Raw genomic sequence first — 57671 nt, 5'->3', positions numbered from 1 at the left:
AACGCCGACATATGTCGTGAACATGGTAGCAGGCGAGGTGTCAGCGGGGACCGGTTTCCCCGTCCGGCCCCCAGCTCTGCTCCTCAGGGGGTTGCCCGCCCCGGTTGCGGTCGAGCAGTCGGTAGCGCGTGATGTCGAAGTGGGTGCGACGGCGGGCGGCGCGCAGGCCACGGCGCATGTACTGGTAGGACATGCTCAGTCGGGGATCGACGGGCTGCTCGGCGCCCCGGTAGTCGAACACCGGCAGGTGCCAGCCGCGGTACATGGCGATGACGCGGACGGTGAAGGCGACGATGAGGGTGATGACGATGACCCAGTTCTCCGAGAGTCCCAGTTCCAGCAGGCCGACGTAGGTGATGGTGGCGAGCACGGAGATGGAGGCGTAGAGCTCCCTGGAGAACACCAGGGGGACCCGGTCGGATATGAGGTCGCGGAGCACGCCGCCGGACACGCCGTTGACCACGGCGGCGACGCAGGCGATGACGAATCCGTGGCCGAGGTCGAGGGCCACCTGGGTGCCGATGACGGAGAAGGTGGCTAGGCCGACGGCGTCGGCAAGCAGGAAGAGCCGGCGGAAGTAGTGCATGAGGAAGGACAGCGCCACCGTCACCAGCGCGGCGACGACCACGATGATGAGGTACCGCGGCTCCGCCACCCACCTCAGCGGGTAGGAGTCGAGGAGGATGTCGCGGATCGTGCCGCCGCCGAGGGCGGTGAGTGCCGCGAGCGCGAGGACACCGAACAGGTCCATCCGCTGACGGCCGGCGGCCAGCGCCGCGGTGATCGCCTCAGCGGTGATGCCGATGATGAAGGTGACCACCAGCAGCTGGGCGGTGTCGATCGCGTCCATGCCGCTACCGGTAGGTGACGTTGAGCGGCGAGTGGTCGGACCAGCGGGTCTCCACGGTCGGGGCCCGGTCGACCCAGGAGCGCTCGGCGCGCTCGAGCATGGACGCGGTGGCGGCCTGGTAGTCGATGCGCCAGCCGGCGTTGTTGTTGAAGGCCTGCCCGCGGAAGGTCCACCAGGTGTAAGGGCCGTCGCCCTCGGGCTGGAGCCTGCGCGCCACGTCGAACCAGCGGGGCTGCGTCGCGGCGGTGCGCACGGTGCGGCCCTCGTAGTCCACGACGCCGAAGTACTCACCCAGGCCCGGCTTCTCCTGGCTGGTCTCCTCCGGGAAGGCGCCGAAGACGGAGTCCATGAAGGCGCGCTCGTCGGGCAGGAAACCGGACTTCTTCTGGTTGGTCTTCCAGTTCTTCAGGTCCTCGCGTCGGTGGCAGATGTTCCAGTCGCCGCCGATGACCATGTCGCCGAACTCGTCGGCGCGCTGGTCGAGGATGTCGCTGAACTCGTCGAGGAAGCGGTACTTCTCGTCCTGCTTCTCCGTGCCCGCGGAGCCGGAGGGCAGGTAGAGGGAGGCGACGCGCACGCCCTCGTAGGTGCCCTCGAGCCAGCGGCCGGAATCGGGGAAGGAACCGAAGCCGACGCGAACGTCGTCAAGCGGTGCCCGGGAGAGAATGCCCACCCCGGCGCGGCCCTTCGCCGCCGCAGGGGCGCCGACGTAGTGCCAGCCGGCGTCGAGGGCCGGCTGGAGGGCCTTGACGGATTCGTCGACGGTGGCGCGGACCTCCTGCAGGAGGACCACCTCGGCGTCGGTCTCCTCGAGCCAGGCGTGCATGCCCGGGTTGTCCTCGTTGCGCTTCTTGACGGCGGCACGGATGCCGTTGACGTTGACGGAGGTGATGGTCAGACTCATTCCACTCACCTTAGTCGGGCGGCCGGGAACCAGATGAGGATGGCCGTCACCGCCAGGCCGGCGCCCGCGAGGGCGGGGGCCGCGTAGCCGAGGCCGGCGGCGATGACCGCCCCACCAAGCGCCGCGCCGGAGGCGTTGGCCAGATTGAGGGCCGAGTGGTTGAGGGAGGCGGCCAGCGTCTGGGCGTCCCCGGCGACCTCCATGAGGCGCAGCTGCAGGCTGGGCACGAGGCTGGCGCCGAAGAAGCCGATGAACGCGAAGGTGAGGGCGCCCGGCAGCACCCACTGCGAAGTGGCGAAGAAGGCCACCAGCACCACGGCGATCATCACCAGGGAGAAGAGGATGCCGCGGTCGAGGTTGCGGTCGGCCAGCCGGCCGCCGAACCAGTTGCCCGCCACGCTGCCGACGCCGTAGGCCATGAGCACGGCCCACAGCCAGCGATCGTCCATCCCGGCGCGCTCGGTCATGGTCCACGCGATGTAGGTGTAGACGGCGAACATACCGCCGAAACCGACGGTGCCGATGGCCAGGGTCAGCCACACCTGCAGCCGGGTAAGGGCACCGAGTTCCGTGCGTACCGACGTCGCCGGCATCTGAGTCATGTGCGGCATGAGGAACCACAGCGCGGTGACGGTGATCGCGGCGAGCACCGCGACCAGAACATAGGCCGCGGCCCAGCCGAACGCCTGCCCCAGCGCCTGGGCGGCGGGCACGCCGGCGACCGTGGCCACCGACAGGCCCATGCCGACGAACGCCAGCGCCCGGCCCCGCTGCCCCGGCGGGGCCATCGACGCCGCCGAGAGCCCGGCGACCGAGAAGTACGCCCCGTGCGGCAGGCCCGCGATGAAGCGGGCCGCCAGCAGGGTGAGGTAGCTGTCCGACATCGCGGCGAGCACGTGGCCGAGGGTGAACGCGGCCATGAGGATGAGCAGCAGCCGCCGGCGCGGCACGAGCCCGGTCAGCGCCGTGATCAGCGGCGCGCCGACCACGACGCCGAGCGCGTAGGCGGAGATGACGTGGCCGGCCTGGTTCTCGGCGATGCCGAAGTCGTCGGCGATGAGCGGCAGCAGGCCCATGGACACGAACTCGGAGGTGCCGATGGCGAAACCGCCCAGCGCCAGGGCGATCATGACGATGATGCGGCGGGGCTCGGAGATCTCGGTCTGCCGGGGCAGCGGCGGTCGGGCGGGCAGGGACGCGGTGGGGATGAAACGCAGGCGTGGCACGGCGGAACAGACTACCCGCCGACCCGGAGTGGGGCCGACCTGCGGGCGGTCGGGGTGATTCATCCGACTGTCGGGGCCGGTCGGTGAGGTGGCCCGGATCCGGGGCGAACGTCTCCGGCGGACACACTTCCCCAACCGTGTTAGGTCATGCTAACTTAGCCGAGCCTTACCTTATTGAATTGAGATGTTCAGTCGAAAGGACTCGCCCATGCCCTCCCGTCCCCGCCTGCCCCGGTCCCTGCCGGCCGCCGTGCTCACCGCCGCGCTCGCCACCGCGTCCCTCACCGCCTGCGCCACCGACGACGACGGCCCCGGAACGGCCGGGGCCGCCGGATCCGACGGGCAGACCGCCCCCGCCGCGGGTTTCCCCGTCACCGTCACCCACGCTTTCGGCCAGACCACCGTCGAGGACTCCCCGGAGCAGGTGGCCACCGTCGGCTGGGCCAACCACGAGGTCCCCCTCGCCCTGGGCGTGGTACCCGTCGGCATGTCGAAGGCAACCTGGGGCGACGATGACGGCGACGGTGTCCTCCCCTGGGTCGAGGACACTCTCGCCGAACTCGGGGCCGACACCCCGGTCCTGTTCGACGAGACCGACGCCATCCCCTTCGAGCAGATCGCCGACACCCGCCCCGACGTCATCCTCGCCGCCTACTCCGGCATCACCCAAGACGACTACGACAAGCTGAGCAAGATCGCCCCCGTCGTCGCCTACCCGGGCATCCCCTGGGGAACCTCGCTGTCGGACATGGTCACCCTCGACGCAGCCGGGCTGGGCAAGGACGCGGAGGCTGAGGACCTCAACGCCTCCCTCGACGCCGAGGTCACCGCCGCCCTCGACGAGTTTCCGGAGCTCAAGGACACCAATGTCCTGTTCACCTCCTTCGGTGGCCAGAACGACCTGTCCACCATCGGCTTCTACGGCACGAAGGACCCCCGGGCCGGCTTCCTCGCCGAGGCCGGGATCGGCGTGCCGGAGGTGGTTCAGGAGGAGAGAGGGCAGGCCGAGAGCTTCTGGATCGAGCGCTCCGCCGAGGATGTCGAGTCCTTCGGCGACGTCGACCTCATCGTCTCCTACGGCTCCGACGACCCCGCCGAGAACGCGGCCACCCTCGCCGAGCTGCAGGCCCACCCACTCATGGGGAAGATCCCCGCCATCCGCGACGGGCACGTCGCCTTCCTCGGCACCGGCCCGCTGTCCGCGACGGCCAACCCCTCCCCGCTGTCCATCCCCTGGGGTGTGCGCGACTACTTCGCTCTGCTGGCTGACTCCCTGAGGTGACCTCCCCATCATGCTGACCCGCCCACCACGCACCCTGACCACGGCTGCCCTGCTCGCTGCCCTCACCCTCGTCACGGTTGCCTCCGTCGCCTTCGGCGCCCGCGACATCGCCGTCACCGACGCCCTCGCGGCCCTCACCGGCCATTCCGGGACCATCGACCAGGCCGCCGCAACCCAACGCCTGCCGCGGACCGTGCTGGCCGTGGCCGTCGGGGCCGCGCTCGCGGTGGCGGGCACGACGATGCAGGCCATCACCCGCAACCCGCTGGCCGACCCGGGCTTATTCGGGGTCCTGTCCGGCGCGGCGCTGGCGGTGGTCGTCGGCATCGCGTTCTTCGGCCTGGACAACCGGGTGAGCACGTTCATCGTGGCCATCCTCGGATCGGCGGGGGCCGCCCTGTTCGTCTACGTCATCGGGTGCCTGGGAACGTCCGGTGGACTGCGGGGCGGCGGTCCGTCGCCACTCACCCTGGCCCTGGCGGGCGCGGCCACCGCGGCTGCGGCAGGCTCGCTCGTCAGCGCCGTCCTGCTGCCCCGGGTCGAGGTCATGGACACCTTCCGTTTCTGGCAGATCGGCGACGTCGGAGGCGCCACCTTCGACCACCTGGCCCTCGGGGTGCCGTTCCTGCTCACCGGCGGCCTGCTGTGCTGGGCCAGCGCGGGTGGCCTCAACGCCCTCACACTCGGCGACGACGTCGCCACCGGCCTGGGTTCCTCTCCCGGCACCACCCGGCTGTTCGCCGGCGCGGGGGCGGTCATCCTCTGCGGGTCGGCCACCGCCCTCGCCGGCCCCATCGGTTTCGTCGGACTCATCGTTCCGCACCTGTGCCGGCTGGTGGTGGGCACCGACCACCGCTGGCTCATCCCCACCACCGCAGTCACCGGGGCGGTGCTGCTCGTCGGGGCCGACACCCTCGGCCGGGTCATTGCCCGCCCCAGCGAGATCGCCGTGGCCGTTCTCACCCCGGCGCTCGGCGCGCCGCTGTTCATCTGGATCGTCCGTCGGCAGAAGGTTCGTGAATTGTGACCACCACCCTCCCCTACGCTCTCGCCACCGGTCGATCCCGTCGCCGGGCCGCTCGTCACCACCGGTTACTCGCTCTCACCGCGGTCCTCGCCGCCCTGGTCGCCGTCGCCCTCATGGTCGGTGAGACCTTCTACACCCCGGTCGAGGTGGCCCGGGTCATCGCCGGACAATCCGTGCCCGGCGCGTCCTACACCGTCGGCGAGCTGCGCCTGCCCCGCACCGCCCTCGCGGTCCTGGCCGGCTGCGCCTTCGGCGTCTCCGGCGTCGTCTTCCAGACCCTGCTGCGCAACCAGCTGGCCTCGCCGGACATCATCGGGATCTCCTCCGGTGCCGGGGCAGCCGGGGTGGTGGGCATCGTGTTCCTCCATCTGGGCCAGGCGGCGGTCTCCGGCCTCGCCCTCGGGGCGGGCCTGGCCGTCGCCGGCGCCATCTACCTCCTGTCCGTCCGGCAGGGGTTCGGTGGCACCCGGCTCATCCTCGTCGGCATCGGCGTCGCCGCCCTTCTGCAGTCGGTGGTGACCTACTCCCTGTCCCGGGCCGCGGCGTGGGACCTTCCCACCGCCACCCGCTGGCTCACCGGATCCCTCAACGCCGCGAGCTGGCCGTGGGTGGCGCCAGTGGCCGTCGTCGTGACGGCCACGGTGCCGGCGATCCTGCTCCTCGACCACCGCCTGGCCGTCCTGCGCCTGGGCGACGACCTCGCCACCGGCCTGGGGGTGCCCGTCCGCACCGTCCGGATCTCCGTCATCGTCGCCGCGGTGGCCCTCATCGCCGTCGCCACCGCCGCCTGCGGGCCGATCGCGTTCGTCGCCTTCATGTCCGGCCCCATCGCCACCCGGCTCATCGGCCCCGGTGGTTCCCCGGTCCTCGCGGCCGGCCTCGTCGGCGCCCTGCTCGTCCTAGGCGCCGATCTGCTCGGCCAGTTCGCCCTGGACACCCGCTATCCCGTCGGGGTCATCACCGGCCTGCTCGGCGCGCCCTACCTCATCCTCCTGCTCATCCGCTCCCGACGAATCGGAGCTGTCTCATGACCACCACCCACTCCCTCACCGCCCGCCGGCTGAGCCTGTCCTACGGCGACCGCCAGGTCCTCTCGGGCGTCGACGTGGACATCCTCCCCGGCGCGGTCACCGCCGTCATCGGCGGCAACGGCTGCGGCAAATCCACCCTCCTGCGCGCTCTCACCCGGCTCCTGCGGCCGACCACCGGGCAGGTGCTTCTCGACGCCCTCCCCCTCACCGATCTGCCCGCCCGTCAGGTCGCCCGCACCCTGGGACTGCTGCCGCAGTCCCCCACCGCCCCCGACGGCATCACGGTCGCCGACCTGGTCGGACGGGGCCGCACACCCCACCAGGGAATCTTCGGCCAGTGGTCCACCCACGACCACGAGATCGTCGCCCGCGCACTGTCCGCCACCGGGATCGCCGACCTGGCCGAACGCAGCATCGACGAACTCTCCGGCGGACAACGCCAGCGGGTGTGGATCGCCATGGCTCTGGCCCAGGACACCGACATCCTCCTGCTCGACGAGCCGACGACCTTCCTCGACCTCCCCCACCAGCTGGAGATCCTCGACCTCCTGCGGGACCTCAACACCGCCCGCGGCACCACCATCGTCATGGTCCTCCATGACCTCAACCTCGCCGCCCGCTACTGCGACCGGCTCATCGCGCTGCGCGACGGCCGTGTCGCCGTCGCGGGCACCCCCGACCAGGTGGTCACCCCCGCCATCATCCGGGAGGTCTTCGACCTCGAGTCCCACGTCATGCCCGACCCCGTCTCCGGGGCCCCGATGGTCATGCCCATCGGCCGCCACCGGGTCCTCCACCGCACCGAGAGCTGATCCACCATGACCTTCCGTCCCTTCCGTGCCCGCGTCCACGCCACGCAGCGCCTGAGCCCCCACTTCCTCCGCATCACCCTCACCGGTGAGGACCTCCGCGGGTTCCGGCCCGTCGGACCCGTCCTTGACCTGCGGATCAAGCTCATCATCCCCGGTTCATCGGGCATCCTCCCGCAGCTGGACGCCGACCCCGACTGGTTCACCACCTGGTCCGGGTTGCCCGAGGACGAGCGCGGCCACATGCGCACCTACTCCGTGCGCGCCCTGTCCACCGTCGACGGGCAGACCCGCCTGGTCGTCGACTTCGCCCTCCACCTCGGTGACGGAGACACCGGGCCGGCGGCCCGGTGGGCGAGGGACGCACGCCCGGGGGACGAGATCACCGTCATCGGCCCGACCGCCGGTGCCCCGGCGGGGGCGGGGGTCGAGTTCGCCCCGGGTGAGGCGTCGGACATCGTACTGCTCGGCGATGAGACCGCCGCCCCCGCCATCGCCCGGATCCTCGAGGACCTGCCCGCCACCGCCCGCGGTCGGGCTCTCATCGAGGTCCCCACCCGGGCCGATGTGCTGGCCGTCGACAGCCCTGCGGGATTCGCCGTCTCCTGGCTACCCCGGCACGGCGGCGAGCACGGACATGCCCTGCTGTCCCGTCTCGGCCTGGCTCCGGGCGGGGAGGGCACGGACGATGCGTCCGCGGCTCAGGCGCTGGTGTGGGAGACGCCGGGGTTCTCCGCGGCGGGTGAGCCGGTCGACGTCGATACGCGGGGAGCGGACGGAACCTACTGGTGGATCGCGGGGGAGTCCGGCATGGTGACGGCGCTGCGGCGCCACCTAGTCAAGGAAAGAGGCGTCGCGCGGTCGCAGGTGGCGTTCATGGGGTACTGGAAACGCGGCGTGGCCATGCGCGGGTGAGTGGGATTCCCCACGCCCCCGGCGCACACCTGCCCGTCACCTGCTCAAGCGGGAACAGGTATCCTGGAAAGCCGTATCGTAGCCGAAAATTAAAGGGAGACCCATGGCAAAGATCATCTGGACCCGTACTGACGAGGCACCGCTGCTCGCGACCTACTCGTTCAAGCCGGTCGTCGAGGCATTCGCCGGCACCGCCGGAATTGATGTCGAGACCCGCGACATCTCCCTCGCCGGGCGCATCCTCGCCCAGTTCCCGGACCGCCTGAGCGATGAGCAGCGCATGGATGACGCCCTCGCCGAGCTCGGTGACCTGGCCAAGACCCCGGAAGCCAACATCATCAAGCTGCCGAACATCTCCGCATCGGTACCGCAGCTCAAGGCCGCCATCAAGGAACTGCAGGCACAGGGCTATGACCTGCCGGACTACCCGGAGAACCCGGAGACCGACGAGGACAAGGACGTCCGCAGGCGCTACGACGCCGTCAAGGGCTCCGCCGTCAACCCGGTGCTGCGTGAGGGCAACTCCGACCGCCGTGCGCCGGAGGCCGTGAAGAACTTCGTGAAGAAGCACCCGCACCGCATGGGCGAGTGGTCGGCCGACTCCAAGACCAACGTCGCCACCATGGACGCCGACGACTTCCGCCACAACGAGAAGTCCGTCATCATGCCGGCCGACGACACCCTCACCTTCCAGCTGGTCGACGCCGACGGCAACGCCACCAAGCTCCGCGACGACCTCAAGGTCCTCGAGGGCGAGGTCATCGACGGCACCGTCATGCGCGCCGCCGCCCTGCAGTCCTTCCTCACCGACCAGGTCAAGCGCGCCGAGGACGAGGGCATCCTCTTCTCCGTGCACCTCAAGGCCACCATGATGAAGGTCTCCGACCCGATCATCTTCGGCTACGTCGTGCGCACCTTCTTCGCCGACGTCTTCGACAAGTACGGCGAGCAGCTCATGGCCGCCGGCCTCAACGGCGAGAACGGCCTGGCCGCCATCTACTCCGGCCTCGACGAGCTGGAGAACGGAGCCGAGATCCGCGAGGCGTTCGACGTCGAGCTGGCCGCCGGCCCGGACCTGGCCATGGTCAACTCCGACAAGGGCATCACCAACCTGCACGTGCCCTCCGACGTCATCGTCGACGCCTCCATGCCGGCCATGATCCGCACCTCCGGCCAGATGTGGAACAAGGACGACAAGACCCAGGACACCCTGGCCGTCATCCCGGACTCCTCCTACGCCGGCATCTACCAGGCCGTCATCGACGACTGCAAGGCCAACGGCGCCTACGACCCGACCACCATGGGCACCGTCCCCAACGTCGGCCTCATGGCCCAGAAGGCCGAGGAGTACGGTTCCCACGACAAGACCTTCAAGATCGAGACCGACGGCACCGTCCAGGTCCTCAACTCCGCCGGTGACGTCATCATCGAGCACGAGGTCTCCGCCGGTGACATCTGGCGCGCCTGCCAGACCAAGGACGCCCCGATCCAGGACTGGGTCAAGCTCGCCGTCGACCGGGCCCGCATCTCCGGCATGCCCGCCATCTTCTGGCTCGACTCCGAGCGCGCCCACGACCGCAACCTCATCGAGCTGGTGAACAAGTACCTCGCCGACCACGACACCGACGGCCTGGACATCCAGATCCTCTCCCCCGTCGAAGCCACCAAGGTCTCCATCGAGCGCATCCGCCGCGGCGAGGACACCATCTCCGTGACCGGCAACGTGCTCCGTGACTACAACACGGACCTGTTCCCGATCCTCGAGCTGGGCACCTCCGCCAAGATGCTCTCCGTCGTCCCGCTCATGGCCGGTGGCGGCCTGTTCGAGACCGGTGCCGGCGGCTCCGCCCCGAAGCACGTCCAGCAGGTCCAGGAGGAGAACCACCTGCGCTGGGACTCCCTCGGCGAGTTCCTCGCCCTGGCCGAGTCCCTGCGCCACGTCTCCCGCACCGAGGACAACGCCAAGGCCGCCGTCCTCGCCTCCGCGCTGGACAAGGCCACCGAGAAGCTGCTGGGTGAGGGCAAGTCCCCGTCCCGCAAGGTCGGCGAGATCGACAACCGCGGCTCCCACTTCTACCTGGCCTCCTACTGGGCCGAGGAGCTGGCCGCCCAGACCGAGGACGCCGAGCTGGCCGAGGTCTTCGGTCCGATCGCCGAGGCACTGGCCGCCGACGCCGCCGAGATCGACAAGGAGCTCATCGACAACCAGGGTCAGCCCGTCGACCTGGGCGGCTACTACCAGCCCAACGACGACAAGACCTCCGAGGTCATGCGCCCGTCGAGCAAGTTCAACGAGATCATCGACGGTCTGAAGAAGTAACGCTCCACCGCTTCTCGACACCCCGCCTCCCGCACCGTGGCCCGCACGGCGCGGGGGCGGGGTTCGTCGATTCCGGGGACTTGGTGCCGGCTGGGGTGCCCTGTCATATGTGTGACGCCCTGTCATTCGGGGAGATTCCCCGCCCTGCAGCGCAGTGAATCTCCCCGAACCTAGGGGCCGGTGGGCCAGCCCATCGGGAAACCCTCAGCACTTCCCCACACGACCATGAGCGCGCCCTGACGGGGGTTCAGGAGAGCCGCTATGTATGCAGTGTCGTACATCCAGGGCAACTCACATGTCCGGGAATCCATGCATGTCAGCATTGACATGAAGCTCCAAGAACTCCTTTCCTGCTGGTAACTGAGCAATTCTCAGATGTATTCACATGTTAGTTTTACGTGGCCGCAGCGACCGGCTGCCGGCTCCACCATGATCATCCAGATCGCACCACCCGGAAAGGAACCAGATGCGCCTCAGATACCCCGCGCACCCTCCCCGAAGGACCAACGCGAGAACCCTCACCACCGCCTGCACGGCCGCCATCGTCACCGCCCTCACGGCGTCGACACTCATGCACACCGCCTCCGCCCAGGAGGACGGGCCGGCCGATCAGACCACCGAGGGGATCACCGACACCGCCAACCTGCTCGACCGGGCCTCCGAGGGCACATCCGACGCCCCGGAACCCACCAACCGTTTCCTCGTCTCCTATCACCCCAGCGCCAGCAACACCCCCGAGGCCCGGGAAGGAACGATGACCCAGGCCCTCGAGGAGATCGGGGCCGAACCGGAGGCCTCCGAACTCCGGGAGACCGCCACGGGCGCCACCGTCTTCGAGACCTCGGAGGAACTGTCTCCCGAGCAGTCCGAGGAGCTGCTCGCCCAGCTGCGGGACGACGATTCCGTCGAGTACGCCGAGATCGACGCCATCTTCACCATCGCGCAGGATGCCCCGGCCGAGGACCGCGACCAGGAGGCCTCCCCCGCTGCCGCACCACCGAACGACACCCACTTTCCCCGCCAGTGGGCCCTGACCGAACGCCAGGGCATCAACGTCCTGCCCGCCTGGGACGTCACCCGCGGGCAGGGACAGACCGTCGCCGTCATCGACTCCGGCATCGCCCCGCACCGCGACCTCGACGCCAACGTCACCGGCGGCTATGACTTCATCTCCGATTCCTCCCGCGCCCGGGACGGCGACGGCCGCGACAGCGATCCCACCGATGAGGGCGACTGGATCACCGCCGGCCAGTGCGGCAACAACCAGCCCGCCGACTCCTCGTGGCACGGCACCCACGTCGCCGGCACCGTGGCGGCCGTGGCCGGGAACAACGAGGGCATCGCCGGCGTGGCCCCCGACTCCACCATCGTGCCCCTCCGCGTGCTCGGCGCCTGCGGCGGCTACCTCTCCGACATCACCGACGCGGTCGTCTGGGCCGCCGGCGGCACCGTCCGCGGCGCGCCCGCCAATCAGAATGTCGCCGACGTGATCAACATGTCCCTCGGCGGTTCCGGCCAGTGCTCGGCCACCTACCAGCGGGCCATCGACCTGGCGGTCAACCGCGGCTCCGTGGTCGTCGTCGCCGCCGGCAACGAGAACCAGGACGCCTCCCTGGTCCAGCCCGCCAGCTGCAACAACACCGTCACCGTCGGCGCCGTCGACGCCAACGGTGCCCGCGCCCCGTACTCCAACTACGGGTCCGCCGTCGACGTGTGGGCACCGGGCGGCAACACCGCCACCGGGCAGGGGGTGCTCTCCACCATCGACACCGGCCGGACGACCCGCGCCGGCGCCGGATACGGCAACTACCAGGGCACCTCCATGGCCGCCCCGCACGTCGCCGGTGTCGCCGCCCTGGTCACCGCCGCCAACCCGGGGATCTCCACCGCGGAGCTGACGTCCCGGATCACGCAGAACACCAACGCCCGCAATGTCATCCAGGCACCGGCGGCCGTGGGGGTCGGCACCAACCCCGGGGAGCCGGTGGATCCGGTTGACCCGGAGGAACCGGTGGACCCGGTTGATCCGGTCGATCCTGTCGACCCGGAGGAACCCCCGGTCGATGACGCTGAGACTGCTGCGCTGGTGGACGCCACCAACCGCGCCCGCGCCAGCGCCGGACTCCCGCCGCTGGCGGCCCGCCCCGAACTGACCCGCCTGGCGCAGGACTGGGCGCAGACGATGAGCCAGCGCAACCAGCTCGTCCACCGTCCCGACCTGCGTGAGCACACGACGGCCGAGTACGCCGTGTCGGAGAACATCCTCATGACCCGTGGCCGGGCGACCTCTGCCGAGGACATGGTCCGGATGTGGATGAACTCCCCCGGCCACCGCGCCAACATCCTCGACCGCAATGCCCGGTGGATCGGCGTGGGCATCGCCGAGTCCGCGAACGGCACCACCTACGCGGTGCAGAACTTCGGCGTCGCCCGACGCTGACGTCACACGCCGCCACCCGACTGATCCACTCTCCGGCCCCGGGCCCCACACCAGCGACGACATACCGCTTGGTCTAGGGGTCCGGGGTTTTTATTCACGCCCGGAGGGCGGTTCTTCCACGGCTATCGCGACTTTAACTAGACCGCTCGGTTTATTCTTCCCCGCATCGACGTAGTGTGTTGTCCATTGACCGACAGCACCTCCACCTCAAGGACGACACCATGCCCAAGTACGACAACTCCGCCGCCGCCGAGTGGGATTTCCAGACCCGGTCCATTCACGCGGGCCAGACCATCGACAGTGACACCGGCGCCCGCAACCAGCCGATCTACCTCACCACGTCGTTCGTCTTCGATTCCGCCGAGCACGCCCGCCAGCGTTTCGCCCTCGAGGATCTGGGCCCGGTGTACACCCGCCTGACCAACCCGACGGTGGAAGCCCTGGAGAATCGCCTCGCCTCGCTCGAGGGTGGTGTCCACGCCGTGGCCTTCTCCTCCGGCCAGGCCGCGGAGACCGCCGCGATCCTCAACCTCGCCGGTGCCGGCGACCACATCGTCACTTCCCCGCGCCTCTACGGTGGCACCGAGACCCTGTTCCAGGTCACGTTCAAGCGCCTGGGCATCGAGGTCACCTTCGTCGAGAACCCGGATGACCCGGAGTCCTGGCAGGCCGCGGTGCAGCCGAACACCCGCGCGTTCTACGGCGAGACCTTCGGCAACCCGGTCGCCGATGTGCTGGACATCCCGGCCGTCGCCGAGGTCGCGCACCGCAACTTGGTGCCGCTGATCGTCGACAACACCATGGCCACCGCCGCCCTCGTCCGCCCGTTGGAGCTGGGTGCGGACATCGTGGTCAACTCGCTGACCAAGTTCTACACGGGCAACGGTTCGGCCCTCGGTGGCGTGCTCGTCGACGGCGGTTCCTTCGATTGGACCGTCGAGCGCGACGGGAAGCCGGTGTTCGAGCAGTTCGTCACCCCGGATCCGGCCTACCACGGCCTCAAGTACGCCGACCTGGGTGCGGCCGCCTTCGGCCTCAAGGCCCGCGTCGGGCACCTGCGCGACACCGGCGCCGCCCCTCCCCCTTCAACGCCTGGGTGGCACTCCAGGGCCTGGACACCCTCTCGCTGCGCGTGGAGCGCCACAACGAGAATGCCGCGAAGGTCGCCGAGTTCCTCGCCGATCATCCGCTGGTGGCCAAGCTCAACTACGCCGGCGCGCAGTCCTCCCCGTGGTTTGCCACCAAGGAGAAGCTGGGCCTCGAGCACACCGGTTCGGTCCTGTCCTTCGACATCGCCGGCGACACGAACGACCGCACCGCGGCGTGGGCGTTCATCGACGCGCTCCAGCTGCACTCCAACGTGGCCAACATCGGTGACGTCCGCTCCCTGGTCATCCACCCGGCGTCCACGACCCACTCCCAGTCCGACGAGCAGGGCCTGACCCGCGCCGGCATCACCCAGGCCACCGTCCGCCTGTCGGTGGGCATCGAGTCCGTGGCCGACATCATCGCCGATCTGCAGCGCGGTTTCGCTGCCGCCGAAGCCGTGAAGTAGGCCGGCATGCCCACCCTCGCCCCCGAAGGAACCCTGGCCACGCAGCCGATCGGTGACCTAGTCACCGAGGCCGGCGCGACGATCACGGACGCCACCATCGCCTACCAGCGGTGGGGCGAGTTCCGGGGTGAGCCCGACGGGAACAACAATGTCCTGGTCATCGAGCATGCCCTCACCGGTGACACCGACGTCGCCGACTGGTGGGGCCCGCTCATCGGCCCGGGTCTGGCGCTGGACACGGACCGGTGGTGCGTGATCTCCACGAACGTCATCGGCGGCTGCCAGGGCTCCACGGGCCCGTCCTCACCGCACCCGGACGGCCGGCCGTGGGGGTCCCGGTTCCCGGCGATCTCCATCCGGGACCAGGTCACCGCGGAGAAGCTGCTTCTCGACGCCCTGGGACTCACCCGGGTCCACGCCATCCTCGGCGGCTCCATGGGTGGCGCGCGCGTCCTCGAGTGGTCGTTGATGTACCCGGAGCAGTTGGCGAGTGCGTGCGTCATCGCGGTGTCGGCCCGTGCCTCCGCGTGGCAGATCGGCATCCAGTCCGCCCAGATCAGCGCCATTGAGCGGGACCCGGCGTGGCACGGCGGCGACTACCACGGCACCGGGCAGGCCCCCACGGCCGGACTGGCGGCCGCCCGTCGGATCGCGCACCTGACCTACCGGGGTGAGCAGGAGATCGACGAACGTTTCGGCACCACCCCGCAGACCGGGGAGAATCCGCTGGGCCGGTACCGCGATCCGAACCAGCGTTTCGCCGTGGAGTCCTACCTGGACCATCAGGGCCGCAAGCTCGTCGAGCGTTTCGACGCCGGCTCCTACGTCGTCCTCACCGACTCCCTCAACCGCCACGACATCGGCCGGGGGCGGGGCGGGCTGAACAAGGCACTGGCATCGATCACCGTGCCCACCATGATCGTCGGCGTGGACACCGACATCCTCTACCCCTACCACCAGCAGGAACACCTCTCGCGCAACATCGGCACCCTGCTGGGAATCGCGAAACTGGTCTCCCCCATCGGGCATGACGCGTTCCTGGCGGAGTTCCGGCAGATGGACCGGATCCTGCGCCGCTTCCTCGACCTGAGCCAGACGACCTCCGACGAGGACGCCGGCGACTACATGATCTGAGCGCTCAGGACCCGAGCGCGTCGACCGACGCCGACAGGAACGCCATGGCGCCGCCGACGATGAGGCAGAAGAAGGCGTCGAAACGCCGGGAGCGGACCGCGAAGACGCCGAGGACCCGGGAATCGAAAGTCAGGCGCAGCACGGCCAGCCACAGCAGTGACGCCCCGAGGACGAAGGTGGCGCGCCGCCAGTGTTCGGTGACGGCGAAACCGGAGGCGACGGCCACGCCGACCAGGAACAGCGCCAGGCCCGCCCACTGCACGGGGCGGGGCAGGCGGGAGGGGACAACGCCCGCGTCATGGGGGTTGTCCAGGGCTCCGAGGGGGCTACTCACCGGCGAGCAGTTCCGCCCTCTCGACGACGTTGCGCACGAGGAAGGCGCGGGTGAGCGGGCCGACACCGCCCGGGTTCGGGGAGACGAAGCCGGCGACCTCCCACACGTCCGGGTGCACGTCGCCGGCGAGCTTGCCGTCGAGGCGGGACACGCCGACGTCGAGAATCGCGGCGCCGGGCTTGACCATGTCGGCGGTGAGCATGTGAGGCTGGCCGGCGGCGGCGACGATGACGTCGGCCTCACGCGTCTCGGCGACCAGGTCCTTCGTGCCGGTGTGGCAGAGGGTGACGGTGGCGTTCTCGGAGCGGCGGGTGAGCATGAGGCCGATGGGGCGGCCGACGGTCACACCGCGGCCGATGACCACGACCTTTGCGCCGTTGAGTTCGACGTCGTAACGCCGCAGCAGGTGGATGGCGCCGTTGGGGGTGCACGGCAGCGGGGCGGGCTCGTTGAGGACGAGCTTGCCCAGGTTCACCGGGTGCAGGCCGTCAGCGTCCTTGTCCGGGTCGATGGCCGCGAGGACGGCGTTCTCGTCGAGGTGCTTCGGCAGCGGGAGCTGGACAATGTAGCCGGTGCAGGCGTCGTCGTTGTTGAGCTCGTCGATGACGGCGAGCAGCTCCTCCTGGCTGACATCCGCGGGCAGGTCCCGGCGTATGGAGTTGACGCCGATCTGCTCGCAGTCGCGGTGCTTCATCTTCACGTACGAGTGGGAGGCCGGGTCATCGCCGACGAGCACGGTCGCCAGACCCGGCACGCTGCCCTTCTCCTTGAGGGCGGCCACGCGCCGGGCCAGGTCCTCGAAGATCTCGTTGCGGTAGAGCTGTCCATCTAGTTTCGTCGCAGTCACGCCCCTCATCCTAGACTCTCGGGATATGCCCCGACTGCACGTCATCTTCGACAACCCCGTCATTCCCCCGAACACGGGTAACGCGATCCGGATGTGCGCCGGCTCGGGCGCGCACCTGCATCTGGTGGAGCCGCTGGGTTTTGACCTGTCGGAGAAGCACCTGCGGCGGGCGGGCCTGGACTACCACGACCTCGCGGACGTCGCGGTCCACCCGGACCTCGACGCCTGCTTTGCGACGCTCCCCCACTCCCGCATCTTCGCCTTCACCACCCGCGCCTGCACGTGGCACACCCAGGTCGCCTACGACGACGGTGATGCCCTGCTCTTCGGCACCGAACCCACCGGCCTCCCCGAGGAGCATCTGGCCCATCCCCGGATCACCGGGGAGGTGCGCATCCCCATGGTGCCGGGACGCCGCAGCATGAATCTGTCCAACTCGGCGGCCGTGGCCACCTATGAGGCCTGGCGTCAGTTCGGGTTCCCAGGCGGGATCTAGGGGCTCGTCAGAACCACGAGTTGCAATCTGCTGCTGGCTCCGAAGACTTGCATTAGTCGGTTGACTGACTTCTTTACCGATGGAACTGAAATCCCCAGTTCCCTGGAAATATCCGCGTTACTCAATCCGTAGTGCAGTTCTGCGAGAACTCGCCGATCCAACGCGGAAACGACGTCGCTTTCCAGCGACACGGGTGGACGGAGAAACTTCTTTAAATACCTGGCTGCATCAGGAGAAATCGACGTCCCTCCCTGTACCGCACTCCGAATGCCATCTGCTATGTCCTGTCGTCGAGCGCTCTTGAGGATGAACCCATTGGCACCTGCCCGAAGCATCGACACCCTCGAAACGTCGTTGTTGAATGACGTCACCGCGACGACCTGAGGTGGGTCGTCGAGATGCCGGCTCAGTTCGGTGAACTCAATCCCGTTCATGTGCGGCATACGGACATCGCACAAAACAACGTCACACGCGTTGTTTTCCAAGAATTGCAGTGCCGTGGCCCCAGAAGACATGTCACCGACCACGGTGAGATCCTCGAAGCTCTTCACAATCTCTACGAGCGCTTCGCGGAAGAACTCCTCGTCATCGACGATCAGAACCTCAATTTTCCTAACCATGCGCCGTATACCTAACGGCACCACACGAGATTGGGAAGCCACGCACACAAGGCTGCCGCGGGAAAGATCTCGACCCGGCAACAACAGAATCAATCATTTTCTATATTCCTTTCCAATGGGACTAACATCAGTATCTGCCAAGAATTAAAACTTGAACTCAGGTGCACTGTTCCCTGGACCTCACCTATTCGGCGGAAAACTCCGACCAAACCGGTCTTTGTCGAAAAACTGCAGGAAATGGATGTCTGAGAATCCGGCGTTTGATTTCGAATCGCAACCCCAACCTCTCCAGGCTTGTCAACCCTCTCAATGTCAATTTTTCCCTGCTCCGGGGCATATTTCGCGGAATTTGCGATACACTCTTGGAGCGACAGTACGAGGGCTCGTTCAGATTTCGCAGGAATGGATAAACCCGAAAACTGTCCCCTACATTTCACGTCGAAGCCAAGTTCAACTAGGCGTCTCATGGCCTTCACCACTGAAATGTCCAGCGAATCAGGCACCCACACCGAATCATCCTGCTCAGTCAAGTCCGGATCATCACTCACCTCGCGCATGAGGTTCTCCAGCTCCGTCAATGCATCTCGTCCCAAAGACGACATTTCGCTGATCTCACGTACCGTAGAATCCCCGTCGGGCCGAGCCAAGACCCGGTCCGAAAGCATCGTCATCATGGTGATCTTACGTGCCAAGCTGTCGTGCAAACTCTCGCGCAGTTCAACAACAACGGCAGCCCTGGCCCTTCTTTGAGCATCAACCAATTCATGACGAGACCAAGCCAAACGATTTCTCGCCCTACCGGTCCAGATGACGATTCCGAGAAGCAATCCTTCTACCAATAAAGTGGCGGCCCATTCGGTGAATAGCAGACGTCCGAGTAACGGAACGTAGGCGAATAATAGCCATTCCGCGACAATAGACGCAGACAACACCACGCCGAAGCGAAAAGAGACCATGTGGACAACAACAAAAAGTAGAACGGGAACGACTGAAATGTCATCCACCAATCCCCTTTCCCAGAGCAGGGAAGCTACGGGGATGGGGATTAACCCCAGGAAAGGCCGCAAGTTCGACACAAATACCACGCTGGCGAAAAGTCCTGAGAAGACTAAGTCCCACGCAGAGGGTTCGCCGAATATCGGTGATGCGCATGCCAGTCCGACTACTATCGTGGTTTCCCCCGTGGTGAAGCGCGCATTCGGGGCATGTGAGGTCTGGTCAGGCACCCGCGTCAGCTCTCCTCTCACTTCTGGGACGCCCACGACAACAGTGGTGGTGGCCGAAGCAGTGCGGCTCGTCAGCAACCGGACGGCCCAGTCTATCGCCGTGCGCCCGCCAACAAGGCTGCGACGACTCCGCCGATCGCCAAGCCGGGCCCGAAGGAACCAAGCCATCGGAATATGAACTCGCTCCCCATCGCCAAGGCAACGCCTGCGACGAGAGTGCAGGCAACACCAGCCACAAGAAGCCACACCCCGACACGACGCTGTTTCCTCGCGCTGACCGGAGAAATTAAGTCAGTGTGACCCCGAAGTCGGAACAAGACTAAGAGCAATGGGAGAGTGGCGGCAAGAACAATGAGCGCGGCCACCCAACTGTTTGTCACCCACAGAATTATCGAAGCAACTACAGAAATCACTGCAATAGTCAAAGCCAAGTTGAGGAACAGGCTTTCCTTTGATCGTACTGCGCTCATTGTTCAGCCCCTTCTAGCAGCGAGAACCGACGTAGGCCAGGAAGCCAGACGCTCCGAGAGAATACATAAGAAGAACCGCTGCTGCGCCTGCCGCTCCAGAAGCTGCAACGATTGCGATCGCCGCACCCCAGCCAGCTGTATGAATCGTACCTACGACCCACATGAGAAAAGAGCATGTGAGCCCGCTATTCTGGGCTACCATGCGAGGTTCCTGATCAGGATCCACCTGACCAGAGTTAGAAGCGGAATCGAGCCCATCAAGGCTCACCGTGGCGGTTGATCCGTCGGAGTACTCAACGTGAGCAATGTTTGCGGTTTCGTCAAAGGCGACGATCATTTCTTCCCCGTCAACCGTGACGCTGGTACGTCCGTCGTCCAAGTCCACGACGTCGACCCCTGAGACGGTGGTCACCGGCGCGGCAGAAGCCGAAGAAGCACCGAATAAACCGACTGCGAAAGCGAGCAATAGCGCGAGGAATGTCGACAATGTTCTGCTGATTGACAACATGAGTCTTCCTTTCAAGCCTGAAGAGTGTCGACCCTGTCCGATGACGGGTCCACTCCCAGGATGACCGAGGAGATTGCTTTTATTGACGGTGGCATGATCTTAGGGAACTTATGTTACCCCCCGGCTGATCCCATCCCCGGCAATTGTCGGGCTCGCAGTCGTTCCAGCAGTTCTCGCCCAACTTCAGGCGCGAGGTCCTCTCCGGCCATGCGCACAGGCCCCTGTACGAGGTCGAAGCGCACCGTGCACAGGCCGAACAGCTGCTGCAGGGGGCCGCGGGTCAACGACAGTTCCTGGATGTGGGAGGGGGCGACGACCTTGACGCGGCGGCCGAGGCGGCCGCGGTGGACCACGACGGCGTCAGCAAGCAGCGTGACGGCCTGCTGGTGCAGGTCGACCGGGGAGACCCAGCGGGCGGCGGGCGGGGAGGTGAACGTCGGATCGGTCGCACCCTCGGGGCGGGCGTGGGCCTCGGCCTCCCCGGCGTCGAGCGGGCTGACCAGGGCGAGCAGCGCCATGGCCTGCTCGCGGGAGCCGACGGGCAGCAGCTGGGAGGTGCCGGTCGCCTTGTTCGACTCGGCGCCGTAGCCCGCGACGGAGACCTTGACCAGCCACCAGCCGAGCAGCCGCCACAGGATCGGCTGCTGCACCGTCACCGCGTGGATGCGGTGCAGCGGGATGGACTGGCGGCGGCGGTCGGCCAGGCCGTAGGACAGGTGGAGGGTGTCGTCCGCGAGAGTGGCGGTGAACTGCCAGCTCTGGTCGATCTGCCGCCACACCACCGGCACGAGGCCGACGATGATCGGCAGGACCGCCGCCCAGGAGATCGGGGCGAGGAGGAAACCGACGATGATGACCACCGCGCCCAGGTTCGAGCCCTGCAGCGCGGCACCCGCCAGGGAGCGGGTGATGGGGATGGTGGGGACGACCTCCCGGCCCGCCTCGGCGCCGGTGGGCGGGGCGAGGGGGGACGGAGGAGCGTCGATACGCGGGGTGAGGCCGCGGGAGCGTTCCAGGACCTCGACGCGCAGCGCCTCGGCGACCTCCCGCGGCAGGTACGCGATCTCGATGACGGAGCTGCCGCCGCCGGCCGTCTCGATCCGGACCGAGGCGAGGCCGAAGATCCGGGCGATGACCGATTCGACGACGTCGACGGCCTGGATCCGGTCGTAGCGGGCGGTCCGCAGCTGGGTGTTGAGCACGCCCTGTTTCAGCGAGACCTCCTCGTCTGTCAGGCGGTAGCCCATCGCCTTCCACCACACCTGGGAGAACAGCCAGATCAGCCCGCACAGGGCGGCGAACCCGAGCAGCCCCACCAGGATCGGCAGGATGTTGCCGCCGGTCACCCACGTATACGCCGCGGAGATCGCCGCGGCGTTGAGGTTGAAGGCACCGACGGCGAGGATGGCGAGGATGACCGTCCAGAACTTCAGCAGCGGGGTGAGCCGGTGGACGCGGCGGAACTCAGGGGTCTCGGGCGCGGTCACAGGGGTGCTCACAGGCCGCTCATCCTCTCCCTGGCCTTGACGGCCAGGCGGTCACGCAGGGCGTCTGCGGTGTCGGCGGGCAGACCCTGGACCGAGGAGTCGGAGGACGCGGACGCGGTGTGCAGCTCCAGCGTCTTCATCCCCAGGGAGCGTTCGATGGGCCCGGCGGTGACGTCGACGAACTGGATGCGGCCGTAGGGCACGACCGTGAACGTGTGCCACAGCCGCCCCTTGGTGATCAGCAGCTCATCCTCGGTCTCCTGCCAGCCCAGCAGCTTCACCTGCGCCGGGATGAGCCACAGCTGCCAGAGGAAAAGGGCCAGGAAGATGCCCGCGCCGATCCACAGCCACGGGGTCCACAGCCACGCGGCGACGGCGAAACCGATCGCCGGAAGCAGGATCCACGGCAGTCGGCCGAGGTAGCGGGCGGTGGTCAGCTTCGGGGATACGGGATTCACGCGTCCACCCTATCCCGATAGGCTGACACGCATGTCCGGCCTCGACTACCTCATCGCCAAACTGCCCACCGCCGCCACCATCGCGGTGATCGTGGCGTTCGTGTCCACGCTCACCACACGGCAGATGCCGCTGGATCTCGGCGACATCCTCTTCTTCCTCGGGGTGTGGGCGGCGTTGTCGGTCATCGCCGCGGTCATCCTCATGGTCATCGAGCTCATCCGGGACCGGCTGTAGCCCTCGCATACTTCGGCGTCGGAAACTAGAATCCGGGCCATGACCTACTCCCAGCGAGTCTCCGCCAGGTTCCCGCTGTCCGCCGCCATCGCGTTCGTCATCGCCCTCATCGCCGCCCTGCTCACCTTCGACAACCTCCTCTCCTGGTCCGGCCTCATCGGATTCCTCATCTGGTGGCTGGCCGTCACCGTCATCATCGCCTTCGCCTGGGCCGGGATGCGGCCCGGATCAACCGACGGGAAGAACACCACCGACCCGTCACCGGAAGTCCCGTGACCCCCGGCTGAACCACTCCCCGACCGCCATCGGCTCCAGCTTGTCGGCCACCACCGACACGGCGCCGGTGGCGTTCTGCACGATGCCGCGGACGATGAGCACCTTCGAGGTCCGTGCCACCACCCGCTCCCGGTTCCACAGGCCCACGGAGACCATGACGTTCATCAGGCCGGTCTCATCCTCCATGCCGAGGAAGGTCAGGCCCGAGGCGGTCTGGGGTCGTTGGCGGTGGGTGACCACGCCGGCGATGCGGACACGGGTGCCGTCGGGGACGCCACGAAGCGCGGCGGCGGTGAGGATGCCGTCGGCGGTGAGCCGGTCCCGGATCAGTTCCATGGGCTGACGCTGGTGGGTGACCCCGGTGGCGGAGACGTCGGTGACCATGAGCTCCAGGGTGGACATGCCGGGCAGGGCGGGGGCGGTGACGGCGGACAGGCCGGGCAGCATGCCGTCGCGTTCGGTGGCGGCCACGCCCGCCTGCCACAGGGCCTGACGGCGGTCGATGCCGAAGCAGTCGAGCGCGCCCGCCTTCGCCAGGGCCTCGACGTGCGCGACGGTGAGGTCCGCCCGGCGCGAGAGGTCGGGGATGCCGGTGAAGTCGGCGGTGGCCGCGGCGGCCTCGATCCGGTCGGCGGCGTCCACGCCCAGGCCGTTGACCAGGCCGAGCCCCATCCGGATCCGGCCGTCGACCACCCGGGCCTCCCGCCCCGACCGGTTGACGTCCACCGGCAGGATGTCGATACCGTGGCGGCGGGCGTCCTGGATGAGCGACTGCGGGGAGTAGAAACCCATCGGCTGGGCACGCAGCAGGCCGACGCAGAACTCCGCCGGATAGTGGTGTTTGAACCAGGCGGAGAAGTACACCAGGGATGCGAAGGACTGGGAGTGGGACTCGGGGAAGCCGTAGGCGGCGAAGGCGACGATCTTGTTCCACAGTTTCTCCGCCACCTCCCCGGTGATGCCGTTGGTTGCGGCCGCGCCGTGGAAGAAGCGGTCCCGGATCGCCGCCATCCTCGCCGGGGAGCGTTTGGAGCCCATGGCCCGGCGCAGCGCGTCCGCCTCCGCGCCGGTGAAGCCGGCGGCGTCGACGGCGACCTGCATGAGCTGTTCCTGGAACAGCGGGATGCCCAGCGTCTTGCCCAGGGACTTCTCCAGCACGGGGTGGTCGTAGGTGACCGGTTCCTTCCCGTCGCGACGCCGCAGGTAGGGGTGCACCGACCCGCCCTGGATGGGACCGGGGCGGATGAGGGCGACCTCGACGACGAGGTCGAAGAAGCAGCGTGGTTTCAGGCGCGGGAGGGTGGACAGCTGGGCGCGGGACTCCACCTGGAACACGCCGACCGCGTCGGCCCGGCAGAGCATGTCGTAGACCGCGGGCTCCGCGAGGTCGAGTTCCCACAGGTGGACGGTGCGGCCGTGCTGCTCGGCGACGAGGTCGATCATGTGGTGGAGTGCCTCGAGCATGCCGAGGCCGAGCAGGTCGAACTTGACCAGCCCGGCGGAGGCACAGTCGTCCTTGTCCCACTGCACCACCGAACGTTTCTCCATCCGCGCCCACTCCACGGGCACGACGTCGGCGATCGGCCGGTCGCAGATGACCATGCCGCCGGAGTGGATGCCCAGGTGGCGGGGCTGGCCCTTGAACTGGGCGGCCAGCTGCACCACGTCCGCCGGCGGGTCGGCGGTGCCTTTGCTCCACGCGTCCGCACTGCCCTGCGGGTAGCCGAGCGCCCGGGCGGCGTCCCGGACCGATCCTTTGGTGCGGTAGGTGATGACGTTGGCCACCTGCGCCGCCTTGTCCCGGCCGTGCCGGTCGTAGACGTACTGGATGACCTCCTCGCGGCGGCCGGACTCGATGTCGATGTCGATGTCGGGCGGGCCGTCCCGGTCCGGGGACAGGAAACGTTCGAACAGCAGGCCCGCACTGATCGGTTCGGCGTTGGTGATCCCGAGCGCGAAGCACACCGCCGAGTTCGCCGCCGACCCACGTCCCTGGCACAGGATGTTCTGGTCCCGGCAGAAGTCCACCAGATCGCACACGATGAGGAAGTAGCCGGGGAAGTTGAGCTGCTCGATGACCGCCAGTTCGTGGTTGATCTGGGCCAGCGCCCGCTCCCGGATCTCCGCGGACCGTGACGCGTATCGACGCCGCCCCCGCCGCACCGTCTCCTCCCGCAGCCAGCTCATCTCCGTGTGCCCGGCCGGGACGGGAAAGTCCGGCAGGTCGGGCGCCACGAGGTCGAGGGTGAAGGCACACTCCTGCGCGAGGGTGACGGTCCGGGCCAGCAGCTCCGGCCGCCCGGGGATCATCCGGGCGAGCTGCTCCCCGGAGCGCAGCCAGGGCGCGCCCATGGGGTGCAGCTCCGGTTCCGCGTCGGGCAGCGACTGCCGGCGGGCCAGGGAACGCTTCGCCCCCGCCAGCCGGGACTGCGCCCGGGTGGCCGCGCCGGGCAGGGCGGTGACGATGGCCCCCAGGTCGGCCCTGCGGTGGGTGATCTGGTCGAGGATCTCGTGGTGGTCCGCATCCTCCGGGGTCATGGTCACCGCGTACTCCAGGACCACCCGGTCCACCCCGAAGGCCTCGATCATCTGGTCGATCTGCCCCGCCCACTCCCAGCCGGCCAGGACGAGACATTCCCCGCCGAGCGCCGTGGCGATCCCGGCCAGGTCCGGGTAGGCCACCTCCCCCTTCGTGCCGGTGGCCATGTGCGCATCCGCCATGAGGTGGGACAGCCGACGGTACCCCTCCGGACCGCGGGCGAGGACGGTGAGGATCTTCTCCCCCAGGGTCAGTTCCGCACCGAAGACGGTGGGCAGGCCGACGGTGGCGGCGGCCTCGGCGAACTTCACCGCCCCGTAGAAACCGTCCCGGTCCACCAGCGCCAACGCGCTCAGTCCCAGTTCCACGGCCCGGTGGACGAGCTCCTCCGGTTCGCTCGCCCCGCCGAGGAAGCTGTAGGAGGACACGGCGTGCAGTTCGGCGAACTCGACGGTGGGATCAGCGTCAGCGGCGTGCGGGCGGGTGGGGACGGGGTCACCGAGATGGTCGACGGGCACCGGTGTTGCGGACTCCCGGCCCGAGAGGATGCGCTCGAGCCGGGACCAGCTCAGGGGCTCCCCGCCATTGAATCTCATGCCCCTCAAACTAGCTGAACCGAACACCCGTGCCAAACACTCCGGCCGGCCGGTGAATGCTATGTAGACAGAGCGGTACACCGGGTGCTAGGTTGTGCACTCAACGCCTGATAATCATCTGAAAGGGACGCGAACCATGAACTTCCGTCGCATCGCCGCCACCACCGCCGCCGCGGCCCTCGCCGCCACCGGCCTGGTCGCCTGCTCCAACGACTCCGAGGACACCGCCGCCGGTGGCGAGAACGCCACCGGTGACACCATCCGCATCGGCACCACCGACGCGAACCTCAAGGAGTGGGACGTCTTCTCCGACATCGTCGAGGAAGAGGGCATCGACATCGAGATCGTGCCGTTCTCCGACTATAACACCCCGAACGACGCGCTCGTGCAGGACCAGATCGACGTCAACAAGTTCCAGCACCTGCTGTTCCTGAGCAACTACAACACCGGCGCCGGCGCCGAGCTGGTCCCCGTCTCCTCCACCGAGATCTACCCGCTGGCCCTGTTCTGGCAGGAGCATGACTCCCTCGACGGCATCGAGGGCGAGGACATCGCGATCCCGAACGACGCCACCAACCAGGGCCGCGCCATCAACGTCCTCGTCCAGGCCGACCTGGTCACCCTCAAGGAGGAGGGCCTGCTCAACCCGACCCCGGCCGACATCGACCAGGACGCCTCCAAGGTCACCGTCACCCCGGTCGACGCCGCACAGACCACCGCCGTCTACCACGAGGGCAAGCCGGCCGTGATCAACAACTCCTTCCTCGAGCGCGCCAGCATCGACCCGACCGCCGCCATCTTCCAGGATGACCCGGACAACGAGGAGGCTGAGCCGTACATCAACGTGTGGGTCACCACCCCGGAGAAGGCCGAGGACGAGACCATCAACCGTCTCGCCGAACTGTGGAAGGACGAGCGCGTCACCGAGGCCATCATGGAGTCCTCCGGCAACACCGCCGTCAAGGTCGACCGTCCGCGGGAGGATCTCGACGAGATCATGAACCGCCTCAAGGACCAGGACACCGAGTAAAGCTCCCGGTTTTCACCGTGCCTACCCCGTCGCCTGTCCGCGACGGGGTTTAGCATTCCTCCTGACACCCAAACTCACCGACCACCTCACCGACAACGAAGGGTTCCAGCCCCGTGTCCGAACCAGTGACCGCCCCGCCCCGTACCGGCACCCGCATCGAATTCCGCGACGTCACCAAGGTCTTCACCAATCAGCGCAAGGCCGAGACCCGCGCCGTCGACGGTGTCACGCTCACCGTCGAGCCGGGGGAGATCCTCGGCGTCATCGGCTACTCCGGTGCCGGCAAGTCCACGCTCGTGCGTCTGATCAACGGCCTCGACACCGCCACCTCCGGGCAGCTGCTGCTCGACGGCACCGACGTCATCGGCCTGTCCGAGGCGAAGCTGCGGTCGATCCGCACCGGTATCGGCATGATCTTCCAGCAGTTCAACCTCTTCCACTCCCGCACCGCGGCCGGCAACATCGAGTACCCGCTCAAGCTGTCCGGCATGGGCAAGGCGGAGCGGAAGCAGCGCGTGGCGGAGCTGCTCGACTTCGTCGGCCTGGGCGACAAGGGGCGCAACTACCCCGAGCAGCTCTCCGGCGGGCAGAAGCAGCGCGTGGGCATCGCCCGTGCGCTGGCCACCAACCCGAGTCTGCTGCTGGCGGACGAGGCCACCTCGGCGCTCGACCCGGAGACCACCCACGACGTGCTCACCCTGCTGCGGGAGATCAACCGGGAGTTCGGCATCACCATCGTCGTCATCACCCACGAGATGGAGGTCGTGCGCTCCATCGCCGACAAGGTCGCCGTCATGGAGGCCGGCAAGGTGGTCGAGTACGGCAGTGTCTACGAGGTCTTCTCCGACCCGAAGACCGCCGTCGCCGCCCGCTTCGTCGCCACCGCCCTGCGCAACACCCCCGACCAGGTCGAGGCCGAGGACCTCCTCGCCCACGACGGTCGCCTGTTCACCGTGGATCTCACCGAGGAATCCGGATTCTTCGCGGCTGCGGCGCAGGCGCGGGAGGACGGGGCGTCGATAAGCATCGTCCACGGTGGTGTCACCACCCTGCAGAAACAGTCCTTCGGCAAGATGACGGTGCGCCTGAACGGGCCGGAGGAGGCCATCGAGACCTTCCGCGCCACGCTTGCCCGCACCACCGACATCCAGGAGATCACGCGATGACCACCACCTACCTCGCCGCCGACTGGGACCGCCTCGGCTCGACCTTCCTGGAGGCGATCGGCGACACCCTCGTCATGGTCTCGGTGACCATGATCATCGGTGGTCTCCTCGGCCTCGTCATCGGCGTGCTGCTCTACACCACCCGCTCGGGCGGCGTCCTGCAGTCCAAGCCCGTCTACTGGGTGCTCAACGTGCTGGTCAACTTCATCCGGCCCATCCCCTTCATCATCATGATCGCCATGTTCGCGCCCCTGACCCTGTCGGTGGTGGGGACGACGATCGGCCGGTCGGCGGCGATCTTCATCATGTGCATCGCCGCCGCGTTCGCCGTGGCCCGCATCGTCGAGCAGAACCTCGTGGCCATCGACCCCGGTGTCATCGAGGCCGCCCGCGCCATGGGTGCCGGGCCGTGGAAGATCATCTCCACCGTCATCCTCCCCGAGGCGCTCGGCCCGCTCGTCCTCGGCTACACGTTCATCTTCATCGCGGTGGTCGACATGTCCGCGATGGCCGGCTACATCGGCGGCGGCGGCATCGGTGACTTCGCCATCGTCTACGGCTACCGCGCCTACGACCTCGAGGTGACCTACGCGGCCGTCATCGTCATCGTCATCATCGTCCAGATCGCCCAGCTGCTGGGCAACTGGCTCTCCCGGAAGATCCTCCGCCGCTAGCCTGGAGGACATGAAGATCGTGGCGTTCGACATTGACGGCACGGTGCTGTTCGAGGACGGCATCGCCCCCGACGTCGTCGCCGCGATCCGGGACTGGCAGGCGACCGGCCACCTCGCCGTCGCCGCCACCGGCAAATCCCGCTCCGCCCTCGACCACGCGCTGCGCCCCTACGACCTCCGCTTCGACTACGACGTCATCTACACCGGCGCCGTGCTTGCCGACGCCTACGGCGACACCCTGTCCGCAGCCACCCTCCCGGTGGACCTCGTGCGCCGCATCATCACCGAGCTTCTCGACGTCCCCGGCATCGTCGTCTTCGCCACCATGCTCGGCGAACGCGACGCCCTCTTCTCCGACCTCCCCCACGGCGCCGCCGACACCACGATCATCCGCGACTTCGTCCACATGGACATCAACGACATCACCGACGACCACCAGTTCGTGGGCATCCCCCTGTGGGTCCTCGACGGTGCCCGCTCCCAGCACGCCCTCGTGGCCCGGTTGGCCGAGGACTTCCCCGAGGTCGACGTCATGCCCAACCAGATGTTCATCGACCTGCTGCCGAAGGGTGTGTCCAAGGGCGCCGGGCTGGGACAGTTGCTCTCGCACCTGGGGATGGAGCGCACCGAGGTCACCCTCCACACCTTCGGCGACTCCTGGAATGACCTGTCCATGCACGCCATCGCCGACCGCTCCTACGCCTTCCCCTGGCCCCCCGACGAGGTGATGGACGCCGCCGACGAGGTCATCGAGTCCGTCGCGCCGGTGCTGCGGCGGCTGGCCTGACGCCCGGTCTCAGCCGCCGAGTTTGCCGGACAGCCGGTCCAACCGGTACTTGCTCTGACCGTCCAGCCCGATGATGTCGACGATCTTGCCGCGGGCCTGGAACTTCTGCTGGATGGCGTCGAGGGTGGCCACGGTGGAGGCGTCCCAGATCTCCGCCTCGGAGAGGTCGATGACGATGTGCCCGGCGTCGTCGGTGTAGTCGAAGCGGTAGACCAGGTCATTGGATGAGGCCCAGAACAGCTGGCCCCGGACCTGGTAGGTGCGGATGTCCACCTGCCCGTCATCGTCGACGTCGAGTTCCTTGACCTTGACCACGTCGACGACGCGGGCGACGCGGCGGGCGAACATCACCATCGCGGTGAGCACGCCCAGGCCGACGCCGATGGCGAGGTTGCGGGTGATGAGGGTGCCGGCGACGGTGACCACCATGACCAGGGTCTCGCTCAGCGGCATGAGCCGGAGGGTCCGCGGGTGGACGGAGTGCCAGTCGATGGTGCCCAGGGAGACGACGACCATGATGGCCACCAGCGCCGCCATGGGGATCAGGCCGACGATGTCGCTGAGGACGACGACGAGGATGAGGAGGAACACGCCCGACAGCAGCGTGGACAGGCGGGTCCGGGCGCCGGACTCGCGGACGTTGATCATGGTCTGGCCGATCATCGCGCAACCACCCATGCCACCGAAGATGCCGGAGACGATGTTGGCCACGCCCTGGCCCCAGCTCTCCCGGGTCTTGTCGGAGTGGACGTCGGTGATGTCGTCGACGAGCTTGGCCGTCAGGAGTGACTCCATGAGGCCGACCATGGCCATCGCCAGGGCGAAGGGCCCGATGATCTGCAGGGTCTCGAGTGTCAGCGGCACATCCGGGATGAACAGCTCCGGCAGGGATTCGGGCAGTTCACCCTGGTCGGCGACGTCGGGGATGTCCCAGCCGGTGGCGATGACCACCGCCGTGACCGCGACGATGACGATGAGGGGTGCGGGGATGGCGGTGGTGATCCGCGGGAAGAACACCATGACGGCCAGGCCGGCGAGGAAGAGCGGGTACACCAGCCACGGCACCCCGATGAGGTGGGGGATCTGGGCGGCGAAGACGAGGATGCCCAGGGCGTTGACGAAGCCGGTCATCACCGACCGGGGGATGAACCGCATGAGCCGGGCGACGCCGAGCGCGGCGAGCAGGATCTGGATGACACCGGCCAGCAGGACGGTGGCGATGAAGGAGTCCATGCCGTGTTCCTTGGCCACCGGTGCGATGACCAGGGCGACCGCACCGGTGGCGGCGGAGATCATCGCGGGGCGTCCACCGGTGAAGGAGATGACCACGGCCATGATGACCGAGGAGAACAGGCCCACCCGTGGGTCGACGCCGGCGAGGATGGAGAAGGCGATGGCCTCCGGAATCAGCGCCAGGCCGACGACGAGCCCGGCGAGAACCTCGGTCCGCAGCCGGGTCAGCGAGCTGAAGGCGTGGCGGAAGGAGGCGAGCACCCCGGTGGGGGCCTCGGCAGGAGCGGCGGGCACGGCAGGTGCGGTGGGCACGGTGTGGGACACGTCGGTGGACTCTCGTGAGGCGGCGGAACGAAAACCTACCGTAACGGTAGAGTTGGGGATCGACAACTCGGCAACCCGGAAAGGACGCAGGTCATGGACAGCGACGGCAGGAAGATCGGCGAGGTCGCCGAGCAGACGGGCCTGTCCATCCGGTCCCTGCGCCACTGGGACGAGGTCGGGGTGGTCTCCCCCTCCGGCCACACGCCGGGCGGATTCCGGCTCTACAGTGACGCCGATGTCGAACGCATCCTGCTGGTCAGGCGGATGAAGCCCCTGGACTTCACGCTCGAGGAGATGAAGGAGTTCCTCGACGCCGCCGACCGCCTCCGGGGAGACGCCGGTGACGGGCAGGCCAGCGCCACCATCGCCCGTTTCGAGGACGAGACCCGCATCCGGCTGGACAGGCTGCGCACCCGGACGGCGTACGCGGAGGAGTTCCTCGACCTGGTCGGCACTCTCACCAGCGATCCCTCCCGGGACTGATCCCGCGGATTATCCCGCCGCCGCTACTCCCAGCCCTGCTCGGAGTGCTCGGCCACCACGTCGGTGGCCACCCACACGGTGCCGGACTTCGGCCGGTCGCCGCAGGAGGAGATGATGCCGTCGACCTCCTGCTGCGCCACCGTCACCTCCCAGCTGCGGCCGTCGGAGTGGGCGACGACGACGGGGTCCTGTGACTCGTCGACGACGGTCAGCTCCCCGAAGTGGAGGTCCCCGGCGGTGTCGGCCCGGTCGGTGAGGTGGCCGGCGACGGCGACCTCCGCCACCTGTCCCCGGGGGCCGTACAGGCCGCGGCCGCGGTTGCCGGGCTGGAACCACGTGCCCGACAGAGCTGAGGACACCAGTGCGGACCCTGCCTCCACGTTCAGGCGGCCGTAACTGTAACCCCAGGGCATGAGCAGGATGGAGGGGGCGAAACGGTGCCCCTTGGTGTGCGAGGTCTCCCACACGACGGTGCCGGGGAAACGTTCCGAGAGTTCCGCCGCCAGCGGCCGACCCTTGAGAGCGCAGCACACGTCGCGCTTGCCGTGGGTGCACACCAGCACCAGCGGGTGGTCGACGATCTCCCCGCCGTTACGACCCGGGCCCGACAGATCCAGGTCGAGGATCGCCTCGGGGCCGTCGACGACCAGCAGCTCGGTGCGGGCCTGCTCCGCGAACACGAGGTAGAGATGATGGCGGGTGATGCGTCGTCCGTCCCGGCCTGGGTGGCGGACAAGCTGCAGGCCAGCGGTTTTGCCGAGCTTCTTCTTCAACCGCCCGGTGAGCTCGTCACCGAAGACCCCACCGTCGAGGACGTCCCGGCTCCAGCCGTGCGGCCACTCGAGGATGACATAGACCTTCTCCTTCTTGGCGGAGCCGGGCAGCGGTTCCACCTGTGCGTCGGAACAACGCAGCGTGTCGGGAGCGTCAGCGGCGGAGGTGTCGACGGTTGTCATGGTGTCCAGGGTAGCCGCCCACCCCCGAGGGCCCCGTGACGCAGCCCACGAAATGGGGGTACCCCGCGTCCCGATTACAACGATTCGTTTACGAAACCCCCGATCCGTTGATTCTGGCTTCGCGGTCGCAGGAGCCTGAGTCTACGGTGAATATTATGACTGATCCTTTCCATGGCTTCACTGCACGACGAACCCGGCTCGCCGCCCTCATCGCGGCCTGCGCCCTGGGCCTCACGGCCTGCGGCGCGGTGGGTACCTCGTCGGAGGATGCGCCACAGGGCGGACAGTCTGCCCCGACCACGACGGGCGCGGATGCCGCCCCCGAGACCGGCACCGTGACCCGTGGAACGTTGGGCACCGGCTACGCCGCCACCTCCGCCGACGCGGGTGTCACCCCGGTGGGCAACGCCGACACCGCGATGAAGACCTCCCGCCCGGAGGCGCCGTCGCAGCTCATGGTCACCGGCGTGCGGGTCGGCCACCACGAGGGCCTCGACCGGGTGGTCTTCGACCTCGCCGGGGAGGGCGAGCCCGGCTGGTTCATCGACTACACCGCCGCCCCCGCCCAGCAGGGCTCGGGCAACACCATCTCCTACCAGGGCGAGATCGCCCTCAACGTCAACATCGACGGCACCACCTACCCCTTCGAGCTGGGCAAGGAGGAGCCGAACATCGGCACCGTCGAGGGGGTCGGCAACGTCACCCAGGTCATCTCCACCGGCACCTTCGAGGGGCGTTCCCAGTTCGTCATCGGCCTGAAGACCAAGCTGCCGTACGCCGTGCAGGTCCTCCACGAGCCGCACCGCCTGGTCATCGACATTCCCCAGTAGTCCGGCGCGCATCAGTCAGCCGTAGGTGGCCTCCACCCGCCACCTGCCGACCCCACCCACCCAGATGAGCAGCCACGCCCGCGGGTGGGTCTCGTCGTCTGACTGCCCGACCACCTGGAGACGCGCCACCCGCTGCGGGTCGGTGCCCCACCAGGCGCCGTCCACCGGCCACGGTCCCGCCCACGCGGCGACCCGGTACCGGTGCCGCCCCCAGCCCAGGGCGTAGGGCAGGCTGCTGAGCAGGGCCTCGGTGGTGACGGTGACGTCCTCGGCGCGGGCGTCGATGAGCCTGACCCGGGCGGCCGGGTGGGTGGGGCCGCCGCCGAGCCGCGCGGGCAGGGGGCCGGGGATCCGGCCCGGCCAGCTGCCGGTGGCGGGCGCGTCCCGCTGCTCGCCGTAGGGCACGAAGTCGATCCGCTCCGCCACACCGCGGCCGCCGACCAGCCGGGGCTGCAACACGGCATCCGTCCCCAGGCTGGACTGGACGCGACTGATCACGCGACGGGCCCGGGCGTCATCCCCGGTCGAGCCGTCCGAGCGCCACAGGGCGCCGGCGGATTCGGGGGCGGCGGTCTCCAGGGGGTCGAGGATGAGCGAGGTGATCGCACCGGCCCCACCCGAGGTCAGCCACCCGTCGAGCTGCCAGCGGACCCGGTCGGCGGTGGCGGATTCGTCGAGCGCCTCGCGGGTGCGCCAGATCCGTTCCAGGCGGGTGCCGTCGGCGAGTTCGGCGAGCACCCGCAGCCGCAGGCAGCTCAGGCCCGCGGCCCGGAGCCGGTCGTGGAGGGTGGCGGCGAGCTGCCGGGCGGCGAAGGCGGCGGCGTCGACCCGGTCGATGGGGTCCTCCGGGGTCACCGCCACCGACAGGTCCGTGGTGGGCAGCTCCGGCGCGACCCGCCGGTCGGCCACCGCCCGGGCGATGCGGTGGCAGCGCAGCCCGCCTGCGCCGAAGCGGGTGGACACGGCGGTGGCGGGCAGGGCCGCGAGATCGCCGAGGGTGTGCACGCCGAGCTGGGCGAAGGACTCCACGACCGTCGCCTCGCAGTGCAGGCTGGCCTCGGCGGCGAGCACCCCCACCGGGCGGGCCGCCAGGAATCCTACGGATCCGCCGGCGGGCACCACTCCCCCGCCCCCGGTGCGTGCGGCGATGAGCGCGGTGGCGATCTCGTCGGCCACCCCGACGGCGGCGTCCACTCCCCGCCGCGATGCGGCGTCAATGAGCTTCTCGACGGCCGCGTCCTCCGACCCGTGGAACCTTCCGGCCGCCCCCGCGTCGACGATGATGAGGCCCGGGCGCAGCACCTCGATGGATGAGGCGACGTCGTCGAGGCCGGCGGCGATGGACTCGAACATCCGGCCGTCCCGGTCAGGATCTGCGTCGATGACCGTGAGCTCCGGGCACACCGCCTGCGCCTGACGCACCCGCATTCCCCGGCGTACCCCGCCGTTCCGGGCGGCGGCGGAACAGACCCGGATGCGGTGCTGTTCGACGACGGCGAGGGTGGCCGGCAGGTCCTCGTCCTCGAGCCGGGCGGCCTGGATCGGCCAGTCCGGGAACCACAGGGCGGCGACCCGCATGCTCACACCGCCCGCAGCCCGGCACGCTGGCCGACGGTGACCGTGCCGCTGGCCGGCCGCTGCCCCTTCGCGGTGACGCGGACGTCGATGTCCACGCCCCGGATGCGCCCGGTGCCGGTGCCGATGCCGCGGAAGGTGGTCACGGCGGCGTCGATACGCATCGATGGTGCGGTGACGGACGCCCCGACGAGCACGAGGGCGGCGACCCCGCCACGGAGCTTGCCCAGCAGCGGACGAACCCGGACCGGGGAGAGTTCGAGCGGGGCGGGCCAGCGGGCGACGACGAGATCCAGCCCCTCGACGAGGACCGCGGTGATCCCCAGCGGATCGACCCCCGGATCAGGCACCGTGATGATCCGGTCGAGCCGTCCCGATTCGACCACACCGGCGAGCGAGAGTTCCGGCCACCCGACCACTCCGACGTGTCCGCCGGCCGAGGTAGTATGCGCGATGAGTTCGACGACCAGGGCCGGACAGTCCGCCACCTCCGTCACTATCCGACGGGCCAGCCCCCCACCGGGGAGGATGCGGGCCAGGTCAGCGGGCACCTCGACGACCTGGGTGGCGTCCCAGACCTGTTCCCGGCCGAGCTCGACGGCGCCCCCGAGCCCGGCCATGCGGGAACGCAGCAGGTCGATGCGCTCACCACGGCTGAGGCCGGCGAGGTCATCCACCTCCTGCAGTTTCCGAACAGGTGTTCCATTCACGCCCACCAGTATGCGTCCGCCACCACTTCCGAGTCAACCGGAGCCAACTGGTACCGTTGGCCAGCATGAACGCCTACTCCACCATGCGCTCGCACGTCACCCCGATCCCCACCCCGGCCGTCGTCAGACTGGGATCGTCGCTGCTCATCGGCCTGGGCGTGGCCGCACTCTCCACCGGATTCCCCCGCGGCATCCAGGTCGCGGTCATGGTCGTAGCCATCGCCGCCGGTCTCCTGCTCATGTTCGGCCACCCCTACCGGCGGGAGATGAAGGAGTTCCTGGAGAAGAAGAACGTCGTGGCCAAACCGCGCCTCACCCAGGTGATGCCGCTGTTCTTCGTGTGGCTGGCACTGATGATCGTGCCCGTGTTCGCACCCATGCCCATCTGGGGCACCGCCCTGGTGTGGCTGGCCGTCTTCGGCTGGATGTACTGGGTGTTCCCGCACGTCGACGGATCACGGGCGCTGGCCTTCGCGTAGGAGGGCACGCCACTCCCTAGTGGAGCTGGAGAATCCGGCGACGGAACTCCGCCGGAGAGCACCCTTCGATCTGCTTGAATACCTGCCCGAAGTGTGACGGATTCTGTACGCCCCACCGTTGGAAGATCTTCTCCACTGGCACTGTCGAGAACTCCTCCAGCGTCAGATCTGCCCGAACCCTGTCGATGCGTCGCGCCCGGATGTGGCTGGCACAGGTCATTCCCGCCTGTCTGAACGTCTGGTGCAGGTGACGGACAGAAATGTGCACGGAGTCGGCCACCATCTGCGGGTTGAGCTGAGCGTCCGGCAGGTGGTCCTCGATGAAAGCCAGGCACTGCTCCAGCAGCTCCGCTGACGGGGGATGGGAAGGAGTCTCTGCCGGAGACAGATCCGCCAACATTGCCTCGACCAGGCCGACAAGATGATGGGAGGCCGCTGCCCGGGCTGAGGGCGTCAGTGTGGACGCCACCGGGAAGAGCCCTGTCAGGCAACTCAGCACCAGTGGCGCCAGCCCCTGACCGCCGTCGAACGCCAGCGCTCCCAGGCCTTCCCACCGTCGTCGCCTTGTGCTGAGACGGTCGACCGGAATACGGATGCTGCGACTCTCGTAGTTGCCGTAGCACTCCAGCTGGGCCGGCTTGCTGGACAGGTACATACCCATGTGGCCCGGGGTCAGCTGCACCTGCTCACCGTGTTGAGCGAGTTTCAGCATGCCGTCGACCTGGAAGGTGACGATGACGAATTCGTCGTCGTCCTGCCGCACATGCTCGGTGGTGCGCTCAGCCCGGTGGTCCCCGGCGACCATCGAGAAGATGCTGGCACCGAGAAGGCCAGCCATCTGAAAATCACCCCAGAACTCACTGTTGTCCCAGGTCTCAAACCTAAACGGCATGAGATCAGTACCAACCCTCTCGCTCCAGGCATCGAGAGTCTGTCGGCGACCGTCGGCCACCAGGCCCGCTCCATCCGACCGCATGCCATGATCCATGACACGTAAAGATACCACTGTGTTCCAGATCATAAGTGTGCGCGGAATCGAGAGGGTCGGTCACGCAATCGATAGGGGAAGGACTGTGACCCCGCTTACCTTATGGAAACACCGACACCCACGAGAGAGGGAAACCATGACCGCAAGCCTGAAAACCCGAAACAAGACCGGCCTCAACCCGGGACACGAGTTCGACGCACTGATGACCCGTATCGACGGCATCACCGACCTGCTCAAGGCCAACGGTGAGAAAAATGAGGAACTGGGACATCTGAGCGACGAGAGCTTCCAGGCCCTCAAGGACGTGGGAGCCTTCAAGATCGGCATTCCGGAGGAGCTCGGCGGCTACGAGCTGAAGCCGTCCCAGACGATCGCCGTCCTGGAAAAGGTCTCCCAGGCGGACCCTGCCTCCGGCTGGGTGCTGATGGTGCTCCAGATGATCTCCGGAACCACCGCCGCCTACCTGCCGGAGGAGGCGCAGCGCGAACTGTTCCCCGACGATGGCGAGCACGCTCTCGTCGCCGGACAGGGCACCCGTTTCGGCAAGGCCGTCCGCGTCGACGGCGGATACATGGTGACTGGTAACTGGTTCTTCGGATCCGGTATGCCCCACGCCAACTGGATTCACACCGGCGCCATCGACGAGGAGAGCGGCCGGGTCATGATGGTGCACTTCCCCAGGGACAAGGCCAGCCTCGACGGCAACTGGGATGTCCTGGGGCTGCGTGCGACCGGAAGCATCGACTACTCCTGTGAGGACGTCTTCGTGCCCGACGCATTCGTGTACGAGCCCACCACGACTGACCCCCAGGCCGGGGGCGCCCTGTACAAGACCGGACTGGCACTGATGTCCGGGATCTGTCACACCGGTTGGGCGCTCGGCGTCGGTCGCCGCCTGCTCGATGAGATGCAGGCGATCGCCACCAGGAAGAAGGGCCAGCCCGGAGCGTCGACGAACACCGACCAGTTCCACGCCGAATACGCCACAGCGGAAGCGCGGCTGCGTTCCGCCCGTGCGTGGGCGATGGAGGTGTGGACGGACAACGAACGCACCCTCGACGCCGGCGAGAAGCTCTCCATGGAGCAGGAGACTCTGACCCGCCTCGCGCTCAACAACAGCACCTGGGCCGCTCATGACGTCAGCCAGACCGCCCACCTGTGGTCGGCGACCGCCCTGGCACGCCGAGGAGATCTTCAGCGCACATTTCGCGACATGCACGTCGGTACAGGACACATCACCAGTGGCCCCGTGGTCCTCCAGCAGGTCGGAAAGTACCTCGCGGGTCTGGCCGCCCCAGACGCCCACTGGAACTTCTTCAGCCTCACCGAACCCACCGAGTCCGCATAGGTCCGTCGAGGACCGAAAAGGAAAGTGACAGACAATGACCATGACAACCATATCCCGTACTCACACCCACCCGGAGGAAATGTCCCAGGATTTCCGCGACGCCTTTCGTGCCCATCCCGCCGGTGTCGCCATCGTCACTGCGGATCCCGGAACCGGCCCGGTAGGTCTGACCGCAACCAGCGTGAGCAGCGTATCCGCCGATCCCCCGACCATCGCACTCAATCTCTCCGCCCTCTCCCGGTCCGCCGAGAAGATCCGCAGCGCGGAACACGTGGTCGTCCATCTCCTCGCGCGGGAGCAACTTCACCTCGCCCAGCTCTTCGCTACCCCCGGTGCCGACCGTTTCGGCGACGCCTCCCTGTGGGACCGCCTTCCGTCCGGCGAGCCGTATCTCCTCAACTCACGGGTCTGGTTGCGCGGCAAGATCGTCGGATCCATAGACATCAACGGTTCCACCCTGGCAGCGATCGAACTGGTTGAGACCCACGTCGACACCTCGGTGGATTCCGCTCCGCTGGTCTACTGCAGCCGGACGTGGCACGAACTGTCGGACACGAGTTCGGTCCCTACCTCGCCGTGACATCGACCAGAGCAACCTCGCCCGCCACCATGAATCCAGGAGATATCCATGTCATTTGATGAAGCAACGAGCGCTTTCCTCACCGCGGCAGCGGAAAACGCCGGAGACCGGCCACTGTGGGAGATGTCCGCGCCCGAGGCACGGGAAGCCACCTCTGGACTGAGCGAACTCTACGGACCGGGTCCGGAGATGCACGAGGTCCAGGATCTGATGATCCCGGGGGACGACGGGGGTGAGTTCTCCCTCCGTGTTCTCACACCCTCCCCGTCCCCGGCGGCCGTGATCGTCTACTTCCACGGCGGTGGCTGGGTTCTGGAGAATCTGACCGGTTACGACACCCTCGGGAGACAACTTGCCGCCAAGTCCGGCGCTGCCGTCGTCCTGGTGGAGTACCGCAAGGCGCCGGAACACCCCTTCCCCATTCCCGTGGACGATGCGTGGGCCGGCATGAAGTGGGCGGAAGAGCACGTCGCCCGGAAGGACGGGAAGTCCCTCCCTCTCATCGTGGCCGGTGACAGTGCGGGGGCGAATCTTGCCGCGGTAGTCGCACAGCGCGCCCGGGATAAAGGTGCACCGGCACTCGCACAGCAGATACTCGTCTGCCCTGTCACCGATGCGGATTTCACCCGGGACTCCTACCGTGACCCCGAGAACCAGACCATGGTCTCCATTGAGGCAATGCAGTGGTTCTGGGACCAGTATGTGCCGGATGCGGACCTCCGTAATGAACCGACGGCAACCCCGCTCAACGCCCGGGACCTGACCGGGCTGGCCCCTGCATTGGTCATCACAGCTGAGCACGATGTGCTTCGAGATGAGGGCGAGGCGTATGTGGAGGCGTTACGAAACGCCGGCGTCGACGTCGAGCACCACCGCTGGTCAGGCCAGATGCACACGTTCTTCTCAATGGTGAACGTTCTACCCGGCAGTGCTGAAGCCATCGAACTGGTCACGGACCGGATCAGAGACATCGCGGGCACGACTCCCCGGCAACTGGACCGGGAGTCCGTCTCGAACTAGGCGACGACACCCGAGGGTGCCAAATCTAATCCACTCCGTGACTGGCTGTCGTCACACTCGTATTCATCGCGGTGTGCAGAAGGAACACTTACATGAACTCCCTAAAATTCACGCATGACACCCTCCCCCAACGTGTTGTACTCGACACCGGGCGGGTCGTTGAGCGCGTACGCGCCGAAGCTGCACAGCTGGGAATACGTCGTCCCATGCTCATCTCCACCGAAGGAACACACGAGGTGGCAGACTCACTGTCTGCAGTGCTCTCCCCGACAGAACACTGGCGGAAAACCGTCCAGCATGTCCCCCGGGCGGTCGCCGATGAGGCAACTTCAGCGGCCCGGGATTCCGGGGCCGACGGAGTGATCAGCATCGGAGGAGGCTCCGCCACCGGCCTCGCCAAGGCCGTTGCACTGGAAACCTCCCTCCCTGTCATCGCTGTTCCCAGCACCTACGCCGCCTCGGAAGCCACCCCGGTATGGGGTATCACTGAAGCGAGGACCAAGACCACCGGGGTCGACCCGGCGGTTCTCCCCGCGGTGGTGGTCTATGACGCCGATCTCGTGGCCACCCTGCCACAGGACATGGCCATCGCTTCCGGGCTCAATGCCATGGCGCACTGTGTTGACTCGCTCTGGGCACCGAAGGCGGATCCGATCAATCGGGCGCTGAGTCTCGAATCAGCTCGTGCGTTGGCGTCAGCTCTCCGGGGACTCGCTGCCGGCAGCGGACAGGAGGCAAGGGAACAGGCGCTGTACGGCTGCTACCTCTCGGGGGTGGCGTTCGCCTCCGCCGGTTCCGGACTCCACCACAAGATCTGCCACGTGCTCGGAGGCACCTTCAACTTGCCCCACGCCGAGACCCACTCCGTCGTCCTCCGCTACGTCGCCGCGCTCAACCTCCCAGCGGTTCCGGAGGTCGCGGAGGCCCTTGCCCACGCGCTGGGAGGCGACGATGCACTGGCTGAACTCAATCTTCTCTACCGGGACATCGACGCCCCGAGATCGCTCGCCGAACTCGGTCTCCCTGAGGACGGCATCTCCGAGGCCGCGGATCGGGTGATGGCCGCCGTGCCCGCCAACAACCCGACGGAAGCCACACACGAAAACATCACTGCGCTACTCACCGCCGCATTCCGGGGCGATGATCCTGCCCATCTCAACGACTTCATCGAAGGACGGACCCGATGACCCATACATCCCACACTGCCCACGTCTCTGACGCCCAGCGTCGGGTGGAGGAGGACCTGCTCGACCGGGTAGTCGCGTCCTTCGACAGCTGCGAGAATCCGCGTCTGAAACTTCTTATGCAGAGCTTGACGGTCCATCTCCACGAATTCATCCGGGACGTCCGGCTGACTGAGGATGAGTGGAACCAGGCCATCGACTTCCTCACCCGGGTCGGCCACATCACCGATGACAAGCGACAGGAGTTCGTTCTCCTCTCCGACACCCTGGGTGCATCCATGCAGACCATCGCCGTAAACAACGAAGCCTATGAGGACGCGACTGAAGCCACGGTATTCGGCCCCTTCTTCGTCGACGACGCCCCCGAAGTCTCCCACGGTGGCGACATTGCAGGCGGCGCCCATGGGCAACCCGCGTGGGTGGAAGGGACCGTCACCGACACGGACGGCAATCCTGTTCCGAACGCCCGAATTGAGGTGTGGGAATGCGACGAAGACGGCTTCTATGACGTGCAGTACGCAGACAACCGCATGGCCGGTCGCGCCTACCTGCACACAGACGACCAGGGCACCTATCGCTTCTGGGGCCTGACTCCCGTGCCGTACCCGATTCCGCACGACGGCCCGGTGGGCCAGATGCTCCAGGCTGTCGGCCGTTCTCCGGTCCGCGCTGCACATCTGCACTTCATGGTCACGGCCTCAGGATTCCGCACCCTGGTGACTCACATTTTCGTGGACGGTGACCCTCAGCTAGACATCGGCGACTCCGTGTTCGGAGTTAAGGACTCACTGATCAAGGCCTTCGAGCAGCAACCTGCCGGCACCCCGACCCCGGATGGCCGCGACGTGTCCGAAATCGCCGACGGCACTTGGGCCCGGACCCGCTTCGACATTGTGCTGGCTCCTGCCAAAACGAAAACAACTTAAGGAGAGATGATTTTCATGACCGCAACCACTTCCGCGGATTTCGTCACCGACGTCTTCATCGTGGGTTCCGGCCCGGCCGGCTCCTCAGCCGCGCTGTTCCTGTCCACCTACGGCATCAACTGCGTCGTCGCCAGCAAGTACGGCAACACCGCCAACACTCCACGGGCTCACATCACCAACCAGCGCACCGTAGAGCTCATGCGGGACATGGGAATTGAAGACCAGATCAAGGCCGAAGAAGTACCGCACCACATGATCGGTGAGACCGTATTCTGCACCGCCATCAACGGCGAGGAGTTCGGTCGGGTCCATTCATGGGGCACCGGTCCAAAGCGGGAGGGTGACTACATTGCTGCGTCCCCTTCGTTGAACTGTGATCTTCCTCAGACTCACTTCGAGCCCATCCTTGTGCGTAATGCCATGGCCCGAGGTGCGGTATTCCGCTGGAAGACCGAATACGTCTCCCACACGCAAGATGCTGAAGGCGTGCACACCACGGTGCGGGACCGCCTGACTGGCCACACTTATGTCGTCCACTCGAAGTACCTGATCGGCGCGGATGGCGGCCGCTCCCAGATCGCCGAAGACCTCGGACTCCCCATGGACGGGAAGATGGGTGTCTCCGGTTCCATGAACATCCACTGTGACATGGACCTGAGTGAATACTGTCAGGACCGTCAGTCCTCCTTGTACTGGGTTCTCCAGCCCGGCGCCTCCGTCGGTGGCATCGGCCTCGGCCTGGTGCGTATGGTTCGTCCCTGGAACGAGTGGCTGGTCACCTGGGGATACGACATCAACCAACCGCCGCCGGAGATGGATGAGGCCAAGGCCGCGGACATCGTACGCAATCTGGTCGGCATTCCTGATCTCGACGTGAACGTCCGGCACTGGTCGCTGTGGACCGTCAACGACTCGTATGCTGAGCAGAACATGAAGGGCCGGGTAATCTGTGTCGGCGATGCCGTCCACCGCCATCCCCCGAGCAACGGCCTGGGATCAAACACCTCCATCCAGGACTCCTACAACATCGCCTGGAAACTGGCGATGGTCCTCAAGGGGAAGGCCGGAGAGGGACTCGTCGACTCCTATCAAGATGAGCGGGTGCCGGTTGCGCGGCAGATCGTGCGGCGCGCCAACAAGTCCATCACCGAATTCGGCCAGGTGCTTGACGCCCTCGGTATCGATCCGGCGGATGATGCCACAGCAATGCAGGCCGCGATGGACGTCCGTAAGCAACCCACCGAGGAAGGTGAGCGTCGCCGCCAGGCACTGAATACCGCACTGAAGATCAAGGACTACGAGTTCAATGCTCTGGGTGTCGAGATGGGTCAACGCTACGAATCCTCGGCCGTCGTCTCGGACGGAACCCCGTGGCCGACGCAGGACTCAGACCCAGAGCTGTACTACCAGCCGACAACACATCCGGGAGCTCGCCTTCCGCACGCCTGGTTAAGCACCTCCAACCCGGCGGCGCCGAAGGTGTCCACGCTCGACATCTGTGGCGGAGGGCACTTCACCATTCTCACCGGAACCAACGGTCAGAAGTGGGTGGATGCGGCCCGGGCTCTGTCCGAGGAGTTGGGTGTGGAGATCCCCGCATACAAGATCGGCCCGGACCAGGACTACGCCGACACTTTCGGGGACTGGTTCAGGCTGCGGGAGATCGCCGATGACGGATGTATTCTCGTCCGCCCGGACAATCACGTCGGGTACCGCGAGGCCCGTCTCGTGGATGATCCCACCTCCGCGTTGCGCGACGCCCTATCTGACATCCTCCACCTCAAGATCAATGCTGGACCTGAGTTTCAGGTCGGGGATCGTACGCAACCCCGCGAGCGGCACACCGCAGATGCATAATCTCACGGATCGTCATTGACTGCTCTCGAGTAACCAGCTCGCCAGATCCCGGTTCTCGGAAGGGCTGCCCACTCCAATCCGGCCATACACCGAGACCTGAACACCGAGAGGGCCACTCCTCTCGGTGTTCAGGACGGCTCAACCCCGAGACCACCACTGCTCTCGGTGTCCAGGTCTCGGTGTGTGCCGGACAACGCCCGCCTCACCTACCCCGGTTTCACCCACCTGAGCAGGTAGCGGTAGTACAGGCCCCGCCTGACCCGGACGCCGGGGAGGACCCGCTCCGCCTCGGCCCGGATTTCCGCGAGACTCTTCTCTGCCTCGGCCACCGGCACCCCGATGTCCGGGGACTCCCGGTGTAGGGCGGAGAACAGCCGCACCCAGGGCAGCTGGAGCCCGGAGAAGAGCCAGTCGGTCGCACTCCGGTTCGCCGCCAGTCCGACGACCAGCAGTTGCCCGCCGGGGCGCAGCAGCTCACGTGTCTTCTCAAGCGCCCCCGTCAGGTCCATGTGGTGCAGTGAGGCGACCATGGTGACCAGGTCGATGCTGCCCGCGCCGGCACCCCAGTCCTCGAAGCTGCAGGGCCTCACGGTGACATTGTCCACGTCAGCCAGGCGAACCCGGGCCCGTTCGTATGTGCCCGGATCCGGTTCCAGGCCGGTGGCCGTGTCCACGAGCGGGGCCAGTCGGGTCAGGAAGAGGCCGTCGCCACAGCCGACGTCGAGGGCGTCTCGCACCGGCCGCTCAGCGACGGCACGCAGGATCCACGGATGATAGGCGGTGTTGTGGTTCCAGTAGTCAGGCACGACGCTCCCGCTCCGTCCCTAGAACTCCTGCCCGGCGTCCCGGGCGCGCCGGCCCATGCGGTTGAGGCGGATGTTGGCCCAGTTATAGAAGGAGTGCATGGCGGCGAAGAGTCCGGCGATGAAGAGGAAGGCGGGCAGCCACCAGCCCCAGTAGAGGTCGGCCTGCCAGATGACGATGGCGGTGAAGATCAGGGCGGCGACGACGACGCGGCCGGGCTGGAAGGTGTAGCGGCGGTCGTCGTCACGCGCGAGTTTCTCCCCGTGCGGGCCCGTCATCAGTCGAGGTCCCGGGAGTGGGCCCAGCGGGTGAGGGCGTGGCGGTTGGACTGCTGGGTCTTGCGGAGGATGTTGGAGGCGTGGGTCTCCACGGTCTTGACGGAGATGAACAGTTCCTTGCCGATCTCCCGGTAGGTGTAGCCGCGGGCCAGCAGGCGCAGGACCTCGAGTTCGCGGCGGGTGAGGGCGTCGACGACGGGGTCCTCGATCTTCTGCGGTTCCTCCGCCTCGTCCTCCACGATCTCGCCGCCGGCGAAGGCGTCGAGGACGAAACCGGCCAGGCGTGGGGAGAAGTAGGCGTCGCCGCCGTGGACGCGTTCGATGGCCTCGGCGAGTTCGGTGCCGGAGATGTTCTTGGTCACGTAGCCACGGGCACCGGCGCGGATGAGGGAGATGACGTCCTCGGCGGCGTCGGACACGCTCAGCGCCAGGAAGGTGGTGTCGGCGGTGACCCCCTTGAGCACGGCGATGCCGCCGCCGTCGGGCATGTGGACGTCGAGAAGCACGACGTCGGGGACCGTCGCGTCGATGCCGGCGATGGCGTCGCGCACGGAGCCGGCGTCACCGACGATGTCGACCTTGCCGTCCAGCTCGGCGCGGACGCCGGAGCGGAACACGGAATGGTCGTCGACCAGGAACACCTTCACCATGCGGTTCAGGATACCGGCAGTGCCAGCGTCACGGAGACCTCCGTGCCCTCCCCCGGCGTGGAGGTGACGCGCGCGGTGCCGCCGGCGCGTTCCATGCGGGCGTGGATGGAGTCGCGGATGCCGTGCCGGTCCGCCGGGACGGCGTCGGGATCGAATCCGGTGCCGCGGTCGCGGACGAAGATGCTCAACTCGCCGCCGAGCAGCTCAGCGTACACATCGAGCGTATCGACGCCCGCGTGCTTCACCGCGTTCACCATCGCCTCCCGCGCCGCGAGAATCACCGCCTGCGACTCATCGGTCAGCGGCCGGTCGGTGCCCACCGTCACGGGGGCGATGCGCAGTCCGAACAGGTCCTCCACCTCACCGCAGGCGGTCTCCACGGCGGCGAAGACGGACTGGGAGGTCTTCTCCTCCGACTCGAACAGCCACTGCCGCAGCTCGCGTTCCTGGCCACGTGCCAGGCGGGCGACCTCGTCGGGATCCGCGGACCGCTTCTGGATCAGCGCCAGGGTCTGCAGCACCGAGTCGTGGAGCCGGGAGGCGATCTCCGCGCGCTCCTCGGAGGCGGCCTTGAGGGCGCGTTCCTCGGCGAGGTTGTCCCACAGCCGGATGACCAGCGGGCCGCCGAGCGCGGCGACACCCGCCAGGGTCAGGCCCACCGACAGCAGCGCCGCACCGAAGCCACCGGACTGGTCGGTGTAGAACACCGTCATCACCACGCCGGAGAGCACCAGCGCCGCGCCACCGATGATGCTGATGTAGCTGCGGGAGGAGTCCAGCCCCCGGTCATAGGCCTGCCAGGCGAGGAACGCGCCCACGCCCGCGATGAGCAGCGGGACGAGCACCCCGCCCGACAGCCCGGAGACCACCGACAGGGACATGACGAAACCGACACCGCCGAGCAACGCCAGGCCGATGTTCACCGGCCGGGACAGCGTCACCTTCCGCGGCGGGACGACGAGGTTCGCGTCGGTCTTCGACACCACCCACAGACCCGCGTAGGCGAGCACACCCAGACCGGAGAGGAACGCCCCGACGAGGAAGGCGAGGCGGACGTAGAACACGTCCACCCCCAGGTGCACCGCCGCACCCGACGCCACGCCCGCGACGACGCGCCCGTGGCGCGGGCGCACGTACTGCGGGTACGGGCCGGGCGACGGGCGGTCCTGGGCGTAGGGGACCGGGGCGGTGGTGCTCATGCCCCCGATCTTGGCACGCAGGCCGGCTCGGGGGCATCAGGGCAGACCCTGAAATCGTCAAATCAGGGTGGATCCCGATGTCCATCCGCCCGGCCGGCGCCCACAATGGGGTCATGAGCACCGCAACCGACACCCTCCGCCAGATGTGGGACACCCGACCACCGCGCATCCCGTCCGAGCAGGGCGGCAACGCCAAGATCGCCGGCGTCTGCGAGGGCATCGGCGTCCGCTACCAGATCGACCCGACCCTCGTCCGCGTCGCCTTCGTCGTCTCCGCGCTCACGCTCGGCGGCGGCCTCGCGGCCTACCTGCTGGCCTGGGGCTTCATGCCCCGCTACGGCATGTCCGTCTCCCCCCTACAGGCCATCACCCGGCGCGCCGAGCAGCTCAGCGAACCGGAGGCCGGGCAGCGCACCACCGGCTGGGTCCTGCTGGTCTTCCTCATCCTCTTCCTCACCAGCTCCGTGCCCGGCGACGGCGTCATCCTCTCCTCCGCCTTCGGCTCGATCATCCTCATGCTGGCCGCCTGGTGGGCGCTGGACAAGCGCACCCCCGCCCCGCCCGCCGGCCTGCTGGCCACCCCGCCGACGGCCACGATGACCCAGCCGGTGGACCTGTCGATGTTCACCCCGGCCGAGGGCACCCCCGTACCGCCCGGGCGCACCACTCCCCCGGCCTGGGACCCGCTCGGCGCCGCCCCTTTCGCCTGGGACCTGCCCGAACCGGGACCGGCCCCGCAGCCGAAGCGCAGGGCCCGGATCTGGCCCTGGATCCTCGGCGGCATCGGCGTCGCCCTGGCGATCTCCGCCGCCATCACCGCCCTCTTCGGCGCGGTGGTGGTCAACGACCCCGACATCGCGCAACCCAAGCAGCACGCCCCGGCGGCCGAGGCGGAGCTGCAGTCCAGCTACGAGGGCGAGATCGGTGACCTCGTCGTCGACCTGCGCAACCTGCCCGCCCTGGAGAAGTCCCACGAGATCTCCGTCGAGGGTGGCATCGGGCCGGTCAACATCTTCCTGCCCCGCGAGGTGCCGCTGACCATCGAGTGCGACGCGGGCCTCGGCGAATCCGACTGCGAGCCGGGCGAGTACAACCCGGACGCCGAGGGTGAACGTCTCACCCTCAACGTCGAGGGCGGCATCGGCCCCGTCCGCGTGATGGAAGGCGAGTAGTCCCGACCGCCTACCCCAGGTAGGCGACGGCGGAGATCTCCACGAGGAACTGCGGGCGGGCCAGTGCGGCGACCCCGACGACGGTGTGGGTCGGCAGGACGTCGCCGGTGAAGTGGCGGGCACGGGCGGCGTTGACCACGGGGGCGTCGGCGACGTCGACAAGATAGGTGGTCGTGGAGACGATGTCGGCCATCGTGCCGCCGGCCTGCTCGACGACGGCGCGCATGTTCTGGAACACCTGCTCCGTCTGCTTCTCCACGTCCCCCTCCCCCACGATGGTGGCCTCCGCGTCGAAGGCCACCATCCCGGAGATGTGGAGGGTGTCCCCGGCGCGGACGCCGTAGGAGTAGACGGTGCGCTCGGCGGGACCGGGCGGCAGCTGGGAGGGCATGACGGAGGACTTCATGGCGGGCCTTTCGGAGAGGAATACGTTCCCGGCCACCCTACGTGCGGACCTGCTGGGAGAGGGCGAACACGGCGTCACGGAGCTGATCGAATTCCAGGGTGGTCTGATCCCCGAGCGCCTGGCCCAGGTCGCGGAGCTGGCGCATCGACTCATCCGCCTTCTCGATGGCCGCCCGGGCCTGCTCCACCAGCCCCTCGGTGCCGGCGGCCAGCTCGCTGGCCTGGGTGTCGGTGAGCCAGCTGTCGATCATCTCGCGAGGGACCTCCAGGAGGTTGACCACCGACGACGACTTCACGGCCACGCGTCGGGAGACCCGCTGGTGCTGGGCGACGAGGTCACTCATCCGGGTCAGGCCGGCCTCGAGCGCCTGGACGAGCATCCGGATCGACTCGGAGCGGTCCGCCTCGTCGGCGGCGAACAGGGAGGTCATGAGCGAGTGCAGGCGGGCCAGGGCGATGTAGAAACGGGACTGCTCGCTCACCGGCTGCAGGGTGGCCAGCAGCTCCTCCAGCTCGGCGATGTGCTCGGTGACGATGCCGTGCATCCGGGCCCACACCTGCAGCGGGGCCAGCAGGAGGGTGGCCTCCGGGCCGGTGATGTCGAGGGCGTCCATCTCCTCGGCCACCCGGGCGGTGGTGGCGGTCTCCTCCGCCAGCTGCCCACTCGCCTTCTGCAGGGCGGCGATGGCCCGCGAGATGGACTCCTGGGAGGCCATGAACTGGTCGAGGGCGCGGTGGACGTCGACCGCCGCGGCGGAGGTGGGGCCGGCGGCGGCGAGAGCGGCGACGTCGATACGCGACTGCTTCTCACGCTCGGCGACCTCCGCGGGCAGGATGACCCGCATGAGCTCGCCGTAGTCGGAGATGCCACGGGCATCCAGCTCCTCCCCGAGGCGCTGCGCCCCGACCTCGGCGGCCTGGCGGCGGTTCTTCCCCTCGGTGTTGACCACCCAGTGCTCGAGGTCGTTCATCTGGACGTAGATCTCCGCGGCGGTGCCGAAGATCTCCGTCACCGGGCGGGTGCGCACGGAGAGGTACCCGCCGTCCGGCAGCGGGGTGACGGTCGCCAGGACGTCATAGCTGGAATCGCCCTTGCCCAGGTTGCGGACGTACCCGACGAACGGCTCCCCCGCCGCCAGGGTGTCCCACATGGCACGGAACACCCCGCCCGGCATGTCCGGGTGGCGGATGAGGTTGTGCGGGGCGTCGAGCAGCTCGTCGCGCGAGTAGCGGGACAGCCGCTCGAACACCTCGTTGGAGGCGGTGATCACGCCCTTGTCGTCGGTGGTGGAGAAGAACAGGTCATCGACGCCCACCTCATGGTGGTCGAATTCCGTGACGAAGCGGGTGATCTGCGGAGTTGTAGACATAGGAACAAGTAAACCCGAGAAAGGGCGGGCCCGCACGGATACGTAGCTACAACCGTGTGAGGCCCCGCACCGGTGGACGGTGCGGGGCCTCACGGATCAGTGGGGATCACTCCCACTCGATGGTTCCCGGCGGCTTCGAGGTCACGTCGAGCACGACGCGGTTGACGTCGGCGACCTCGTTGGTGATGCGGGTGGAGATGCGCTCGAGCACCTCGTAGGGGATACGCGACCAGTCGGCGGTCATGGCGTCCTCGGAGGTGACCGGGCGCAGCACGATGGGGTGACCGTAGGTGCGGCCGTCCCCCTGGACGCCGACGGAACGGACGTCGGCGAGCAGCACCACCGGGCACTGCCAGATGGTGTCGTCCAGGCCGGCGGCGGTCAGCTCGGTGCGGGCGATGAGGTCGGCGGCACGGAGGGTCTCCAGGCGCTCCTCGGTGACCTCGCCGATGATGCGGATGCCCAGGCCCGGGCCCGGGAACGGCTGGCGGGCGACGATGACCTCGGGCAGACCGAGCTCACGGCCGACGGCGCGGACCTCGTCCTTGAACAGCAGGCGCAGCGGCTCGACGAGCTGGAACTCCACGTCATCCGGCAGACCGCCGACGTTGTGGTGGCTCTTGATGTTCGCGGTACCGGTGCCGCCGCCGGACTCGACGACGTCCGGGTACAGGGTGCCCTGGACCAGGAAGTCGACCTGCTCACCCTCGAGGACACCGGCGACGGCGCGCTCGAAGGAACGGATGAACTCGGCGCCGATGGCCTTGCGCTTGGCCTCCGGCTCGGTGACGCCGGCCAGCTTGCCCAGGAAGGCGGCACGCTCGTCGACGGTGACCAGCTTCGCGCCGGTGGCGGCGACGAAGTCATTCTCCACCTGCTCGCGTTCGCCGGCGCGCAGCAGTCCGTGGTCGACGAAGACACAGGTGAGACGGTCGCCGATGGCGCGCTGCACCAGAGCGGCGGCGACGGCGGAGTCCACGCCGCCGGACAGGCCGCAGATGGCGTGGCCGTCGGGGCCGATCTGCTCACGGACGGCGTCGATGAGCTGCTCGGCGATGTTGGAGGCGGTCCACGTCGGCTCGATGCCGGCGATCTGGGTGAGGAAGCGGGCCAGCACCTGCTGGCCGTGCGGGGAGTGCAGCACCTCGGGGTGGTACTGGACGCCGGCCATCTTCTTCTCCACGTTCTCGAACGCGGCGACCGGTGCTCCGGCGGAGGAGGCGGTGACGGTGAAGCCGGCCGGGGCCTCGGTGACGGCGTCACCGTGGCTCATCCACACCTTGTGGGTGGTCTCCAGCCCGTCATGGAGGACGCCGTCGCCCTCCACGGTGAGGTCGGTGCGGCCGTACTCGCGCGAGCCGGTCTCGGCGACCGTGCCGCCGAGGACGTGGGTCATCGCCTGGAAGCCGTAGCAGATGCCGAACACCGGGACACCGAGGTCCATGATGGCCGGGTCCAGTTTCGGGGCGTTGTCCGTGTAGACGGACGACGGGCCACCGGACAGGACCAGCGCGGCGGGATTCTTGGCGCGGATCTCCTCGGCCGTGGCGGTGTGCGGCACCACCTCCGAGTAGATCCGGGCCTCACGCACGCGACGGGCGATGAGCTGGGCGTACTGGGCGCCGAAGTCGACGACGAGGACGGGGCGGGGGGTAGCTTGAGTCACGGTGCTCATCCTACTACGCACCCTCCCCCGCCCCGGAGTCCAGTGAGCCGCGACGGACCCGGGGCTGTGCGGGCCGGTCAGCGGCTGACGGACAACCCGACCTTCTGGAAGGCCTTGAGGTCGGTGTACCCGCACTTGGCCAGTGCGCGACGCAGGCCGCCGACGATGTTCTGGTTGCCGAAGGGCTCCGTCGACGGGCCGTGGAGGATGGTCTCCAGGGTGGGGGCCGCCTCGTCCTCGACGAGGTCGGTCTGCGGGGCCTCGATGCGCCCCCGCGGGAAGCGCGGGTGGGCGGCGACGGCCGGCCAGTAGGTGCCCTTGCCCGCGGCCTCGGCGGCCGGTGCGAGGGTGGTGCCGAGCATGACGGCGTCGGCGCCGCAGGCGATGGCCTTGGCCACGTCGCCGGAGGTCTCGATCTCCCCGTCGGCGATGATGTGGACGTAGCGGCCACCGGTCTCGTCGAGGTACTCCCGGCGGGCGGAGGCGACGTCGGCGATGGCGGTGGCCATGGGCACCTCAAGTCCGAGGGCGTAGTGGTTGGTGTTGGTGCCCCCGCCGACGATGACGCCGGCCGCGCCGGTGCGCATGAGGTGCATGGCGGTGGTGTAATCGGCCACGCCACCAGCGATGACGGGAACCTCAAGGGAACCGATGAACTCCTTGAGGTTGAGGGGTTCGCCCCCGGTGGCGACATGCTCGGCGGAGATCATCGTGCCCTGGATGACCAGCAGCTCCGCGCCGGCCTTGATGACCACGGGCGCGAGCTCACGGGCACGCTGCGGGCTCACTCGCACGGCGACGGTGGCACCCGAGGCGCGGACCTGGCCGATACGGTCGGTGAGCAGGTCGAAGTCGATCGGGGCGGCGTGCAGCTGCTGGAGCCGGGCGATGGCCTTGGCACCGGTGAAGTCGAGGGAGGCGTCGTCGGTGACGGTGTCCACGACCTGGGCAACCGCGGCGTCGAGATCCTCGTGGCGCCCCCACAGACCCTCCGCGTTGATGACGCCGAGGCCGCCCTGGCGGTCCATCTCCATGACGAACTCCGGCCCGGCGAGCGCGTCCGTCGGGTGCGACATCACCGGGATCTCGAAGGTGTAGGCGTCGATGTGCCAGGTGGTGTCGACGTCCTGGGAGGACCGGGTCCGCCGGGAGGGGACGATGGCGATGTCCGACAGGTGGTAGGTGCGGCGGGCTTCCCGGCCGATCCCGATTTCGACGTAGTCACGCATGGTTGATCACTCTACCGCACGCCACAGGGCCGCACGCTCCCCCTGCAGTGGGGAAACGTGCGGCCCTGGGGGACGCGCGACGTCGATAATCGGACTAGTGGTAGTTCGGCGCCTCGACAGTCTGGGTGATGTGGTGCGGGTGCGACTCCTTGAGGCCGGCCGAGGTGATCTGCACGAACTGCTTGGTCTGCAGCTCCTCGATCGTGGCGGAACCGGTGTAGCCCATGGAGGCGCGGAGGCCGCCGACGAGCTGGTGGGTGATCGCGTCGATGGAACCGCGGAACGGCACGCGGCCCTCGATGCCCTCGGGCACGAGCTTGTCCTCGCTGCGCACGTCCGCCTGGAAGTAGCGGTCCTTGGAGTAGGAACGCTTCTCGCCCGACAGGCCACGACCCTGCATGGCACCCATGGAGCCCATGCCGCGGTAACGCTTATACTGCTTGCCGCCGGAGACGACGATGTCACCCGGGGCCTCGGTGGTGCCGGCGAGCATGGAGCCGAGCATGACGGTGCTGGCGCCGGCGGCCAGGGCCTTGGCGATGTCACCGGAGAACTGCATGCCGCCGTCGGCGATGATCGGGATGCCGGCCTCGCGGGCGGGCACGGCGGCCTCCATGATGGCGGTGATCTGCGGGGCGCCGACGCCGGCGACGACGCGGGTGGTGCAGATGGAGCCGGGGCCGATGCCCACCTTGATGGCGTCCGCGCCGGCGTCGATCATCGCGCGGGCGGCGGCGCGGGTGGCCAGGTTGCCGCCGACGACATCGACGCGGTCACCGAAGTCGCGCTTGACGCGGGAGACCATCTCCAGGACGCGGTTGTTGTGGGCGTGGGCGGAGTCGACGACGAGGACGTCGACGCCGGCCTCGACGAGCTTGCCCGCCCGGTCCCAGGAGTCATCGCCGGTGCCGATGCCGGCGGCGACGAGCAGGCGCCCGGAGGAGTCCTTGGAGGAGTTGGGGTACTGCTCGGACTTGACGAAGTCCTTGACGGTGATGAGGCCGACGAGACGGCCGTTGTCGTCCACGATCGGCAGCTTCTCCACCTTGTTGGCGGACAGCAGCTCGAGGGCCTCCTCCTTGGACACGCCCTCCTTGGCCACCACCAGCGGCATCGGGGTCATGACCTCGGCGACACGACGACCCAGATCGGCCTCGAAGCGCATGTCACGGTTGGTGCAGATGCCCACGAGGGTGCCGTTGTCGTCCACGACCGGCAGACCGGAGATCCGGAATCGGGCGCACAGGGCGTCAACGTCGGCGATGGTCATGTCCGGGGTGCAGGTGACCGGGTCGGTGACCATGCCGGACTCCGAACGCTTGACGATCTCCACCTGCTCCGCCTGCTCCTCCGCCGAGAGGTTGCGGTGCAGCACGCCGAGGCCGCCCTGACGTGCCATGGCGATGGCCATCCGGGCCTCGGTGACCGTGTCCATCGCCGCGGAGATCACCGGGATGCCGAGGCGGATGTTGCGGGTGAACTGGGCGGCGGTGTCGACCTCACTGGGGACGATGTTGGACTCCGCCGGCAGGAGGAGGACGTCATCGAAGGTCAGCCCCAGCAGGGCCACCTTGTCCGGATCGTCCCCACCGGTGGTCACACGCTGATCGGTCATGGATGGTTGCTCCTTTACGCACAGGCTTCGCTTCCGCAGTGCCTTCACCTTAGGCCTTTTCACCTGCGGATGGTAGCGAGACCTTAGCGGCGGAGAATTGCCACCGGCGCCGGTCCACAATAGTGTGGCCAGTGTGAACTACGACTCGCAGATGCCGCTGGACCCGTTCGCCGACGACCCCAACGACCCGGCGTCGTTCCTCGACGCTGACGAGCCGGCCCCGCCCCTGTCGGACGAGGAGCGGGTGGGCATCACCCAGGATCTGGCGCTGGTCGCCCGGTTCAAGAAGGAACTGGAGCCGCGCGGCATCCTCGGCATCTTCTTCCTCTGCGAGGACTGCGACGACTTCCACTACTACGACTGGGACATCATGGCCGCGAACATGTCCGCGACGCTGGCCGGCGATCTCGCGCCGGTGCATGAGCCCTCCGCCCACCCGGACGTCACCGCGTACGTCCCGTGGGAGTACGCGTCGGGCTACCTCGACGGGCTCGACGCCCGCTGACCCGGGTCCGGTCGGCTGTTAACCCGCGTCCGGCAGCTGCGGCGGCGCCAGCGTCGGCGTCGGGGCGGCGCCGTCACCCGGTACCGGGTTCGTCGGCTCCTGCGGGGTGGGGGCGGGCAGCGGGTTCGGCCGCACCGGCGGCGGGCCCTGGGTCACCGTCACCGTGGCGACGGCCGTCTCAGTCACCACCGCGGTCTCCGTCACCGTCTCCGGGGCGGACGGCTCCGCGGGGTTCTCCTCCGGTCGCGTGACCGTCGTGGTGGCGGTCGTCGGGTTCTGCACCACGGAGGTGGTCGTGTCCGGAGCGGTGGACTCTCCGGTACGCGGGTCACGGTTGTCCCCGTCGCGCAGGAGTCGACGCGCCTCCTCCAGGAGCTGCCGGGTGCCGGTCATGTCGCCCTCGGCGGCGCGGGAGTCCATCTCGTCGAGGGTGCTCGCCAGCTCGACGACGGCGGCCCGGTCGCTGAACAGGGTGCTGGAGATCCCCCACAGCGGGGACCCCGGGGTGGCGTTGTAGATCGCGGCGCCGGAACCGGCGATGACCAGGGTCGCGGCGGCGGCACCGATGAGACCCGACAGCAGCGGGCGCGAACGACGGCGCCGACGCCGGTCCGCCAGGGAGATGACGGCGGGCTCCTCGTCCGCTCCCTCAATCACGGGGGCGGGGGGCATCTGCTTCTCGACGTCCTCGCGCAGGGCGAGCAGCAGACCGGCCAGCTCGTCCGTGCCCTCGGAGGGGTCGATACCGCGGGAGAGGTCGCTGAGGAAGGCGTCATCATCAGTCAGCGGCTTCAGCTGGCTGGTGATGTCGCCCGTGTCGGCGTCCCGGTGACGACGATTCATCACTCTTCTCCTCTTGCTTCCAGGTTCTTGCGCAGTGTGGCCAGCGCCCGGTGCTGTGCCACTCGCACGGCACCGGGGGTGCTGCCGACCACCTCGGCGGTCTCTTCCGCCGAAAGCCCCACGAACACCCTCAGGATGACGATGTCGCGCGCTTTGTCACTTAACTCATCGAGCAGGGCACGCACTCTGTTACTTCCATCAGAAACAAGGGCGAATTCCTCAGGCGTGTCCCCGTCCGCGGCGTCCGGCACCTCCTCCGTGGGATGGGAGTGGTCGCGGGCCATCGAGCGGTGGGCGTCGGCGACCTTGTTGAACGCGATACCGTAGACGAACGCCATGAACGGCCGTCCCTTGTCCACGAAATTGCCTATCGACGTCGCTACCGCCAGGCAGATCTCCTGCGCGATGTCCTCCGGAGTGGGTGTGCGACCACCGCCGACGCGGGCGCGGGCGTAGCGCAGGACCATCGGATGCACGATCTGCATGATGCGCTGCAGAGCCCGACGATCGCCGTCCATGGCCAGCGGCACCAGCTCCGCCAGCTCAGCATCTGTGTCGCTCACGCTCGTCCTCCGGGCCTCTCCGGTCACGGTCGTGGGGGTCTCCCCGACCGGTTTCAGAATACTCAGACTCTAACCGAACTCATTTCCACCGCAGAGGTTGGGAGCCACATCACAGTCCGATAAGAATTCACCCATCTTTAACCTTGGACGTTTCCGCAGGCCACAGGCCTACGACGTCGAGGGGTCACGGCGATTGCACCGTGAGGTCACGATTTGGCAACCATCCGTTCACCACCGGGAACCACACTTCAACTGCGCCGCAGCGCCGACGGCCCACCGTCCGGCTGCACCGGCCCAGACAGACCGAGTACTTCTCAAGAGGAGATTGTGACATGGCACAGCCGCACCTGCTTCCCGGCCCGAACGCCGACTTCTGGGACTGGCAGCTCCACGGCGCCTGCCGGGGCGAGGAATCCGATGTCTTCTACCACCCGGACGGCGAGCGGGGCCGCGCGCGCTCCCAGCGGGAGAACCGTGCCAAGGCCATCTGTCACGCCTGCCCCGTCATCGCCTCCTGCCGCGAGCACGCCCTCCAGGTCGCCGAGCCCTACGGCATCTGGGGCGGACTGTCCGAGTCCGAGCGCCTCATGGTGCTCCGCAACCGCAGTGACCGCCGGAACCGCCAGAAGGTCACCGTCTAGGACCACACACGAAAACCCGGGTCAGGGCACGCGGTACGCGCCCTGACCCGGGTTCAGTTCTGCCCGGTGCCACCCGGTGGGTGACTAGTGGTGGTGGTGGCCGTGGCCGGCGTCAACCGCCGGCTCCTCCGGCTTGGTCACCACGGAAGCCTCGGTGGTGAGGATCATCCGGGCCACCGACGCGGCGTTGACCACCGCGGAGTGGGTGACCTTGACCGGGTCGATGATGCCCTGCTCGATGAGGTTGCCGTACTCCAGGGTGGCGGCATTGAAGCCCTCCCCGTTCGGCAGCTCGGCGATCTTGGCCACGACGACAGCGCCGTCGAGGCCAGCGTTGGCGGCGATCCAGAAGGCCGGCTTGACCAGTGCGCGGGACACGGCGAGCACACCGGTGCGGGCCTCGCCCTCGAACTCCTCGGCGTAGGCCTTGAGCTCCTCGGCGATCTGCACCAGGGTGGAACCGCCACCGGCGATGACGCCTTCCTGCACGGCCGCGCGGGCCGCGTTGATGGCGTCCTCGACGCGCAGCTTGCGCTCGTTGACCTCGGTCTCGGTGGGGGCGCCGACACGGATGACGGCGACACCGCCGGAGAGCTTGGCCAGGCGCTCCTCGGCCTTCTCCCGGTCCCAGGAGGAGTCGGTGGAGGCGATCTCGCGGCGGATCTGCTCACGACGGGTCTCCACCTCCTCCGCGGTGCCGGCACCGTCGACGATGACGGTGTCGTCCTTGGTCACGGTGATGCGGCGGGCGGAACCGAAGACCTCCGGGCCGGCCTCGTTGAGGTTGATGCCGACCTCCGGGTCGACCACGGTGGCGTTGGTGACCACGGCGAGATCGTCCATGAAGGCCTTGCGGCGCTCACCGAAGTACGGGGCCTTGACGGCAACGGCCTTGATGGTCTTGCGGATGGAGTTGACCACGAGGGTCTGCAGCGGCTCGCCCTCGACGTCCTCGGCGATGATGAGGACGGACTTGTTGGACTCGACGACCTTCTC

At 68.0% G+C, this 57671-nt stretch carries 55 protein-coding genes and 1 pseudogene (1 of these 56 cut by a window edge); 28 read left to right on the top strand and 28 right to left on the bottom strand.

From position 1 onward, the window contains the following. Positions 1–40 precede the first annotated feature (40 nt). Genes QP029_RS06565 through QP029_RS06555 form a run of 3 tightly spaced genes read right to left on the bottom strand, consistent with a single transcriptional unit; the run spans position 41 to position 3043 of the window. The gene (locus QP029_RS06565; protein WP_284876003.1) at positions 41–850 is read right to left on the bottom strand and encodes a trimeric intracellular cation channel family protein; all 810 of its coding nucleotides are present in this window, start codon (positions 848–850) and stop codon (positions 41–43) included. A 4-nt stretch (positions 851–854) separates the two neighbouring features. Beyond that, complete coding sequence (locus QP029_RS06560) at positions 855–1754, bottom strand: exodeoxyribonuclease III (protein ID WP_284876002.1); 900 nt, start codon at positions 1752–1754, stop codon at positions 855–857. 5 nt (positions 1755–1759) lie between these two features. Beyond that, on the bottom strand, positions 1760–3043 hold the full coding sequence (locus QP029_RS06555) for an MFS transporter (protein WP_432418708.1): 1284 nt from the start codon (positions 3041–3043) through the stop codon (positions 1760–1762). A gap of 145 nt (positions 3044–3188) precedes the next feature. On the opposite strand from QP029_RS06555, the gene QP029_RS06550 reads away from it, so the two are divergent. The 9 genes and pseudogenes from QP029_RS06550 (at position 3189) to metX (ending at position 15493) form a co-directional block, all read left to right on the top strand. Continuing rightward, on the top strand, positions 3189–4262 hold the full coding sequence (locus QP029_RS06550; RefSeq protein WP_284876000.1) for an iron-siderophore ABC transporter substrate-binding protein: 1074 nt from the start codon (positions 3189–3191) through the stop codon (positions 4260–4262). 13 nt (positions 4263–4275) lie between these two features. Beyond that, positions 4276–5289: a FecCD family ABC transporter permease gene (locus QP029_RS06545; RefSeq protein WP_432418723.1), complete on the top strand. Its 1014-nt coding sequence runs from the start codon at positions 4276–4278 to the stop codon at positions 5287–5289. Beyond that, positions 5286–6320 (top strand): FecCD family ABC transporter permease, encoded by a 1035-nt coding sequence (locus QP029_RS06540; protein ID WP_284875998.1) that lies wholly within the window; start codon positions 5286–5288, stop codon positions 6318–6320. The genes QP029_RS06545 and QP029_RS06540 overlap by 4 nt, the downstream gene beginning before the upstream one ends. Continuing rightward, positions 6317–7132: an ABC transporter ATP-binding protein gene (locus tag QP029_RS06535; RefSeq protein WP_284875997.1), complete on the top strand. Its 816-nt coding sequence runs from the start codon at positions 6317–6319 to the stop codon at positions 7130–7132. The genes QP029_RS06540 and QP029_RS06535 overlap by 4 nt, the downstream gene beginning before the upstream one ends. 6 nt (positions 7133–7138) lie before the next feature. Further along, positions 7139–8044, top strand: coding sequence for a siderophore-interacting protein (locus tag QP029_RS06530; RefSeq protein WP_284875996.1), 906 nt, complete (start codon positions 7139–7141; stop codon positions 8042–8044). A 103-nt stretch (positions 8045–8147) separates the two neighbouring features. Beyond that, positions 8148–10364: an NADP-dependent isocitrate dehydrogenase gene (locus QP029_RS06525; protein ID WP_284875995.1), complete on the top strand. Its 2217-nt coding sequence runs from the start codon at positions 8148–8150 to the stop codon at positions 10362–10364. A 466-nt stretch (positions 10365–10830) separates the two neighbouring features. Beyond that, positions 10831–12804 (top strand): S8 family serine peptidase, encoded by a 1974-nt coding sequence (locus tag QP029_RS06520; RefSeq protein WP_284875994.1) that lies wholly within the window; start codon positions 10831–10833, stop codon positions 12802–12804. A 221-nt stretch (positions 12805–13025) separates the two neighbouring features. Further along, positions 13026–14359: pseudogene (locus QP029_RS06515) on the top strand (O-acetylhomoserine/O-acetylserine sulfhydrylase). Between the two features lie 6 nt (positions 14360–14365). Continuing rightward, positions 14366–15493, top strand: coding sequence for a homoserine O-acetyltransferase MetX (metX, locus tag QP029_RS06510; protein WP_284875993.1), 1128 nt, complete (start codon positions 14366–14368; stop codon positions 15491–15493). 4 nt (positions 15494–15497) lie between these two features. On the opposite strand, the gene QP029_RS06505 is transcribed toward metX, so the two are convergent. Both QP029_RS06505 and QP029_RS06500 read right to left on the bottom strand, forming a co-directional pair. Next, on the bottom strand, positions 15498–15827 hold the full coding sequence (locus tag QP029_RS06505) for a DUF3017 domain-containing protein (protein ID WP_284875992.1): 330 nt from the start codon (positions 15825–15827) through the stop codon (positions 15498–15500). Further along, positions 15820–16674: a bifunctional methylenetetrahydrofolate dehydrogenase/methenyltetrahydrofolate cyclohydrolase gene (locus tag QP029_RS06500; protein ID WP_284875991.1), complete on the bottom strand. Its 855-nt coding sequence runs from the start codon at positions 16672–16674 to the stop codon at positions 15820–15822. Before QP029_RS06500 ends, QP029_RS06505 begins: the two co-directional genes overlap by 8 nt. 25 nt (positions 16675–16699) lie before the next feature. Between QP029_RS06500 and QP029_RS06495 the strand changes: the two genes are divergently transcribed. Then, positions 16700–17170 carry a tRNA (cytidine(34)-2'-O)-methyltransferase gene (locus tag QP029_RS06495; protein WP_284875990.1) on the top strand — a complete coding sequence of 157 codons (471 nt, stop codon included), beginning with the start codon at positions 16700–16702 and terminating at the stop codon, positions 17168–17170. Here the strand turns inward: QP029_RS06495 and QP029_RS06490 are convergent. The 5 genes from QP029_RS06490 to QP029_RS06470 all read right to left on the bottom strand — a co-directional run bounded on the left by QP029_RS06490 (position 17167) and on the right by QP029_RS06470 (position 21939). Then, complete coding sequence (locus tag QP029_RS06490; protein ID WP_284875989.1) at positions 17167–17790, bottom strand: response regulator transcription factor; 624 nt, start codon at positions 17788–17790, stop codon at positions 17167–17169. The genes QP029_RS06495 and QP029_RS06490 overlap by 4 nt on opposite strands. A gap of 89 nt (positions 17791–17879) precedes the next feature. After that, positions 17880–19016 carry a sensor histidine kinase gene (locus tag QP029_RS06485; protein WP_284875988.1) on the bottom strand — a complete coding sequence of 379 codons (1137 nt, stop codon included), beginning with the start codon at positions 19014–19016 and terminating at the stop codon, positions 17880–17882. A 483-nt stretch (positions 19017–19499) separates the two neighbouring features. Continuing rightward, on the bottom strand, positions 19500–19994 hold the full coding sequence (locus tag QP029_RS06480; RefSeq protein ID WP_284875987.1) for a hypothetical protein: 495 nt from the start codon (positions 19992–19994) through the stop codon (positions 19500–19502). A 113-nt stretch (positions 19995–20107) separates the two neighbouring features. Further along, positions 20108–21493 (bottom strand): PH domain-containing protein, encoded by a 1386-nt coding sequence (locus QP029_RS06475; RefSeq protein ID WP_284875986.1) that lies wholly within the window; start codon positions 21491–21493, stop codon positions 20108–20110. Then, positions 21490–21939 (bottom strand): PH domain-containing protein, encoded by a 450-nt coding sequence (locus QP029_RS06470; protein ID WP_284875985.1) that lies wholly within the window; start codon positions 21937–21939, stop codon positions 21490–21492. Before QP029_RS06470 ends, QP029_RS06475 begins: the two co-directional genes overlap by 4 nt. A 31-nt stretch (positions 21940–21970) precedes the next feature. Here QP029_RS06470 and QP029_RS06465 point away from each other — a divergent pair, with 31 nt between their 5' ends. Both QP029_RS06465 and QP029_RS06460 read left to right on the top strand, forming a co-directional pair. Further along, positions 21971–22174: a hypothetical protein gene (locus tag QP029_RS06465; RefSeq protein ID WP_284875984.1), complete on the top strand. Its 204-nt coding sequence runs from the start codon at positions 21971–21973 to the stop codon at positions 22172–22174. Between the two features lie 39 nt (positions 22175–22213). Then, positions 22214–22450, top strand: a complete 237-nt coding sequence (locus tag QP029_RS06460; protein ID WP_284875983.1) for a hypothetical protein — start codon at positions 22214–22216, stop codon at positions 22448–22450. Here the strand turns inward: QP029_RS06460 and QP029_RS06455 are convergent. Then, positions 22433–25585, bottom strand: a complete 3153-nt coding sequence (locus QP029_RS06455; RefSeq protein ID WP_284875982.1) for an error-prone DNA polymerase — start codon at positions 25583–25585, stop codon at positions 22433–22435. The two genes, QP029_RS06460 and QP029_RS06455, sit on opposite strands and share 18 nt — an antisense overlap. 136 nt (positions 25586–25721) lie before the next feature. Between QP029_RS06455 and QP029_RS06450 the strand changes: the two genes are divergently transcribed. From QP029_RS06450 to QP029_RS06435, 4 genes are all read left to right on the top strand, one after another. Further along, positions 25722–26615: a MetQ/NlpA family ABC transporter substrate-binding protein gene (locus QP029_RS06450; protein WP_284875981.1), complete on the top strand. Its 894-nt coding sequence runs from the start codon at positions 25722–25724 to the stop codon at positions 26613–26615. Positions 26616–26728: 113 nt separating this feature from the next. Then, positions 26729–27781, top strand: a complete 1053-nt coding sequence (locus QP029_RS06445; RefSeq protein WP_284875980.1) for a methionine ABC transporter ATP-binding protein — start codon at positions 26729–26731, stop codon at positions 27779–27781. After that, positions 27778–28455 (top strand): methionine ABC transporter permease, encoded by a 678-nt coding sequence (locus QP029_RS06440; protein WP_284875979.1) that lies wholly within the window; start codon positions 27778–27780, stop codon positions 28453–28455. The genes QP029_RS06445 and QP029_RS06440 overlap by 4 nt, the downstream gene beginning before the upstream one ends. Positions 28456–28465: 10 nt before the next feature. After that, a complete protein-coding gene (locus QP029_RS06435) occupies positions 28466–29242 on the top strand; it encodes an HAD hydrolase family protein (RefSeq protein WP_284875978.1) in 777 nt (258 codons plus the stop codon). 9 nt (positions 29243–29251) lie between these two features. Here QP029_RS06435 and QP029_RS06430 read toward each other — a convergent pair whose 3' ends face one another. Next, positions 29252–30799 carry a SulP family inorganic anion transporter gene (locus tag QP029_RS06430; RefSeq protein WP_284875977.1) on the bottom strand — a complete coding sequence of 516 codons (1548 nt, stop codon included), beginning with the start codon at positions 30797–30799 and terminating at the stop codon, positions 29252–29254. A 93-nt stretch (positions 30800–30892) separates the two neighbouring features. On the opposite strand from QP029_RS06430, the gene QP029_RS06425 reads away from it, so the two are divergent. Beyond that, positions 30893–31282 (top strand): MerR family transcriptional regulator, encoded by a 390-nt coding sequence (locus tag QP029_RS06425; RefSeq protein WP_284875975.1) that lies wholly within the window; start codon positions 30893–30895, stop codon positions 31280–31282. A gap of 23 nt (positions 31283–31305) precedes the next feature. On the opposite strand, the gene QP029_RS06420 is transcribed toward QP029_RS06425, so the two are convergent. After that, complete coding sequence (locus QP029_RS06420) at positions 31306–32238, bottom strand: sucrase ferredoxin (RefSeq protein WP_284875974.1); 933 nt, start codon at positions 32236–32238, stop codon at positions 31306–31308. Between the two features lie 155 nt (positions 32239–32393). Here QP029_RS06420 and QP029_RS06415 point away from each other — a divergent pair, with 155 nt between their 5' ends. Continuing rightward, complete coding sequence (locus QP029_RS06415; RefSeq protein ID WP_284875973.1) at positions 32394–33068, top strand: AMIN-like domain-containing (lipo)protein; 675 nt, start codon at positions 32394–32396, stop codon at positions 33066–33068. Positions 33069–33083: 15 nt separating this feature from the next. Here QP029_RS06415 and QP029_RS06410 read toward each other — a convergent pair whose 3' ends face one another. Continuing rightward, positions 33084–34646 carry a Y-family DNA polymerase gene (locus tag QP029_RS06410; RefSeq protein WP_284876174.1) on the bottom strand — a complete coding sequence of 521 codons (1563 nt, stop codon included), beginning with the start codon at positions 34644–34646 and terminating at the stop codon, positions 33084–33086. Positions 34647–34648: 2 nt separating this feature from the next. Further along, entirely contained in the window at positions 34649–35320 is a 672-nt protein-coding gene (locus QP029_RS06405; protein WP_284875972.1) for a hypothetical protein, read from the bottom strand. A gap of 98 nt (positions 35321–35418) precedes the next feature. On the opposite strand from QP029_RS06405, the gene QP029_RS06400 reads away from it, so the two are divergent. Beyond that, positions 35419–35832, top strand: a complete 414-nt coding sequence (locus tag QP029_RS06400; RefSeq protein ID WP_284875971.1) for a hypothetical protein — start codon at positions 35419–35421, stop codon at positions 35830–35832. Positions 35833–35848: 16 nt separating this feature from the next. Here QP029_RS06400 and QP029_RS06395 read toward each other — a convergent pair whose 3' ends face one another. Beyond that, positions 35849–36820: an AraC-like ligand-binding domain-containing protein gene (locus QP029_RS06395; RefSeq protein ID WP_284875970.1), complete on the bottom strand. Its 972-nt coding sequence runs from the start codon at positions 36818–36820 to the stop codon at positions 35849–35851. Positions 36821–36956: 136 nt separating this feature from the next. On the opposite strand from QP029_RS06395, the gene QP029_RS06390 reads away from it, so the two are divergent. The 6 genes from QP029_RS06390 (at position 36957) to QP029_RS06365 (ending at position 43735) form a co-directional block, all read left to right on the top strand. Next, complete coding sequence (locus tag QP029_RS06390) at positions 36957–38168, top strand: acyl-CoA dehydrogenase family protein (RefSeq protein ID WP_284875969.1); 1212 nt, start codon at positions 36957–36959, stop codon at positions 38166–38168. 34 nt (positions 38169–38202) lie between these two features. Then, complete coding sequence (locus QP029_RS06385; protein ID WP_349293719.1) at positions 38203–38748, top strand: flavin reductase family protein; 546 nt, start codon at positions 38203–38205, stop codon at positions 38746–38748. A 48-nt stretch (positions 38749–38796) separates the two neighbouring features. Further along, positions 38797–39768 carry an alpha/beta hydrolase gene (locus tag QP029_RS06380; protein WP_284875967.1) on the top strand — a complete coding sequence of 324 codons (972 nt, stop codon included), beginning with the start codon at positions 38797–38799 and terminating at the stop codon, positions 39766–39768. 92 nt (positions 39769–39860) lie between these two features. Next, the gene (locus QP029_RS06375; protein WP_284875966.1) at positions 39861–40955 is read left to right on the top strand and encodes a maleylacetate reductase; all 1095 of its coding nucleotides are present in this window, start codon (positions 39861–39863) and stop codon (positions 40953–40955) included. Next, positions 40952–41878 (top strand): dioxygenase family protein, encoded by a 927-nt coding sequence (locus tag QP029_RS06370; protein WP_284875965.1) that lies wholly within the window; start codon positions 40952–40954, stop codon positions 41876–41878. Before QP029_RS06375 ends, QP029_RS06370 begins: the two co-directional genes overlap by 4 nt. 15 nt (positions 41879–41893) lie before the next feature. Then, entirely contained in the window at positions 41894–43735 is a 1842-nt protein-coding gene (locus QP029_RS06365) for an FAD-dependent oxidoreductase (protein WP_284876173.1), read from the top strand. Between the two features lie 206 nt (positions 43736–43941). Here the strand turns inward: QP029_RS06365 and QP029_RS06360 are convergent, their stop codons facing one another. The 4 genes from QP029_RS06360 to QP029_RS06345 are packed head-to-tail and all read right to left on the bottom strand — an operon-like array spanning position 43942 to position 46666. After that, complete coding sequence (locus QP029_RS06360) at positions 43942–44541, bottom strand: class I SAM-dependent methyltransferase (RefSeq protein WP_284875964.1); 600 nt, start codon at positions 44539–44541, stop codon at positions 43942–43944. Positions 44542–44559: 18 nt separating this feature from the next. Further along, a complete protein-coding gene (locus QP029_RS06355; RefSeq protein ID WP_284875963.1) occupies positions 44560–44817 on the bottom strand; it encodes a hypothetical protein in 258 nt (85 codons plus the stop codon). Beyond that, a complete protein-coding gene (locus QP029_RS06350) occupies positions 44817–45467 on the bottom strand; it encodes a response regulator (protein WP_284875962.1) in 651 nt (216 codons plus the stop codon). Before QP029_RS06350 ends, QP029_RS06355 begins: the two co-directional genes overlap by 1 nt. Before the next feature lie 5 nt (positions 45468–45472). Then, positions 45473–46666 (bottom strand): ATP-binding protein, encoded by a 1194-nt coding sequence (locus QP029_RS06345; protein WP_284875961.1) that lies wholly within the window; start codon positions 46664–46666, stop codon positions 45473–45475. Positions 46667–46779: 113 nt separating this feature from the next. Between QP029_RS06345 and QP029_RS06340 the strand changes: the two genes are divergently transcribed. Further along, the gene (locus QP029_RS06340) at positions 46780–47838 is read left to right on the top strand and encodes a PspC domain-containing protein (protein WP_284875960.1); all 1059 of its coding nucleotides are present in this window, start codon (positions 46780–46782) and stop codon (positions 47836–47838) included. Positions 47839–47848: 10 nt separating this feature from the next. On the opposite strand, the gene QP029_RS06335 is transcribed toward QP029_RS06340, so the two are convergent. The 5 genes from QP029_RS06335 to guaB form a co-directional block, all read right to left on the bottom strand. Beyond that, positions 47849–48244 (bottom strand): RidA family protein, encoded by a 396-nt coding sequence (locus QP029_RS06335; RefSeq protein ID WP_284875959.1) that lies wholly within the window; start codon positions 48242–48244, stop codon positions 47849–47851. Between the two features lie 37 nt (positions 48245–48281). Further along, the gene (locus QP029_RS06330; RefSeq protein ID WP_284875958.1) at positions 48282–49613 is read right to left on the bottom strand and encodes a PAS domain-containing protein; all 1332 of its coding nucleotides are present in this window, start codon (positions 49611–49613) and stop codon (positions 48282–48284) included. Positions 49614–49719: 106 nt separating this feature from the next. After that, positions 49720–51288: a glutamine-hydrolyzing GMP synthase gene (gene guaA, locus QP029_RS06325; protein ID WP_284875957.1), complete on the bottom strand. Its 1569-nt coding sequence runs from the start codon at positions 51286–51288 to the stop codon at positions 49720–49722. 68 nt (positions 51289–51356) lie between these two features. Continuing rightward, entirely contained in the window at positions 51357–52508 is a 1152-nt protein-coding gene (locus tag QP029_RS06320; protein ID WP_284875956.1) for a GuaB3 family IMP dehydrogenase-related protein, read from the bottom strand. A gap of 94 nt (positions 52509–52602) precedes the next feature. Next, positions 52603–54123, bottom strand: coding sequence for an IMP dehydrogenase (guaB, locus tag QP029_RS06315; protein WP_284875955.1), 1521 nt, complete (start codon positions 54121–54123; stop codon positions 52603–52605). A 133-nt stretch (positions 54124–54256) separates the two neighbouring features. Here guaB and QP029_RS06310 point away from each other — a divergent pair, with 133 nt between their 5' ends. Further along, the gene (locus tag QP029_RS06310; RefSeq protein ID WP_284875954.1) at positions 54257–54628 is read left to right on the top strand and encodes a DUF5319 domain-containing protein; all 372 of its coding nucleotides are present in this window, start codon (positions 54257–54259) and stop codon (positions 54626–54628) included. Between the two features lie 18 nt (positions 54629–54646). On the opposite strand, the gene QP029_RS06305 is transcribed toward QP029_RS06310, so the two are convergent. Beyond that, a complete protein-coding gene (locus tag QP029_RS06305) occupies positions 54647–55471 on the bottom strand; it encodes a hypothetical protein (RefSeq protein ID WP_284875953.1) in 825 nt (274 codons plus the stop codon). Then, the gene (locus tag QP029_RS06300; RefSeq protein ID WP_284875952.1) at positions 55471–56034 is read right to left on the bottom strand and encodes a sigma-70 family RNA polymerase sigma factor; all 564 of its coding nucleotides are present in this window, start codon (positions 56032–56034) and stop codon (positions 55471–55473) included. Before QP029_RS06300 ends, QP029_RS06305 begins: the two co-directional genes overlap by 1 nt. A gap of 332 nt (positions 56035–56366) precedes the next feature. On the opposite strand from QP029_RS06300, the gene QP029_RS06295 reads away from it, so the two are divergent. Beyond that, positions 56367–56675, top strand: a complete 309-nt coding sequence (locus tag QP029_RS06295; protein WP_284875951.1) for a WhiB family transcriptional regulator — start codon at positions 56367–56369, stop codon at positions 56673–56675. 84 nt (positions 56676–56759) lie between these two features. Here the strand turns inward: QP029_RS06295 and groL are convergent, their stop codons facing one another. Further along, a protein-coding gene (groL, locus tag QP029_RS06290) for a chaperonin GroEL (RefSeq protein WP_284875950.1) crosses the window boundary here: on the bottom strand, positions 56760–57671 show its 3' portion. It continues 705 nt past the right edge of the window; 912 of the gene's 1617 nt are visible here — the last part of the coding sequence; the start codon falls outside the window, past its right edge; its stop codon occupies positions 56760–56762.

This window comes from Corynebacterium suedekumii (genome assembly GCF_030252185.1).
Taxonomy (GTDB): domain Bacteria; phylum Actinomycetota; class Actinomycetes; order Mycobacteriales; family Mycobacteriaceae; genus Corynebacterium; species Corynebacterium suedekumii.
The sequence above is the reverse complement of the archived record's forward strand: the minus strand, read 5'-3'. Positions and strand labels throughout refer to the sequence as shown.

Coding starts and splice junctions, on each gene's coding strand:
- QP029_RS06565 (WP_284876003.1), bottom strand. CDS start 850: ATGGACGCGATCGACACCGCCCAGCTGCTGGTGGTCACCTTCATCATC.
- QP029_RS06560 (WP_284876002.1), bottom strand. CDS start 1,754: ATGAGTCTGACCATCACCTCCGTCAACGTCAACGGCATCCGTGCCGCC.
- QP029_RS06555 (WP_432418708.1), bottom strand. CDS start 3,043: ATGAATCACCCCGACCGCCCGCAGGTCGGCCCCACTCCGGGTCGGCGG.
- QP029_RS06550 (WP_284876000.1), top strand. CDS start 3,189: ATGCCCTCCCGTCCCCGCCTGCCCCGGTCCCTGCCGGCCGCCGTGCTC.
- QP029_RS06535 (WP_284875997.1), top strand. CDS start 6,317: ATGACCACCACCCACTCCCTCACCGCCCGCCGGCTGAGCCTGTCCTAC.
- QP029_RS06530 (WP_284875996.1), top strand. CDS start 7,139: ATGACCTTCCGTCCCTTCCGTGCCCGCGTCCACGCCACGCAGCGCCTG.
- QP029_RS06525 (WP_284875995.1), top strand. CDS start 8,148: ATGGCAAAGATCATCTGGACCCGTACTGACGAGGCACCGCTGCTCGCG.
- QP029_RS06520 (WP_284875994.1), top strand. CDS start 10,831: ATGCGCCTCAGATACCCCGCGCACCCTCCCCGAAGGACCAACGCGAGA.
- metX (WP_284875993.1), top strand. CDS start 14,366: ATGCCCACCCTCGCCCCCGAAGGAACCCTGGCCACGCAGCCGATCGGT.
- QP029_RS06495 (WP_284875990.1), top strand. CDS start 16,700: ATGCCCCGACTGCACGTCATCTTCGACAACCCCGTCATTCCCCCGAAC.
- QP029_RS06490 (WP_284875989.1), bottom strand. CDS start 17,790: ATGGTTAGGAAAATTGAGGTTCTGATCGTCGATGACGAGGAGTTCTTC.
- QP029_RS06480 (WP_284875987.1), bottom strand. CDS start 19,994: ATGTTGTCAATCAGCAGAACATTGTCGACATTCCTCGCGCTATTGCTC.
- QP029_RS06465 (WP_284875984.1), top strand. CDS start 21,971: ATGTCCGGCCTCGACTACCTCATCGCCAAACTGCCCACCGCCGCCACC.
- QP029_RS06460 (WP_284875983.1), top strand. CDS start 22,214: ATGACCTACTCCCAGCGAGTCTCCGCCAGGTTCCCGCTGTCCGCCGCC.
- QP029_RS06455 (WP_284875982.1), bottom strand. CDS start 25,585: ATGAGATTCAATGGCGGGGAGCCCCTGAGCTGGTCCCGGCTCGAGCGC.
- QP029_RS06450 (WP_284875981.1), top strand. CDS start 25,722: ATGAACTTCCGTCGCATCGCCGCCACCACCGCCGCCGCGGCCCTCGCC.
- QP029_RS06440 (WP_284875979.1), top strand. CDS start 27,778: ATGACCACCACCTACCTCGCCGCCGACTGGGACCGCCTCGGCTCGACC.
- QP029_RS06435 (WP_284875978.1), top strand. CDS start 28,466: ATGAAGATCGTGGCGTTCGACATTGACGGCACGGTGCTGTTCGAGGAC.
- QP029_RS06425 (WP_284875975.1), top strand. CDS start 30,893: ATGGACAGCGACGGCAGGAAGATCGGCGAGGTCGCCGAGCAGACGGGC.
- QP029_RS06420 (WP_284875974.1), bottom strand. CDS start 32,238: ATGACAACCGTCGACACCTCCGCCGCTGACGCTCCCGACACGCTGCGT.
- QP029_RS06415 (WP_284875973.1), top strand. CDS start 32,394: ATGACTGATCCTTTCCATGGCTTCACTGCACGACGAACCCGGCTCGCC.
- QP029_RS06410 (WP_284876174.1), bottom strand. CDS start 34,646: ATGCGGGTCGCCGCCCTGTGGTTCCCGGACTGGCCGATCCAGGCCGCC.
- QP029_RS06400 (WP_284875971.1), top strand. CDS start 35,419: ATGAACGCCTACTCCACCATGCGCTCGCACGTCACCCCGATCCCCACC.
- QP029_RS06395 (WP_284875970.1), bottom strand. CDS start 36,820: ATGGATCATGGCATGCGGTCGGATGGAGCGGGCCTGGTGGCCGACGGT.
- QP029_RS06390 (WP_284875969.1), top strand. CDS start 36,957: ATGACCGCAAGCCTGAAAACCCGAAACAAGACCGGCCTCAACCCGGGA.
- QP029_RS06385 (WP_349293719.1), top strand. CDS start 38,203: ATGACCATGACAACCATATCCCGTACTCACACCCACCCGGAGGAAATG.
- QP029_RS06380 (WP_284875967.1), top strand. CDS start 38,797: ATGTCATTTGATGAAGCAACGAGCGCTTTCCTCACCGCGGCAGCGGAA.
- QP029_RS06375 (WP_284875966.1), top strand. CDS start 39,861: ATGAACTCCCTAAAATTCACGCATGACACCCTCCCCCAACGTGTTGTA.
- QP029_RS06370 (WP_284875965.1), top strand. CDS start 40,952: ATGACCCATACATCCCACACTGCCCACGTCTCTGACGCCCAGCGTCGG.
- QP029_RS06365 (WP_284876173.1), top strand. CDS start 41,894: ATGACCGCAACCACTTCCGCGGATTTCGTCACCGACGTCTTCATCGTG.
- QP029_RS06355 (WP_284875963.1), bottom strand. CDS start 44,817: ATGACGGGCCCGCACGGGGAGAAACTCGCGCGTGACGACGACCGCCGC.
- QP029_RS06350 (WP_284875962.1), bottom strand. CDS start 45,467: ATGGTGAAGGTGTTCCTGGTCGACGACCATTCCGTGTTCCGCTCCGGC.
- QP029_RS06345 (WP_284875961.1), bottom strand. CDS start 46,666: ATGAGCACCACCGCCCCGGTCCCCTACGCCCAGGACCGCCCGTCGCCC.
- QP029_RS06340 (WP_284875960.1), top strand. CDS start 46,780: ATGAGCACCGCAACCGACACCCTCCGCCAGATGTGGGACACCCGACCA.
- QP029_RS06335 (WP_284875959.1), bottom strand. CDS start 48,244: ATGAAGTCCTCCGTCATGCCCTCCCAGCTGCCGCCCGGTCCCGCCGAG.
- QP029_RS06330 (WP_284875958.1), bottom strand. CDS start 49,613: ATGTCTACAACTCCGCAGATCACCCGCTTCGTCACGGAATTCGACCAC.
- guaA (WP_284875957.1), bottom strand. CDS start 51,288: ATGAGCACCGTGACTCAAGCTACCCCCCGCCCCGTCCTCGTCGTCGAC.
- QP029_RS06320 (WP_284875956.1), bottom strand. CDS start 52,508: ATGCGTGACTACGTCGAAATCGGGATCGGCCGGGAAGCCCGCCGCACC.
- guaB (WP_284875955.1), bottom strand. CDS start 54,123: ATGACCGATCAGCGTGTGACCACCGGTGGGGACGATCCGGACAAGGTG.
- QP029_RS06305 (WP_284875953.1), bottom strand. CDS start 55,471: ATGAATCGTCGTCACCGGGACGCCGACACGGGCGACATCACCAGCCAG.
- QP029_RS06295 (WP_284875951.1), top strand. CDS start 56,367: ATGGCACAGCCGCACCTGCTTCCCGGCCCGAACGCCGACTTCTGGGAC.